Raw genomic sequence first — 56,406 nt, 5'->3', positions numbered from 1 at the left:
ACCGCCAGCAGCGGGATGATCGACGCGCGCCACGTCTGCAGGAACAGGATCACCACCAGCACCACCAGCAAGATCGCCTCGAACAGCGTATGGACCACCGCCTCGATGCTGTGGCGCACGAATTGCGTGGGGTCATAGACGATGCTGTAGGCCACGCCTTCCGGCATGTTCTGCTTTAGCTCGGCCATGGTCTTGCGCACTTCGTTGGAGATATCGATCGCGTTCGCTCCCGGCGACTGGAAGATCAGCAGTGACAGGGCGGACTTGTTGTCGAGCTGCGAACGCAGCGCGTATTCCGACGCGCCCAGTTCGATGCGCGCGATGTCCTTCAGGTACGTGACCACACCGTCGGGCGAACTCTTGACGATGATGTCACCGAACTCTTCCACGGTCTGCAGCCGGCCCTGCGCGTTCACCGACAGCTGCAGGTCGGTGCCCGGCAGCGCCGGCGACTGGCCGAGCACGCCTGCCGCCACCTGCACGTTCTGCTCGCGGATGGCGCGCACTACGTCCGATGCGGCGAGGCCGCGCTCGGCGATCTTCTCCGGATTCAGCCACACGCGCATCGAATAGTCGCCCGCGCCGAACAGCCGCACCTGGCCCACGCCCTGGATCCGCGCGATGCGGTCCTTCACGTTGATCAGCGCGTAGTTGCGCAGGTAGGTCGTGTCGTAGCGGTCGTTGGGCGAGACCAGGTGGACCACCATGGTCAGGTCCGGCGAGCTCTTGACCGTGGTGATGCCCAGCCGGCGCACATCCTCCGGCAGGCGCGGCTCGGCCTGCGAGACGCGGTTCTGCACGAGCTGCTGGGCCTTGTCCGGGTCGGTGCCCAGCTTGAAGGTCACCGTAAGCGTCAGCGTGCCGTCGGTATTGGCCTGCGAGTTCATGTAGAGCATGTCCTCGACGCCATTGATCTGCTCTTCCAGTGGCGTGGCCACGGTCTCGGCGATCACCTTCGGGTTGGCGCCCGGGAACTGCGCGCGCACCACCACTGACGGCGGCACCACTTCCGGGTACTCCGAGACCGGCAATTTGAACATCGAGATGGCGCCAATCAGGAAGATCAGGACCGACAGCACGCCCGCGAAGATCGGGCGGTCGACAAAAAATTTCGAGAAATTCATCTTGGTCTCGGCGAAAGCAGTCCCCGCTGGCGGTCCGCCGGAGCAGACGCCATGTGCAACCTCGGCGGGAAATTCGGATTCGGTCTGTGACGGAGGTCGGGACTCAGCTCACGCTGCCCTTGCCGGCCTTCCCCTCAGCCGCGGCCTGCTTGCGGTCGGTCGTGCTGCCACGCGACTCAAGTTCGCTGCGGTAGGCCATCGCCACCGGCCTCGGGGTCACGGTGTCGCCGGGGCGCACGCGCGACAGGCCGTTCACGACGATGTTCTCGCCCGGTTGCAGGCCCTTGCGGATCACGCGCAGCCCTTCGTACGTCGGCCCCAGTTCGACTTCGCGGTACGCGAGCTTGCCGCCCTTGTCCACCAGCAGCACGAACTTCTTGCCCTGGTCGGTACCGATGGCGCGGTCGTTGACCAGCGCGGCGGGATACGGCGAGCCGCCCCCGAGCCTGACCTTCGCATACAGCCCTGGCAGCAGGCGGCGGTCCTCGTTGTCGAAGACCGCGCGCACGCGGATCGTGCCGCTGCGCGTGTCGAGCCGGTTGTCGATCGAATGGATCCGGCCCTGGTGCGGATTGCCATCCTCGTTGGCCAGCCCCAGTAACACCGGCAGGTCGCCCTTGCCACCACCGGCGCTCGGCGCCGTGTAGCGCAGGTAGCTCTGCTCGTCGACATCGAAGCTCGCGTACACCGGCGAGACCGATACCACCGTGGTCAGCGGCGGCGATGCCGCGCCGGCCGCCACGAGGTTGCCCACCGTGATCTCGGCGCGCGACGCCCGGCCTGTGACCGGCGCAACGATGCGCGTGTAGCCCAGGTTCAGCTTCGCCACCTCCAGCGCCGCCTGCGCGCCGCGGACGTCGGCCGACATCTCGCTGGCCGCGTTGATGCGCTCGTCGAACTCGCGCCGCGAGATCGCGCTATCGTCGAGCAGGCGTTGCGCGCGCGCCTTTTCGGTCTGCGCATGCGACGCCCGTACCTGCGCCGCAGCCAGCGCCGCCTCGGCGCGCGCCACTTCGGCCGCATAGGGGCGCGGATCGATCGTGAACAGCGGGTCGCCCTTCGTCACCATCGAGCCATCGCGGAAATGCACCGTTTCGATCGTGCCGGACACACGGGGACGGATCTCCACACGGTCCACGGCCTCGATGCGGCCCGAGAATTCATCCCATTCGGTGATGGTCTGGCCCACCACTGCCGCCACTTCCACAGCCGGTGCCGGCGGCGGCGTGGTGGCCTGCGCTTCCCCGCCGTGCCAGGGACGCAGCACGGAGGCTGCCACACCGGCCCCCAGCATTGCCACGAGGGCAGCGGCGAGCAGCGTTTGTCGAGACTTGCGATTCATCGTTCTTCACTCCATGCATCTTTGAGACTCTTGAGTCGATGCGCCCTTACCTCAATCCAGCCTCAAAACTGGAGGTCGCTGGTGCGCTGGTGGCCATAAAAGCTCCGATCGCCATTTCAGCGTACGGAACATGCAGTTCCCGACTCTTGACCCAGGCAGCGCACCCTTGGCATATCGGCGGCACCCGAACGGACCATAACTACGATTCTATTAGTCGTAGTTATGAAGCGCAAGCAGTTTTTGATGGTGCAACGCTGCCCACCTGCATGTGCAGCAGTGGGATCTTGTCGCTGGGCTGGCCCCTCAGGCAGGCGTAGCCTGACGTGCGGTGCGTGCTTCTGTCAGGAAGCGATGAATCTGTGCGACCACGGCCGCGCCCTCGCCGACCGCCGACGCGACGCGCTTGGTGGAACCCGAACGTACGTCGCCGGTCGCGAACACGCCTTGCACGCTTGTCTGCAGCGGCAGGGCTTGCGGCGGCGCATCGGCGACGTCGGGGCCAGTCAGCACGAAGCCCTTGTCATCGAGCGATACCCCGCAGGTCCGCAGCCACCCCGTGTTCGGCTCGGCCCCGATGAACACGAACAGGTGATGGGTCGTCATGCTGCCCTCGGCGCCTCCTGCGCCACGATAATGCACCCGTTCAAGTTGCGTCTTGCCTTCCAGCGCGCGGAGCTCGATGCGCGTATGCAAAGTCAGGTTCGGCAGCGACTTGATGCGTTCCACGAGATAGCGCGACATGCTGTCGTCCAGCGTCGTGCCCCGGATGAACATGTGCACATGTTCGGCGTGCAATGAAAGGAAGACGGCCGCCTGTCCCGCCGAATTGCCGCCCCCGATCAGCAGAACGGGCTCGTTCCGGCACAACCTGGCCTCGAGCGGCGTTGCCCAGTAATAGACGCCGCCACCCTCGAAGCGCGCCAGGCCGTCCACCGCCGGACGTCGATACTCGGCGCCCGAGGCGATCACCACGGTGCGCGAGCAGATGCGTTGACCGTCGGCAAGCTCGACGACAAGCGGCTGCTTGTCGCAATACAGAGCCTTGACTTCGCACGGGATACCGATATGGGCGCCGAATTTCTGCGCCTGGACGAAAGCGCGGCTCGCCAGCTCGTGCCCCGTGATGCCGGTCGGGAATCCGAGGTAGTTCTCGATACGCGCGCTCGAGCCCGCCTGCCCACCCGGCGCACGACAGTCGAACACAACCACGGACAAGCCTTCGGATGCTGCATAGACAGCGGTCGCCAGTCCGGCGGGCCCGGCGCCGATGATTGCCACATCGTAGACGTGGCTCGGCTTGAATTCCGGCACCAGTCCCAGGCACGATGCAAGCTGCCCCACATCCGGATTCCGCAAGGTAGTGCCGTTGGGACAGACTACCAGCGGAAAGTCGTCAGGCTGGGGCGTCAGGTGCTCGAGCAGTGCAATGGCATCCACATCGGCTTCGGCGTCGAGGGCCATGTATGGAAAGCCATTGCGCCGCAGGAAATCCTGTAGCGCCAGCAGGCGCGGATTGCCGGCAGCGCCGACGATCACGAGCCCGCGCCCACGCTCGACCGCCAGCGCACGCCGCAGGATCAGCGCGCGCATGATTTTCTCGCCGATATCGGCTTCCCGAATGATCAGTGCGCTGAGGTCATCCGGTCGCAGCAGCAACGCGTCAACATCTTCATCGACGTGCGCATCCACCACGGCCGGCTTGCTCGATAGTTGCGTGATATCCGAAGTAAATTCGCCGTGCTGCGTATAGATGTGGATGATCCGCTTTTCACGCAGGCCTTCGGGAGCAACGATGCGGACCTTCCCCGAGAGGATGACGAATACACCGGGACACGTATTGCCAACCCGGTACAGATATTCCCCGCGAGCGTAGTGGCAGACGCTGGCGAAGCGCCGCACCCGTTCGATTTCCGCTTCCGTCAGGACCGGGAACATCTGCTGATAACGAGGGTGTTCCCGCACGCTGGAGTCCTCGGCATCGCCGCTGGCGTACTGCTCCCCGCCCGGCACTTCCCGGGCATGCATGTCGCCTTCCGCATTCGATTCGATGCTCATCGCTAATCCCCCTGCTTGGCACTGCCACGATCACTATAGGTGAGGTGGCTGCAAGCATGGGACGGTTCCGGCGGCTGCCGCCGGGACCTCGGGGGCCGCGCATCGATGAAGAGCAGAGCACTGTCGTTCACAGCTTGCCATGTACCGTTGGCGACACTGCACAGCCTGTGAGTTCCTGGCGGCCCTGACCGCGGGGCTGGCACAGGAAGCACCTCATGAGGCGGATCGAAAGAAATCTTCAGCGCTTGGTACCGCTACCGGCCCGCAGCACCATAGCGCAACGCGAACTGCCAGCCCAGCTCGGCCAGCGGCACGGCCTTCCGGCCCGTCTCCATGGCATCGGCCGCGGCCGCGTTGCCCTGGCGGGCGCGCTGGCCGATGCCGTGCATGATCGCCGCGAGCCGGAAGAAGTTGTAGGCCAGGTAGAAGTCCCAGTGTTCGAGCGCGTGCGTGCCGTTGCTCTCGCCATACCAGCGCAGGTAGGCCTGCTCGTTGGGAATGCCGAGCGCCTGCAGGTCCAGTCCGCCGATGCCGCGCCACAGGTCGGCCGGGATATGCCAGCTCATGCAGTGGTAGGCCAGGTCCGCCAGCGGGTCGCCCAGCGTGGACAGCTCCCAGTCCAGCACGCCCAGCACGCGCGGCTCGGTCGGGTGGAACACCAGGTTGTCCATGCGGTAGTCGCCGTGCACGAGGCAGGTCCGGTCGGCATCGGGAACGTGGTGCGGCAGCCATTCGGCCAGCGCCGCCAGTGCCGGGTTGCCGTCCATGCCGGCATCGCGGCACTGGGCGGACCAGCGTGCGAGCTGGCGCGCCACGTAGCCGCCGGTGCGCCCGTAATCCTGCAGGCCGGCGGCGCGGTAGTCCACCCGGTGCAGCGCGCCGATCACGCGGTTCATCTCGCGGTAGTGGGCGGCGCGCCGCCCGCGTGCCACACCGGGCAGCGACTGGTCGTAGATGACGCGGCCCTGCAGGAAGTCCATCACGTAGAACGCGCTGCCCACGACGGCGAGGTCTTCGCTGTACAGGTGGACCCGCGGCACCGGCACGTCGCTGTCGCGCAGCGCCTGCATGACGCGGAACTCACGGTCGATGGCATGCGCCGATGACAGCAGCTGTCCCGGCGGCCTGGTGCGCAGCACGTACTGCTGCGCACCGCACGCGATCCGGTAGGTCGGGTTGGACTGGCCGCCCGCCAGGCGCTCCAGCGTCAGCCGGGGCTGCGCGATCAGGCCTTCGCGGTGCAGCAGCGCCGCCAGCGCGGCGTTGTCGAATCCCGTGCCGCCTGCGTCGGGCGGCGCCGCTTGGGCTGCTTGCATCGATTCGTTCTCCGTGTGGCCTTCGTTGTCGGCTTGCCGCGCGGCTCAGGCAGCCTTGACCATGTCCTCGACCACCTTCTTGGCGTCGCCGAACACCATCATGGTCTTGTCCATGTAGAACAGCTCGTTGTCCAGGCCGGCGTAGCCCGCCGCCATCGAGCGCTTGTTGACGATGATGGTCTTGGCCTTGTACGCCTCCAGGATCGGCATCCCGGCGATCGGCGACTTGGGATCGGTCTTGGCCGCCGGGTTGACCACGTCGTTGGCGCCCAGCACCAGCACCACGTCGGCCTGGCCGAACTCGCTGTTGATGTCTTCCATCTCGAAGACCTGGTCGTACGGCACCTCGGCCTCGGCCAGCAGCACGTTCATGTGGCCGGGCATGCGGCCCGCCACCGGGTGGATCGCGTACTTCACGGTCACGCCCTTCTCGGTGAGCAGTTCGGTCAGTTCCTTCAGGGCATGCTGCGCGCGCGCCACGGCCAGGCCGTAGCCGGGGACGATGATCACGGTCTCGGCGTTGCCCATCAGGAAGGCGGCATCGTCGGCCGAGCCGGACTTCACGTTGCGCTGCGCCTGCGCGCCGGCGGACGCGCCAGCCGACGCATCGCCGCCGAAGCCGCCCAGGATCACGTTGAAGAACGAGCGGTTCATCGCGCGGCACATGATGTACGAGAGGATGGCACCGCTTGAGCCCACCAGCGAGCCGGCGATGATCAGCATCGGGTTGTTCAGCGAGAAGCCGATGCCCGCCGCCGCCCAGCCCGAGTACGAGTTCAGCATCGACACCACCACCGGCATGTCGGCGCCACCGATCGGGATGATGATCAGCACGCCCAGCACGAACGCGATCGCCAGCATGATCAGGAACGGCAGCCAGTCCTGCGACATGAAGAAGATCACGCCGAAGCCGACCATCGCCACCGCCAGCAGCAGGTTCAGCCAGTGCTGGCCGGGGAACACCACCGGCGCGCCCTGGAACACGCGGAACTTGTAGCGCCCGGCCAGCTTGCCGAAGGCGATCACCGAACCGGAGAAGGTGATGGCGCCGACAAAGCAGCCGATGAACAGCTCGATCCGGTTGCCCAGCGGAATATCGTTCGAACCGACCGGCGCGATGCCGAATGCCGCAGGCTCCGCTACCGCGGCCACCGCGATGAACACCGCCGCGAGACCGATCAGCGAGTGCATCGCCGCGACCAGCTCGGGCATCCTGGTCATCTGCACCTTGCGCGCCACGTAGGCGCCGATGCCGCCGCCGACCACCAGCGCCGCCAGGATCAATGCCAGCCCGCTGCCGGTGTTGCCGGCCTCGCCCGCGCCCGCCAGCACCTCGTTCTTCAGCTTCAGGATCAGCGCCACCGTGGTCAGCGCGGCCACCAGCATGCCCGCCATGCCGAAGGCATTGCCGCGCCGTGCCGTGGTCGGGTGCGACAGCCCCTTCAGCGCCTGGATAAAGCAGACCGATGCCCCCAGGTAGGACAGCGTCACCAGATTCATCGACAGGCCGTTCATCGCGCCACCTCCGCCAGCTTCCCGCCCGTCTGCGCGCTGTCCTGCGGCTGTAGCTTTGGTGCCTTCTTGCGGAACATCTCCAGCATGCGCTGCGTGGCCAGGAAGCCGCCGAACACATTGACCGCCGCCAGCGCCACCGCCAGCGTGCCCATGGCCCGGCCGACATTGCCTTCGGTCAGTCCTGCGGCCAGCATCGCGCCGACGATGATGATGGCCGAGATCGCATTGGTCACCGCCATCAGCGGCGTATGCAGCGCGGGCGTGACGGTCCAGACCACGTGGTAGCCCACGTAGATCGCCAGGACAAAGATGATCAGGTTGATCACCGTGTGGCTAACCATTTCCATTGAGGTCTCCTTTGAATCAGCCGGCCAGCGCCGCTTCCTTGCGTCCCGCCACCAGGCAGGCGGCGACGATGTCGTCTTCGAGGTTGAGCGTGAACTGGCCATCCTTGTCGACGACAAGCTTGAGGAAATCCAGCACGTTGCGCGCATAGAGCGCCGAGGCGTCGGCCGCCACCATGCTGGCCAGGTTGGTATGGCCGATGAGGGTGACGCCATGGCGCTCGACCACTTCGTCGGCCACCGTCAGCGGGCAGTTGCCGCCCTGCGCGGCGGCCAGGTCGACCACCACCGAGCCCGGCTTCATCTGCTGCACGGTCGCTTCCTGCAGCAGCACCGGCGCCTTGCGGCCCGGGATCAGCGCGGTGGTGATGACGATGTCGGCCTGGATCGCGCGCTGGTGCACCAGCTCGGCCTGGCGCTTCATCCAGTCCGGCGGCATCGGCCGCGCATAGCCGCCCACGCCCTGCGCGATCTCGCGCTCTTCGTCGGTCAGGAACGGCACGTCGAGGAACTTGCCGCCGAGCGATTCGATCTGCTCCTTGACCGCGGGGCGCACGTCGGACGCTTCGATCACCGCGCCCAGGCGCTTGGCGGTCGCGATCGCCTGCAGGCCGGCGACGCCGGCGCCCAGGATCAGCACCCGCGCGGCCTTGACGGTGCCGGCGGCGGTCATCAGCATCGGCATGAAGCGCTGGTAATGGTGCGCGGCCACCAGCACGGCCTTGTAGCCGGCGATGTTGGCCTGCGACGACAGCACGTCCATGCTCTGCGCGCGCGTGGTGCGCGGCGCGGCCTCGAGTGCGAACGCGATCACGCTGGCTGCCGCCATGCGCGCGTTGTTCTCGGCATCGAAGGGATTGAGCATGCCCACCAGTACGGCCCCCGGCTTCATCTGTGCCAGTTCCGCGTCGTCGGGCGCGCGCACCTTGAGCACCAGCTGTGCCCCCAGCGCTTCGGCAGCGGTGCCGATGGTGGCACCGGCCGCTTCATACGCGCCGTCGGGCTGGCTGGCGCGAACGCCGGCGCCGGCCTGCACGATGACCTTGTGGCCCTGCGCCACGTACTTCTTTACGGTCTCCGGCGTCGCGGCAACACGCGCCTCCCCCGCCCGCGACTCAGTCGGGATCCCTATCAGCATCTTCATTCTCCGGATTGGCGCCGCATGGCGGCGCCGGTCTGTGGCGTTGCGGCTCAGCGCGGCACTTCGCCTTCCAGCGTGACGCGGTTCAAGACACGTTCGGCATTGCCGTAGTCGTGCACCGCGTAGTGCATGGTGCAGCGGTTGTCCCACATCAGCACATCGCCCTGCTGCCACATATGGCGGTAGACGTTGTCGGGCGAGACCGAATGCTCGTAGAGGAAGTCGAGCAGTGGCCGGCTCTCCGCCTCGGTCATGCCCTCGATGCACTGCGCGGTATCGGGATGGCCGACGTACAGCGCCTTGCGGCCGGTTTCCGGGTGAGTGCGCACGATCGGATGCACGGCGGCGGGAACCTTGTCGGAGCCGGTCATTTTGGCCAGCCGCGCGCCGGAGAAGCGGCAGCGCAGCCCTTCGATCATGCGCTGCATCGCCGGCGACAGCCGCTCGTAGGACACGTACTGGTTGCACCACATGGTGTCGCCGCCAACCGGGATGGTGACCGCCGACAGGATCGAGATCTTGGGCGGCACCTCGGTGTAGATCGAGTCCGAATGCCAGGCCTCGGTCGACGCGGTCTCCTTGGGAATCTTGGTCACCTGGGCCAGCTCCGGGAACTCTGTCAGGCCCTTGAGCAGCGGGTTGCCCTGCACCGGCTTGCCCCAGCGCCGCGCGAAGGCGACCTGCGCCGCGGGCTGCAGGTGCTGGCCGCGGAATACCAGCACACCGTATTCCAGGAATGCGCGGTGCAGGATGTCGAAGCTGGCATCGTCGAGCGGCTGGTTCAGGTCGACGCCGGTCACGGCGGCACCAACGGAACCGGTCAGCGGCTGGATCTGGATGGTCATCATGTCTCCTCGTCTTTTCTGTGGAATCAGTCTGCAAGCAGCACAATCTTGCCCACGTGCTGCTCTTGCTTCATGTAGGCATGCGCGGCGGCTATATCGGTCATGGCAAAGGTGCGATCGATTGGCAGCCGCACACGCCCCGCGCGCAGGAACGGCAGCATGTCGCGCGCGCAGGCCTGGATGCATTCCAGCCGCTCCTGTTCGGTGCGGGTGCGGAAGGTCACGCCGATCAGCTGCAGGCGCTTGAGCCAGAGCTGCGTCAGGTCGATCTGCGCGGTCGCGGAACCCAGCCGCGCGATGTTCACCAGCCGGCCCTTGACCGCCAGGCTTTGCATATTGGCTTCGAACAGCGGGCCGCCGACCGTGTCGATGATGATGTCGACACCCTTGTCGCCGGTGGCCGCCATGACCGCCGCGACCTGGTCGTCGCGCGAGGCATCGATGCCCACGTCCACGCCGAACTGGCTGATCTTGTCGAGCTTGGCCGCCGAGCGCGACGACGCGATCACGGGGCGCGCGCCCATCAGCGAGGCGATCTGGATCGCCGCCATCGCCACGCCACCCGAGGCGCCGTTGACCAGCACCGATTCGCCCGCCACCAGCCGGCCGTTGGTGACCAGCGCATCATGCGCGGTGATAAAGACATTGGGAAACGCCGCGGCATCGATCCACGACAGCCCGTCCGGCACCGGCATCAGCGCCAGCGGCTCGGCCACCACGTACTCGGCCTGGCAGCCGCGGCCATGACCCATCACGCGGTCGCCCTTGCGCCAGCCGCTGACGCCCGCGCCAACGTCGGCCACCTCGCCGGCAAACTCGACGCCGGCGGTGATGGTATTGCCCGAGCGCAATTCCTTCGCCTGGTTGATCTCGCCCCGGTTCAGGCCGGCGGCGCGCACCCTGACCAGCACCTGCCCCGCCGCCGCCACCGGCACCGGGATATCCTGCACTTCGACCTTGCCGCCCTCCGGGCCCGGCACTACGCGGACTGCCTTCACTGTTGTCTCCTTTCCCGATTGATCCCTGTGCTGCCCTATGCACTGCCTTATGCGCTACCAAGCGCCGTCGCCCTGATCAGCGACAGCAGTTCCAGTGCGCGCTCGGCGGCTGCTTCACCGCCGGGGTGGTTGCCGCGCACGAACGGCACGCGGCTGTCCTCGATCGCGGCCAGCGCATGCAGCGGCCGTTCCGCCGCCACCGCCAGCCGGCGGAATTCATTGACGGTCAGCAGGTAGCTGTGGAACACGTCCGCCTGCGGCGGCGTGGTGCCGAGCTTGTGCAGCAGCGCGTTGAGCCAGTGCGTGCCGGCCAGCATCGCGCCTTCGATCAGCATCTCGTAGTCGGCGCTGGTGCACTTCTGCAGCGATGCCTCGATGCCGCGCGCCATCGCCATGTGGCGTTCAATATCCATCCCTTGCTCCTTCCAGTCGCGCCGCCAGCAGCGCCAGGCAGCGGCGCAGCGCCGCATCGCAGACTTCGGCAATGGCCGGGGTGGGTTCAAGGCCCTCGCGCAGGCAGGGATCGCGGTAATGCTCGATCTCCTCCATCGCCGCCATCATCGCCGCGATGTCGGCAGGCACCGGTGCCTCGACCTTCGGCCGGCCCACATGGAGCACGTCGCCCAGCGGACCGAACGCCGGCCTGAGGCTGCCATCGGGCTGCGGCACCAGGTAGACGCCTGGCTGCGTGGGAAACCTGTCGTCGTCCTGCGTGACGCCCGCGTGGTGCAGCGCCGCGTTCACGGCATGGGTGCCCGCGGTCATGCCTGCCCAGAACCAGAGGCCGAAATCCTGCTGCGGATCGAGCCGCGCACGCAGCGCCTGCAGCCGCCCGATCTTCTCCTGGTGTGACCGAACCTTCATGCCTGTCTTCTCCAGTGGGTTCGCGGTGTCGATAAACCGGCGCCGACACCGCCGCCGTTGTCATGACGATAGACAGCAGAGATGCCGGTGTCAACAAACTTCTATATAGGACTTCCATGGATAGAGTAGTGGTTTCCTCGTAGAACCCGCAATTTTTCTTGACCATACGCCGGCCGGTTCCCTACAGTTGGCCTCAACATCTATACAGGAGTTGATCAAATGCCGCGAGCCATCGTACTGAACCCGGCCGACAACGTGGCCACCCTGCTGGGCACCGGCAATGCCGGCGAGGCCTGCGTGCTGGAAGGCGAGCGCGCCGGCACGCTGGTGCTGCTGCAGGACGTGCCGTTCGGCCACAAGATCTGCATTGCCGACACGGCGGCGGGCGCCACCATCGTGAAATACGGCCAGGTCATCGGCCGCGCCAGCCGCGCGGTGCGCGCCGGCGAACACATGCATGTCCACAACATCGAGTCGGCGCGTGCCCGCGGCGACCTGCACAAGGGGTAAAGCAGATGACAACAACCTTCCTCGGATACCCGCGCGAGAACGGCGCGGTCGGCGTGCGCAACTGGGTCGCGGTGGTTTCCGTGATGGACAACTGCAACCCGGTGACCCGGACCATCGCGCGCACCGTGGGCGGCTGCATCCCGGTGACGACGCTGTTCGTGCGCGGGCAGTTCGGCGCCGACCTGGACTTCGCCTTCGAGTCGCTCGCCGGGCTGGGCCGCAATCCGAATATCGCGGCAGTGCTGCTGGTCGGCCTGGAAGAGTCGTCGACCGAGGAAGTGGCACGCCGCATCCGCAGCACCGGCAAGCCGGTCGAACGCGTGCACCTGCAGCCCGACGGCACGGTCGCATGCATTGCCGACGGCACGCGCAAGGCCGCGCGGCTGTCGCTGGCGGCGTCGAGGGCGCGGCGCGTGCCGTGCCCGGTGTCGTCCCTGGTGATCGGCGTGGAGTGCGGCGGCTCGGACACCACCTCCGGGCTCAGCTGCAATCCCGTGATCGGCCGCATGGCGGACATGGTCGTGGCGGAGGGCGGCACCGTGATCATCTCCGAGACCTCCGAGTTCATCGGCGCCGAGCACCTGTTTGCCGAGCGCGCCACCGATGGCCGCGTGCGCGAGGCCTTCGTCACCGCGGTGCGCAACATGGAAAACCTGGCGATCTCGCGCGGCGTGGACATGCGCGAGGACCAGCCCTCGCCCGACAACAAGCGCGGCGGCCTGACCACGGTCGAGGAAAAGGCGCTGGGCGCGATGGCCAAGGCCGGCACCAGCCCGCTGGTGGGCGTGCTGCGCTACGGCGAGGCACCGCAGAAGAAGGGCTTGCATTTCATGGACGCACCGGCCGCGGCAGTGGAAAATCTCACTGCGCTGGCTGCCGGCGGATGCCAGCTGACCTTCTTCGGCACGGGGGTGGGCAATCCGATCGGCAGCATGGTGGCACCGACGGTCAAGGTGTGCGGCAACGTCAATACCCTGCACACCATGGCCGACAACATTGACTTCGACGTCAGCGGCGTCCTGCAGCACGGGGACAAGATCCCTGACCTCGGCGAGCAGCTGTACGGCTATGCGATCGATGTCGCATCCGGCACGCGGCTGACCAGCGAGGTGCTCGATATCCGGGAGACCGCGATCAGTCGATTCGCCCTGAGCCTTTGAACGACCATGACCAAACTTAGCAGCGTCTCCGACGCCATCATCCGCTCCATCGAGTCCGGCGCCCTGCGCGAAGGCGACCGGCTGCCCTCCGAGGGCGAGCTGGCCACCTTCCACGGGGTCAGCGTGGGCACGGTGCAGAAGGCGCTGGCGCGGCTGACGCACTCGGGGCTGATCACGCGCGAGCAGGGCCGCGGCACCTTTGTCTCGGGCACCCGGGTGGCGCCGGCCGACGTGCGCTACCTGCGCTTTCGCGACGAGCAGGGCAACGAGCTGCCGTCCTATGTGCACGCCCGCTCGGTCAAGCGCGTCAAGCGCCAGGGTCCCTGGTCGGAATTCCTCGGCGGCGATGGCTGCGTGCGCATCGAGCGCGTCATCAGCGTGGGCGGGCGCCTGGACCTGTACAGCGAGTTCTGGATGCGCGACGAAGACTTCGCCCAGCTCGGCGGCCTGGACCGCGAGGCGCTGGAGAAGAACCTGCGCGAGCTGATCGGCCAGCGCCTGTCGCTGCCGACGCTGCGCGTGGACCAGTGGATCCGCTTCGGGCCGGCCCCCGCCACGGCGGCGCGCGAGATCGGGCTGGAACCCGACGCGCCGGCCTTCATCATGGAGCTGCGCGGCTACACGCTGCGCGACCAGCCGCTCTACTACCAGTCGGTCTATGCCGCCCCGTTCTCGGAGCGCCTGATGATTGTCAGGGAGAAGTCAACATGACGAGCCGTACCATCCGTCGCACTGCAGACCAGCTCACGCACTGGACCGCGGCCATCTTCGAAGCGTGCGGCGTGGCGTCCGGCCATGCGCACGAGGCCGCCGCCGGGCTGGTGCGCAGCGAGCTGCGCGGCTACAGGACCCATGGCCTGACCCGGGTGCCGTCCTACGTCGAGCGCCTGCGCGCGGGCGACTTCAACCCGCGTCCGCGGATGTCGCATCGCGCCTTCCCGGGCGGGATCGTGCTCGATGCCGATGGCGCCATGGGCCAGGTTGCGGCGCCGCACGCGGTGCGGCTGGGCCTGCAGGCGCTCGAGCACAGCGCCAGCGTGCTGGTCGCGGTGCAGTCGTGCGGCCACCTGGGCGCGCTGGGCCTGCCGGCCCTGCAGGCCGCCGAGACCGGCGCCTTCTGCATGGTCGGCCAGCGCACTCCGCCGATGCTGGGCATGGAAGGCTTTGCCCGCCCGGCGCTGGGCCACAACCCCATCGCTTTCGGCTGCCCGCTGCCGGGCGCGGCGCCGATCGTGTTCGACGTGGCCTGCAGCGTCGCCGCGCGCGGCCATATCCTGCTGGCCGCGCGCGCAGGCAAACCCATCCCGGAAGGCTGGGCGCTCGATGCCGACGGCCAGCCCACCACCGATGCCAGGCGCGCGCTGGAGGGCTCGCTGCTGCCCATGGGCGGGCACAAGGGCATCGGCATCGCCATGATGGTGGAATGCCTGGCCGGCGCCATGGCCGCCACCGCCGACTCGCTGTCGCCGGAGCGCAATACCGTCTCCGGTGCCGGCGCGGTCGGCCGCCAGGGCGGCTTTGTCTGGCTGGTCAAACCCGAGGCCTTCGCCGGCCAGCAGCTCTTTGCCGACTACATGGCGCAATGGACCGGCAACTACCTTGCCGCCGGCGGTGCCGACGCGCGCCTACCCGGCCATCGCGGCGACCTGCTCGAGCGCGAAGGGCGCCAGCACGGCATTGCCTTGCCCGATGCCTTAGCGCGGGAGCTGGACACGCTCGGCCAGGCGCTGGGCATCCCCCTGCCCGGGTAACCGGTTTTCTTTTCCGTCTTGCCGAAGATCCGGGTGCCATGCGCACACCGGCTGGCCCCCCTTCAACCCTGCTTGCCTGAAAAACCGCCACTATGAATGCCCCCATGCCCCCCGATGCGGCCCGCCAGGCCCTGGCCGCTGTGTCGATCGATGACAAGTACGCGCTGGAGTCCGGCCGTGCCTATATGAGCGGCGTACAGGCGCTGGTGCGCCTGCCGCTGCTGCAGCGCCGGCGCGATGCCGCGGCCGGCCACAACACCGCCGGCTTTATCTCCGGCTATCGCGGCTCGCCGCTGGGCACCTATGACCAGGCGCTGTGGCAGGCGCGCGCGCACCTGGCCGCCAGCAACGTGGTGTTCAAGCCCGGCGTCAATGAAGAACTCGGCGTCACGGCGGTGTGGGGCTCGCAGCAACTGGAGTTCGATGCCGCCAGCAGGAAGTTCGATGGCGTGTTCGGCATCTGGTACGGCAAGGGTCCCGGCGTGGACCGCAGCGGCGACGCGCTCAAGCACGCCAACCTGGCCGGCACCGCGCCGCTGGGCGGCGTGATCGCGCTGGCTGGCGACGACCACGTGTCCAAGAGCAGCACGCTGGCGCACCAGAGCGACCACACCTTCATGGCGTGCGGGCTGCCGGTGTTCTTCCCGGCGAACGTGCAGGACATCCTCGACCTGGGCGTGCATGCCTTTGCGATGAGCCGCTTCAGCGGGCTGTGGTCGGGCATGAAGACGGTGCAGGAAGTGGTGGAATCGGGCGCCTCGGTGGTCACCGACGCCGACCGCGTGCGCATCGTGCTGCCGGAGGATTTCACGCAGCCCGCCGGCGGCCTGCATATCCGCTGGCCCGACGACCCGCTCGCGGCCGAGGCGCGCATGATGGAGTTCAAGTGGCCGGCGGCGCTGGCCTACGTGCGCGCCAACCGCCTCAACCGCAATGTGATCGAGGGTCCCGATGACCGGCTGGGCATCATTGCCAGCGGCAAGGCCTACAGCGACACACGCCAGGCGCTGCTGGACCTGGGGCTGGACGATGCCGCCTGCCGCGCCCTCGGCATCCGCCTGCACAAGGTCAGCGTGGTGTGGCCACTGGAGCCGGACAGCGTGCGCGACTTCGCGCGCGGCCTGCGCGAGGTGCTGGTGGTCGAGGAAAAACGGCCTGTGATCGAGCAGCAGCTCAAGGACGAGCTCTACCACTACCCGCCCGCGGCGCGCCCCGCCGTGTTCGGCAAGTACCACCACAGCGACGGCAATGGCGGCGAGTGGAGCCACCGCAAGCCCGCCGAAGACTGGCTGCTGCGCGCCAAGGCCGACCTGTCGCCGGCGCTGGTGGCCAAGGCCATCGCGCTGCGGCTGAAGGCACTGGGCGTGCCGGCCGACATGGCCGCGCGCATGGACCAGCGCCTGCAGGAGATCGCCGCCGCCGAACGCGCCACCGCGCAGGGCGACAGCCGCGCCACCGACCGCCTGCCCTGGTTCTGCCCCGGCTGCCCGCACAACACCAGCACGCGCGTGCCGGAGGGCTCGGTGGCGACCGCCGGCATCGGCTGCCACGGCATGGTGGTGTGGATGGACCGGTCCACCACCTCGTGGTCGCAGATGGGCGGCGAAGGCGTGCACTGGATGGGCCAGGCGCCCTTCAGCAAGCGCGCGCACATGTTCGCCAACCTGGGCGATGGCACCTACAACCACTCTGGCCTGCTGGCGGTGCGCCAGTCGATCCACGCCGGTGTGAACCTGACCTACAAGATCCTGTTCAACAGCGCGGTGGCCATGACCGGCGGCCAGCCGGTCGACGGCCAGCTCGACGTGCCGGCAATGACGCGCGAACTGGCCGCCGAGGGCGCGCGCCAGATCGTGGTGGTGACGGACGAGCCGGGCAAGTACAAGGGTGTCGGCAACCTCGCGGCGGGCGTCACCGTGCGCCACCGCGACGAGCTGGACACCGTGCAGCGCGAGCTGCGCGAGGTCGCCGGCGTGACCGTGATCATCTACGACCAGGCCTGCGCCACCAAGAAGCGCCGCGAGCGCAAGCGCGGCACCATGGCCGATCCGGCCCGGCGCGTGGTCATCAACGAGCTGGTGTGCGAAGGCTGCGGCGACTGCTCGGTGCAGAGCAACTGCCTGGCCGTGCAGCCGGTGGAAACCGATTTCGGGCGCAAGCGCAAGGTCAACCAGGACACCTGCAACAAGGACTTCTCCTGCACCAAGGGCTTCTGCCCGAGCTTTGTCACGGTCGAAGGCGGCCAGCTGAAGAAGCCCGCGAAGCCGGCCGGCGGCAAGGCCACGCCGCCGGCGATCCCGATGCCCGCGCTGCCGGATGCCGGCAAGCCGCAGCGCATCGTGGTGGCCGGCATCGGCGGCACCGGCATCGTCACCATCGGCGGCGTGCTCGGCATGGCTGCGCACCTGGAAGGCAAGGGCGTGATCACGCAGGACGCGACCGGCATGGCGCAGATGGGCGGCGCCACCTGGAGCCATATCCAGATCGCCGCCAGCCCCGACGCGCTGCACGCCAGCCGTGTCGACCTGGGCATGGCCGACCTGGTGATCGCCTGCGACACCGTGGTCGCGGCCGGCAAGGCGTCGCTGGCGGCGATGTCGGCACGGACCTATGTGGTGCTGAACAGCCACCTGACCCCCACCGCGGCATTCGTGCGCAACCCCGACTGGGATCCGCAGGCCGGCGAGGCGGTGGCGCGTATCGCGCGCGCCGTCGGCGAAGGGCAGCTGGCCAGCTTCGACGCCGAGCAGGTCGCGAAGCAGCTGCTGGGCCAGTCGATCTTCGCCAACCTGCTGCTGCTCGGCTATGCCTGGCAGCAGGGCAAGGTGCCGCTGTCGCACGCGGCGCTGATGCGGGCCATCGAGCTCAACGGCGTGCAGGTGGAAAGCAACAAGGCGGCGTTCGAATGGGGGCGCCTGGGCGCGCACGATATGCCTGCTCTGCAGTCGTACCTGCCGTCGCAGCCGGACGGCTCGCAGGTGATCCAGTTCGTGCGCAAGGTGCCGCTGGCGGAACTGGCGGACAAGTACGCCGGGTTCCTGGCCGGCTACCAGAACCGGGCCTATGCGGCGCAATACGAGTCGTTCATCAGTCGCGTCAGCGCAGCGGAATCGGTCGTCGGCGGCACCCGCCTCAGCGAAGCCGTGGCCCGCTCGCTGTTCAAGCTGATGGCCTATAAAGACGAATATGAGGTGGCGCGCCTGCACACCGGCGCCGCCTTCCGCGAGCAGATCGCGTCGATGTTCGAAGGCAAGGTCCGCCTGGTGCACCACCTCGCGCCGCCGCTGCTGGCGCGCAGGAACCAGGACGGCGAGCCGGTCAAGGGGGCTTACGGCCCATGGATGCGCAACGCCTTCGGCGTGCTGGCCCGCCTCAAGGGCCTGCGCGGCACGCCGTTCGATCCCTTCGGCTACACGCAGGAACGCAGGCAGGAACGCGCGCTAATTGGCGAGTACCGCCGCAGCATCGAAGCCTTGCTGCCGGCACTTTCCGCGTACAACCTCGAACTGGCACTGGAGATCGCGCGGCTGCCGCAGGAGATCCGCGGCTACGGCCACGTCAAGGCGCGCAACCTGGCCGCCACCCGCATCCGCTGGGAGCGGTTGATGGCGCAGTGGCACGCGGGCGGCACGCAGGTTCCGGCGCGGACCAGCGCGGCGGCATAGGCAAGCTCAAACAGCATCCACCACAGACTGAAGACAACGAACGGGTCCCGGCCGCCGCTGCTGCCGCGGGTCCCGCCACAGAGACAGCGAGGAGACAGAGATGATGAAGACCGTACTGAACCGCTTTGGCCGCGCCCTGGGTGCGATCGCGCTTGCCACCTCATTTGGCGCCCCATTTGCCGCCTGCGCCACCGGTGCGCTGGCGCAGGGCGGATATCCCAACCGCCCGATCCGCATCATCGTGCCCTGGCCCGCGGGCGGCGGTGTCGACGCCGTCACGCGCACGGTGGCCGAGAAGATGAGCGCCAGCCTGGGCCAGCAGGTGATCGTCGACAACCGCCCCGGCGCCACCGGCAATATCGGCGCCGGCATGGGCGCGAAGGCGGCACCCGACGGCTACACGCTGCTGGTCGCCAGCGCGCCGATGGCGATCAATGCCAGCCTGCACAAGAACCTGCCGTTCGACCTGGGCAAGGACTTCGCGCCGCTGGGCCTGATGGCGAGCTCGCCCTACATGCTGGTGGTCAACCCGTCGGTGGCCGGTTCCGTCAAGGAACTGGTGGCGCGCGCCAGGGCCGAGCCCGGCAAGCTGAGCTATGCTTCGGTCGGGCCGGGCACGCAGCAGAACGTGGTCAGCGAAGTGTTCAAGGAAAACGCCCAGATCAACGTCGTGCACGCTCCCTACAAGGGTGGCCCGCAGGCGCTGACCGACATGGTGGGCGGGCATATCCACATGATGTTCCACGGCGTGCCGGCGGTGATGCCATTCGTCAAGGGCGGCCAGCTCAAGGCCATTGCCGTGGCAAGCAAGCAGCGCCTGCCGCTGTTCCCTGACGTGCCGACCATGGCGGAGTCCGGCTTCCCCGGCATCGAGGCCAGCGAATGGTATGGCCTGGTGGCCCCTGCCGGCACGCCCAAGGAAATCGTCGCGCTGCTCGGCAAGGAAATCGACAAGGCGCTCAACGCCCCCGGCGTGCGCCAGCAACTGGCCAGCAAGGGCTATGACCCGGCCGCGCCGGGCACGCCGGACCAGTTCGCGTCCTTCATGGCGGCCGAGCAGAAGAAGTGGGCGCTGGCGATCAAGCAGACCGGGTTCCGCCTGGAGTAAGCGGCCACCGTCGCCCGCTCGCATTCCCCATCCTGCCTGCCTCCGCAATCGGTACGACGCTTCCGGCGCCGTACCGATTGGGGCTTTCCCGAGGGTTTCGCTGTCGCTATTTCGCTGTGCGGAATTGTCAGCCGGTTTCCTTGACGATGCCGCGAAGCCTGTGCAAAAGTCGGTGAAAACGAACGATCGTGCGGGAATAATCCCGACACCTCGTCACCGGGCTTTCGCTGCCGCCGATGGCACAGCGGTGCCCGGCAAGCCGGGCGGCCACGTTGCCGCATCGCACAGGAGACAGCCCATGCAGTATCCGCACCCCGCGTCCGCGCATCCGCCCCGTGACCGTCACGGCGCGATCCCCGCCACGCCGGCCGGCACACGCCAGCCAGGCGCCGGCGCCCGCTGTCAGGCCCGCACTCCGCGCACCTGATCCCCATACGCCCCGAATTCTTGCGCGGCAGCGCCCGGCGCTGCCGCGAGGGATCACGCGCGGCGTCTTGCCAGCGCGTGCCTGGATTTCCGATTCGCGAACCGCATGAGGTAACCCCGTGGCATTGTTCCTTCAACAGATACTCAACGGCCTGACGCTGGGCGGCGTCTACAGCCTGGTGGCGCTTGGCCTGACGCTGGTCTACGGCATCCTGCACGTGCCCAATTTCGCGCACGGCGCGTTCTACATGGCCGGCGCCTATGTGTCGTACTACCTGATGACGGCGCTGGGCATGAACTACTGGCTGGCGATGGTCGGCGCCGCGCTGGTGGTGGCGGTGCTGTCGATGCTGGCCGACCGGCTGGTGTTCCATCCGCTGCGCAACTCGCCCGAGCTGCACGACATGATCGCGGCCATCGGCATCCTGCTGTTCCTGGAGGCCGGCGCGCAGGCGCTGTGGGGCGCGGACTTCCATCGCATGCCGACGCCGTACGGCCAGATCGTCGACGTCTTCGGCCTGACCGCGCCGCTGCAGCGCCTGCTGATCATCGGCGCCGCGTTTGCGCTGATGGTGCTGCTGCACCTGTTCCTCACGCGCACCATGACCGGCGCCACCATCATGGCGATGGCGCAGAACCGCGACGGCGCCGCGCTGGTCGGCATCGATGCGACGCGCGTCACGCTGCTGGTCTTCGCCATCTCCGGCGCACTGGCCGCGATCGCCGCCACGCTGTACGCGCCGATCAACCTGGTCTACCCGAGCATGGGCAACCTGGTGATCACCAAGGCCTTCGTCATCATCATCCTGGGCGGCATGGGCAGCATTCCCGGCGCCATCGTCGGCGGGCTGATCATCGGCATGGCCGAGAGCTTCGGCGGCTTCTACGTTTCCACCGACTACAAGGACATCATCGCCTTCGTGCTGCTGGTGGTGATCCTGTCGATCCGGCCGCAGGGCCTGTTTGCCGGCAAGGCAGCCTGAGGAGTACGACATGAAAGCACTGCAAGGAAAGACCGGCTGGATGCTGCTGCTGGCACTGGCCATCGCGTTCCCGCTGGTCACGCCCAACAGCTACTACCTGACCGTGATGACGCTGGCCTTCATCTACGCCATCGCCACGCTCGGACTCAACCTCATCACCGGCTACACCGGCCAGCTCAACCTGGCGCACGGCGGCTTCATGGCCATCGGCGCCTACACGCTGGGCATCCTGACCGTCGATCACCAGGTGCCGTTCTGGCTCGCCTTCGTGCTGGCCGGCGTGGTCTGCATGGTGCTGGGCTACGTCGTCGGCGTGGTGTCGCTGCGGCTGAAGGGCCATTACTTCTCGATCTTCACCATGTGCATCGGCTACATCATCTACCTGGTGATCGAGAAATGGGAAAGCCTGACGCACGGCACCGTGGGGCTGATCGGCATCCCGGTGCCGGCTGCGATCGGACCGCTCGCGTTCGACAGCGTGCAGGCGCAGTACTACCTGGTGCTGTTCTTCCTGGCTGTGGGCACGTTCCTGATGCACCGCATCGTCACCTCGCTGCTGGGCCGCAGCTTCATGGCCGTGCGCAACAGCGATGCGCTGGCGGAAGCGCTGGGCATCAACCTGATGCGCACCAAGGTGCTGTCGTTCGTACTGTCGGTGGGTTACGCCGGTTTTGCCGGCGCGCTGTACGCCGGCCAGGTGCGCTTCCTGGGTCCGGACATCGCCCGCACCGACCTGACCTTCGACATGGTGATGTCGATGCTGGTGGGCGGCATCGGCACCCTCTTCGGGCCGTTGCTGGGCGCGGTGCTGGTGCCGTGGATCACGCAGTCGCTGCAGTTCATGCAGGACTACCGCATGCTGGTGTTCGGGCCGGTGCTGATCCTGCTGATCATCTTCGTGCCGGACGGCATCGTGGGTTCCTGGCTGAAGAAGCAGGCGCGCAAGGCCGCCGCCGCACGCCGCGGCAAGCAGGCACAGCCCGCTGCCGCCGGCAACATCGCATCTGTCCCGACCACCCGCGCCGGAGCCGACCATGCTTGAGATCCGCAACCTGACCAAGAAATTCGGCGGCCTGACCGCGGTGCACGATGTCTCGGTGACCTTCGAGCAGGGCCACATCAATGCCATCATCGGTCCCAACGGCGCCGGCAAGACCACCTTCTTCAACCTGGTCGCGGGCACGCACGCACCCTCCTCCGGGCAGATCCTGTTCAAGGGGCAGGACGTGGCCGGCCTGCGCGCCGACCAGATCGCGCGCCTCGGCGTGGCGCGCACCTTCCAGGCGACCGCGCTGTTCGACCGCGCCACGGTGCTGGACAACCTGATCGTCGGCCACCGGCTGCGCACGCGCGCCGGGCTGGGCGACGTGCTGCTCAACACGCGCCGGCTGCGCGAGGAAGAGCGCCTGTGCCGCGACAAGGCCGAAGCCGCGCTCGACTTTGTCGGCCTGTCGCACCTCGCGCATGAAGTCGCCGCCGATATCACGCAGGAAGCGCGCAAGCGCGTGGCGTTTGCGCTGGCGCTGGCGACCGACCCGGAGCTGCTGCTGCTCGACGAGCCGGCGGGCGGCGTCAATCCGGAAGAAACCGTCGGCCTGGCCGAGCTGATCCGCAAGATGGTGCGCCATGGCAAGACCGTCTGCCTGATCGAACACAAGATGGACATGATCATGCGGCTGGCCGACAAGATCATGGTGCTGAACTACGGCGAGAAGATCGCCGAAGGCACGCCTGCACAGATCCAGCAGGATCCGCATGTCATCGAGGCCTACCTGGGAGCCGACCATGTTGCAGCTTGAACGCGTCTCGCTGTCGTACGGCAGCTTCCGTGCGCTGGACAACATCACGCTGCACGCCGGCGCCGGCGAGCTGGTGGTGCTGCTGGGCGCCAACGGTGCCGGCAAGAGCTCGATCTTCCTGGCGATGAGCGCAATCCACCGCATCAGCGGCGGCAGCATGCGCTTCGACGGGCGCGAACTGTCGGGCATGAAGCCGTCGCAGATCGTGCAGGCGGGGCTGGTGCATTGCCCGGAAGGACGCAAGCTCTTTCCGGCGATGAGCGTGGAAAAGAACCTGGTGCTGGGCGCCTATGTGCACCGGCGCGACGGGGCGGGGATCCGCAGGACGCTGGAGGAAGTCTATGAACTCTTCCCGATCCTGCGGCAGAAGAAGGACGACCCCGCGGGATCGCTGTCGGGCGGGCAGCAGCAGATGGTGGCGCTGGGCCGCGCGCTGATGAGCCGGCCGCGCGCACTGCTGCTGGACGAGCCGTCGCTCGGGCTGGCGCCGCTGGTGGTCAAGCAGATGTTCGAGATCATCCAGCGCATCAACCGCGCCGGCACCACGGTGCTGCTGGCCGAGCAGAACGCGTACGCGGCGCTGGGGATCGCGCATCGCGCGTACGTGATCGAGAGCGGGAAGATCGTGATGGAGGGGGACAGGGATACGTTGCTGAAGGACGAGGGGATTCGGAAGGCGTATATCGGGGGTTAAGGAACCAAAGGCCTCCACTACCGATTGTGTGCTCCCTCTCCCGCTTGCGAGAGAGGGAAGCAAACCGTGCGGTCGTTAAGGGACAGCAGACATAACAAGCGCAGTACATCCAGGAGACATCACCATGCAAAGCAACATCATCCGCCGTATCTTCCCGCTGGCCGCCACCGCCGTGGCCGCCATGACCGCCATAATGGCTTCGGGCGCCGCGCTGGCGCAGGAAGTCGTCAAGATCGGCTATACCGGCCCGCTGTCCGGCGGCGCCGCGCTCTATGGCAAGAACGTGCTGTCGGGCGTGCAGATGGCGGTGGATGAAATCAACACCGCCGGGCTGGAGGTCAAGGGCAAGAAGGTCAAGCTGGAAGTGGTGGCGCTGGACGACAAGTACTCGCCCGCCGAGGCCGCCATCAACGGCCGCCGGCTGGTGCAGCAGCACAAGACCGCGGCGATCTTCGTGCCGCACTCGGGCGGCATCTTTGCGCTGCAGGCCTTCAACGAGCAGGAGAAATTCCTGGTGATGGCCTATTCCAGCGTGCCGCGCATCACCGATGCCGGCAACAAGCTGACCATCCGCATCCCCCCGGCCTATACCGGCTATATCGAGCCGTTCATCAAGGCGCAGATGAAGCGCTATGGCAAGAACGTGGCGCTGACGCCGGCGGATCACGACTATGCCAAGGCCTGGGTGCAGGCCTTCGTGCCGGCCTGGGAATCGGCCGGCGGCAAGGTGGTGGCCAACAACCCGATGTCGTACACCAAGGCCACCGACTTCTACAGCGGCGTGTCGCGCGCCATCAGCGAGAAGCCGGACGTGATGTTCGTCGGCGGACCGTCCGAGCCGACCGCGCTTGTGGTCAAGCAGGCGCGCGAACTGGGTTTCAAGGGCGGCTTTATCGTGATGGACCAGGCCAAGATGGACGAGATGGCCAAGGTCACCAACGGGCTGTCGATGCTGGAAGGCTCGATCGGCGTGCTGCCGCTGGTCAACGACAACCGCCCGGCGGCGCAGGCGTTCAATGCCAAGTACAAGAAGCTGCATGACGGCCGCGATGCGACCACCGAGATGTCGCTGAACTACACCATGGTCTATGCGCTGGCCGGCGCCATGAAGCTGGCGGGCACCACCAGCGATGCCGCGGCGATCCGCGCAAAGATGCCGGACGCGGTGAAGGGACTGGCCAGGGAGGTCAATCCCAACGAAGTCGACGGCATCGACGCCAAGGGCGGCTCGATGGCCGATACCGTGGTGGGCTGGGTACAGAACGGCAAGATCTCGCAGGTGCGGCTGTCGGAGCTGGCCAAGTAAGGTGGCCAGATGAGCTGGCCAAATGCGCTGGCCAAATGAGTTGGCCATCCACGCCGAAAAGCCCTGCAGGCCACGCGCCTGTGGGGCTTTTTTCTGTTGGCGGCAACCGACAGGATCCGACGCGTCTCAGCCGGAGGTCGGCGCGCCGCTACGAGCGAACGCCGAACAGGCCGTGCCAGAACGAATCGAAGGCGCCGGGATGGCGCCTGTGGCGCTCCGGGGCATCGTGCCCTGACGCCGCCGCTGCCTCGGGTTCCGGCGCCTGCGCGGCAGCCGCGCTTGCCTGCCGCGATGCCTGCAAGGCCGAAACGCTGTCGGCGATGCGGGCCGCCAGCTCCGCCTCGCAATCGCGGCCGAGCAGCACGCCAAACAGGACATCGCGGTTGTGGCCGTCATCGGCAAAGCGCATGGCGATGGTGACCATCTTCTCGTACTGTTCCTGCGCCGCGCGCTGGGCCTCGCGCTGCGCGGCGCGTTCCTGCTCTTCGTGTGCTTCCTGCTCCGCCTGCCAGCGGCGCATCTCGCGCTCGAACACTTCGTCGTAGATCTGGCGCTGTTCGGCGTCGGACAGGATCGCGTAGGCGTCGCGGATTTCCTGGAAGGCCGCGTGCGCCTCGGCCTCGCGGCCGAGGTTGCGGTCCGGGTGCCATTTCATTGCGGCGCGCCGGTACGCCAGCTTGATCTCGTCAAGGGTGGCGTCGGCTTGCACGCCTAGTGTCGCGTAGAGGGTCGTCATGGGGCGATGGGGGCGCTGCTGGGCTGGCGTTCATGCTAGCACGGCGCGCCGGCCCATCGGGGGCATCGCCGCTACTGGGGCCGGTCACCGTCGCGGTTACGTGCCTCCATCTGCCCACGGTCGTGCTGGGCGCGCTGCTGCTGTTGCTGTTGCTGGCGCTGCTGCTCCATCTGCTGGCGCTGGCGGTCCTGCATTTGCCGCTGCTGTTCCTGCTGGTGGCGCTGCTGCTCCTGCATTGCCCGCTGCTGCTCCTGCGCCTGCCGCTGCTGCGCCTGCGCGGCGCGCTGCTGCTGCTCAGCCTGCTGGCGCTGCATGGCCTGCTGGCGTTGCTGCTCCTGCATCTGCCGTTGTTGTTCCTGCGCCTGCCGCTGCTGTTCCTGCATCTGGCGCTGCTGTTCCATCTGCTGACGCTGGGCGGCCTGTGCCTGCCGCTGCTGGACTTCCTGCGCCTGGCGCTGCTGGGCCTCCTGCATCTGACGTTGCTGCTCGAAGCGCTGGCGCTGCATCTCCTGCCCCTGCCGCTGCTGGTCGGCCATCTGGCGCTGGCGCTCCACCTGCTGGCGCTGCTGCTCGGCGGCCTGGCGCTGCTGTTCCATCTGCTGGCGCTGGGCGTCATGCGCCTGGCGTTGCTGCTCCATCTGCTGGCGCTGCGCGTCCTGGGCCTGACGTTGCTGCTCCATCTGCTGGCGCTGGCGGCCTTCCTGCATCTGGCGCTGCTGGGCGTCCTGGGCCTGGCGCTGCTGCGCCTCCTGCATCTGGCGTTGCTGCTCGAAGCGCTGGCGCTGCATTTCCTGCGACTGCCGCGCCGGATCGGGGCGATCCTGCCCGTCCGCCCACTGCCGTTGCTGCCCGCGCTGCTGCTCCTGCTGGCGCCGCTCCATCGCATCCTGCTGCTGCCGCTGCAGTTCGCGCGCCTGCTGCTGTTCGCGGTCAGGCTGGCCTTGCCACTGGCGCTGCTGCTCCTGCTGGCGGCGCTCCATCGCTTCCTGCTGCTGCCGCTGCAGTTCGCGCGCCTGTTGCTGTTCGCGGCCAGGCTGGCCTTGCCACTGGCGCTGCTGGTCCTGCTGGCGGCGCTCCATCGCTTCCTGCTGCTGCCGCTGCAGGTCGCGCGCCTGCTGCTGTTCGCGCTGCATGGCCTGCGCCTGGCGTTGCGCATCAGGCTGGCCGGCAAAGCCGCGTCCATCGTCGGGACGCGCGCTCTGCCCACGGCCATTGCCGCGCCAGCCGTCCGGCGCCTGGGCCGGGTCCGGGCGGCCGGCGCGCGGCTGCTGCTCGCGCGCGGCCAGGGCGGCCTGGCTCATGCGCACGTCCGGCATGGGCTGCGCCTCGCGTCCCGGGCGCCCGGGGCGTCCCGGCCGTGGCTCGGGGCTGCCGCGCCATGCCGGGCCCGCCCCGGGGACGACACCGCCCTCGCGGGCGAAGCGTCGGGCCAGGTCATCGGTGGCCGGCCGTCCCGGCGGGTGCGCCGCGATCGCCTGGCGCTCGAAGACCGGGCGCGCCTGCGGCGGCAGCTGCCGCACCGGCGCGGCGCCGACCAGGCTGTTCTTGACCGGCGCCACCGGCGGGCCGCCGCGTGCCTCGCCGGCCGGCAGGTTGCGCCATTCGGCGCGGTGCATGCCGCGCACCGGGCGACCCTCGACGAAATTGCGCGCCGGCATGCCGGTGATGGCGCCAGGCACGTTGCGGTTGGCATACGGCACGGGCCGCCCGCGGTCGCCCATCACGATGTTGTTGACGGTGACGCGGTTGATGCGCGCGACATAGCTGGGACTGGCGCGGTACGCCGGCCGGTAGGCATCGCGCGGACCGAGCGGGTACCACGCCACGCCGGGGCCCCCGCCCACTTGCACGCTGCTCCAGCCGTGCCCGCCGCCGCCACCGCCGACAAAGGCCACCACGGCCGGCGAGTAGCACGGCCGCACCCGCGGGCCCGGCACCCAGCCCCAGCGCGTGCCCACGAAGGCCCAGCGCCCGTAGTGCGACGGGGCGAAGCCCCATGGGGCATCGTCGATCCAGGTCCAGCCCCACGGCGCGATCCATGCCCAGTGGCCGACGCTGTAGGGTGCCCAGCCGGCGCTGACGACGCGCGGGAACCAGACCGCGCCGTAGGCGGGTTCTTCCTGCCAGTCGCCGTAGTCGTCCAGCGCCGCGTAGCCCGGCATTTCGCGCGGCAGGTAGCGCGCCGACGGCGACGCGTCTTCGCGGGCGTCGCGGGCCGCGGTCCAGCGGTCGAAGCTGTCCTCGGCAATCGGACCGCCGCCGGCATCGGCCAGGTCGGTGCCGGCAAAGCGCATGCGATCGCCGCGCTGCAGCTCGATCGAGCGGCTATCGCCGTAGACCACGGCGCTGCCATGCCGCATCGTCACCGTGGTGGTGCTGCCGTCCGGCGCCACGTCGAGCCGGTAGTCGCCCGGCTCGCGCGGCACGAAGGCCAGGTTGGGGGTATCGATCTCGACGGTCTGGTCCTGCGGCAGCGCACGCACGCGCACCTGCATCGTGCCCTGCGTCAGCTTGACCTGGGTGGTGTCGTCGTCCAGGTTCAGGATGCTGGCCGCGGTCGCGCCGCCCATGCGCATGGCAACGTTGCCGGCGTGCAGCTCGGCGCGGCCGCCGGCGTCCATCCACAGCCGGTCGCCGGTAGTGACCGGGCGGTTCAGGCCGGTGGCGGCCCACTGGTCCGAGCCGGCCGGCGCGAAGCTCAGGTTGCCGTCGACCGCGGTAAGCGTGGCGATGCGGGCGGACGGGTCGGCCTGCGCAACCGGGGCGTCGACGATGGGCGCGTCCAGGTAGGGCTGGCCGGGTGGCGGCACCTGGGCCAGTGCAGCAGCCGCCACCGCAAGGGCCGAGGCGGCGGCGAGCGCAGTCAGGGCAAGCCGGGTGCGCGGGCCGGCGAGCGGGCGGGAACCACCAGATTGGACGGATTCGGACATGATTTCAGGTCGGGACAAGACGCTCCGGGATGCGGCGCGGGCAGCCGGTCGGAACCGATCGGCGAAGCCAATGGCAACGCGCCATCCTATTGGCACGATACATTGCCGGGAAGCCTGGCAACATGGCCCATGCGGCGGACTTTGTAAGCGCGTATTTCACCATGTGGCATGGTGGCCCGCCGGGAAACGAGGCGCGAGGCAGGCGGCGGGCGGGAAGGCGGGCGGCGGGCGATGCGCGGCGGCACACCGGGCGTCAAAGGTAGAAACAACTATTGCCGGTTTTGCCGGTATTGCCGGAGCCGGCGCGCGCCGGCCGGCCGGCGGCGGTTTCAGCGGCCTTGCTGCTCGCGCAGCAGTTCGGTCAGCCGGTCGGCCGGCATCGGCCGCCCATACAGGTAGCCTTGCGCCTCGTAGCAGTCGTGGGCCAGCAGGAAGTCGCGCTGCTCCGGGGTCTCGACGCCCTCTGCGACCACGCCGATGCGCAGGCTCTTGCCCACGTTGATCACCGAACGCACGATCGCGGCGTCGACCGGATCCTGGGTGACATTGCGGATAAAGGACTGGTCGATCTTGAGCCGGTCGACCGGGAACGACTTGAGGAAGCTCAGCGACGCATAGCCGGTGCCGAAATCATCGCAGGTCAGCGTCACGCCGTCGCGGCGCAGCGCCTGCAGCTGGTCCGAGACCTCGTCGCCCTGCTGCAGCGCGATGGTCTCGGTGATCTCGATCTCCAGGCAATCCGGCGCCAGCTCCAGCGCGCGCAACACGTGGCGCACCTCGGTCAGAAGGCGGCTTTCGGACAGCTGCGCCGCAAACAGGTTGATGGCGACGCGCGGCGGCTGCGAAAACGCCAGCGACCACGCGCGCGCCTGCGCGCACGTGGTCTGCAGCAGCCACATGCCGACGTCGCTGGCAATGCTGCTGGCAGCCAGCGCGTCGATGAACAGTGCCGGCACGATCAGCCCGCGGGTCGGATGCCGCCAGCGCATCAGCGCCTCGGCGCCGCGGATTCGGCCGTCGCGCAGGTCGACCTGGGGCTGGTACAGCAGCTCGAACTGGCGCTGCGCGTAGGCTTCGTGCAGGGCCTGGACCAGCGACAGGCGCGCGGTCACGTCCGAGCGCATCTGCGGCTTGAAGAAGCGGATGGTGCGGCCGCCGTCGTGCTTGGCACGGGCCAGCGCCAGGCTGGCGGCGGCGAGTACGTCTGAACCCAGTTCGCCGGCAGCGGGAATCACGCACGCGCCGATGCTGGCCAGCACATGGTGGCGGCGCCCGGCGTGCTCATGCGGGGAAGACAGCATTGACAGGATCGCCGCGCCGACATGCCGGACCAGCGTGGGATCGGAAATGGAAGGCAGCAGCACGCCGAACTCGTCGCTGCCGACGCGGCCGATGGCGGCATCGCGCGGCGAAGCATCGCGCAGGCGCCGGGCCACCCGCTGCAGGATGACGTCGCCCTCGGCATGCCCGTGCATATCATTGAAGGCACGGAAATCATCGATGCCGATCAGCAGCAATGCGCAGCGGGGCACCGCCTCAGCCTGCAGGCGCACCTCCAGCCGCTTCAGAAACCCCTGGCGATTGTCAACGCCGGTCAGCGGATCGAGATCCGAGCCTGGCGAGGCGCCAGCCGCCTTCGCCCCGGACTTGGCCACCATCCCTGCCCCATCTGTAATTGTCGACATTGTTACCCGCAAGCAATTTAGCAAGTGTGACGAAAACTTGGAAAAAATCAAGAAGTTCCCGCCGGCTGCCGTAACCCCAATGCGGCGGCGCAACGCTGGCGAGCCCGTCGCGCGGTTGCGCGTTGAATCGGCTTGCGGCATACAGTACCCTACCGCGCACCAGGGCCGTGCCGGCAGCCGCGCAGCCGGAAAGCGGCCCTGGACGCGGCGATGCGGGCAACGGCCGCCCCCGGTAACATTGCGCTCCGTCGCCCTGCTCCTCCCTGAACAAGAACATTACCGGGACCTTCACCGTGAACGCTTGGACCATCCGTACCCGCATCCTGGCCAGCTTTTCCATGATCCTGCTGGTCATGGCCCTGATGGGCGTGGTCGCCTATATGCGGATGAATGCGATCGAGCGCGAGACCGCGCTGATGCTGCATGACGCCCTGCCGGGGCTGAACTACAGCACCGGTATCCGCGGCGTCTGGGGCGAGCGCTACGTGCTTGCCTGGCAGACCATCAATGCCTCGAACGACGACGAGCGCCGCGGTTTCCAGGAACAGGGCAAGGACGCGGCCGCGCGCCTGGACAAGCTGGAGCAGCAGTACGAGGGCACGATCACGCGCAGCGAGGACCGCGTCGCGTTCCAGGCCTACCGCGACCTGCGCGCCCAGTATGAACAGGCCGCGCAGGTGCTGGCCCAGGCCGGCGACTGGAACGGCGCGGCCGCGGTCGCGGCGCTGCGCGGCCCCGTGCATGATCGCTGGATCGCCGCGCGCAAGGCGGCCCAGCACCTGGTCGACGACAACAGCGCGGTCAATGCACGCGCCGCGCGCGGCATCGACGATGCCGTCAACACCGCCAAGATCAGCATCGAGGCCGCGTTGATCGTCGCGCTGGTGGTGGCCGTGGTGTGCGGCTACCTGCTGCTGCGCGCGATCACCGTGCCGATGCAGTCGATCGTCGGCCTGCTCGCCGGCATCCGCGGCGGCGACCTGCGCCAGCGCATGGCGCTGCGCCGCAAGGATGAGTTCCACGAGGTCGAGGAAGGCTTCAACCAGATGACCGGCGAGCTGACCTCGCTGGTGGGCCAGGCGCAGCGCACCGCGATCCAGGTCACCACCTCGGTCAACGAGATCGCCGCCACCGCGCGCCAGCAGCAGGCCACCGCCACCGAGACCGCCGCCACCACCACGCAGATCGGCGCCACCTCGCGCGAGATCTCGGCCACCGCGCGCGACCTGGTGCGCACCATCCATGAGGTGTCCAGCGCCGCCGAGCAGGCGGCCGGGCTGGCCGGCACCGGGCAGGTGGGCCTGTCGCGCATGGAAGGCACCATGCAGCACGTGATGGAAGCCGCCGGCTCGGTCAACGGCAAGCTCGCCACGTTGAACGAGAAGGCCGGCAATATCAACCAGGTGGTGACCACCATTGCCAAGGTGGCCGACCAGACCAACCTGCTGTCGCTCAATGCCGCGATCGAAGCCGAGAAGGCCGGCGAGTACGGCCGCGGCTTCTCGGTGGTGGCCACCGAGATCCGCCGCCTGGCCGACCAGACTGCGGTGGCCACCTACGACATCGAGCAGATGGTGCGCGAGATCCAGTCGGCCGTTGCCGCGGGCGTGATGGGCATGGACAAGTTCTCGGAAGAAGTGCGCCGCGGCATGTCGGAGGTGACGCAGGTGGGCGACCAGCTGTCTCAGATCATCGCCCAGGTGCAATCGCTGGCGCCGCGCGTGGTCATGGTCAGCGAGGGCATGCAGGCGCAGGCCGGCGGCGCCGAGCAGATCAACCAGGCGCTGATGCAACTGTCGGAAGCCGCCCAGCAGACGGTCGAATCGCTGCGCCAGTCGGGCCAGGCCATCGACGAACTGACGCTGGTCGCCAACGACCTGCGCAGCGGCGTCTCGCGCTTCAAGGTCTAGGCGGCCCCTTACTGGACCTTATCGGCCCGTATTGGCCCGTATTGGCCCGCCCAGCCTTCCGCCTCGCAACCATGAAGCTCTTCCTGCTGTTCCGTCTTGGCGCCGACCACTACGCCCTGGATGCGGCCGAGGTCGCCGAGGTGCTGCCGCTGACGCGCCTGAAGCAGGTGCCCGGCGCACCCGCCTGGGTGGCCGGCATGATGGAGCGCCGCGGCCAGCCGGTGCCGGTGATCGACCTGCCGGCGCTGGCGACCGGCGTGCCGGCGGCGCTGCGCACCAGCACGCGCACGGTGCTGGTCCACTACCGCCATCGCGGCACCGCCGCGCCTCGGCTGCTCGGCCTGCGGCTTGAGTCCGCCACGCAGATGCTGCGCTGCCCGGCCGAATCCTTTGTCGATAGCGGCATAGCGGGCGCCAGCCCGCGCTACCTGGGGCCGGTGCGCCATGACGCGCGCGGCCTGGTGCAGTGGGTGCGCATCGACGCCCTGCTGCCAGACGAAATCCATGCGATGCTGTTCGCCGACACGTCCGGAGACCCCGCATGAGCACTGCCACACACATCGAGGCCCTGCTCAAGGCCCGCATCGGCCTGGACGCCGATGCCATCGGCAGCGGCGCGGTGGAACGCGCGGTGCGCGAGCGCAGCCACGCAGTGCAGGCAGCGGATACGCAGGCGTACTGGAACCTGCTGCACGGCACCGCCGGCGAGTTCCAGGCGCTGATCGAGGCGGTGGTGGTGCCCGAGACCTGGTTCTTCCGGCATCGCGAGGCACTACTGGCGCTGGGCCGCTTTGCCGCCGAGCGCGCCTTTGCCGACGGCACGCGCACGCTGCGCGTGCTGAGCCTGCCCTGCTCCACCGGCGAAGAGCCCTATTCGATCGCCATGGCCCTGCTCGATGCCGGCGTGCCGGCGGCGCGCTTTTGCATCGACGCCGTCGACATCAGCGCCCGGGCGCTGGCGCGCGCGCGCCAGGGCGAGTACGGCGCCAACGCCTTCCGCAGTGGCCCGCTCGACTTCCGCGACCGCTATTTCACCGCCGGCCCCGCCGGCTACGCGCTGGACCCGCGTGTGCGTGCGCAGGTGCGGCTGCTGCAGGGCAACCTGGTCGATCCCGACCTGCTCGCCGGCGAGCCGCCCTATGACTTCGTCTTCTGCCGCAACCTGCTGATCTATTTCGCTGCGCCCGACCAGCGGCGCGCGGTGCAGACGCTGGCGCGGCTGACGATGGCCGACGGCCTGCTTTTCGTCGGCCCGGCCGAGGCCAGCCTGCTGAGCGCGCAGGGGATGGTGCCGGTCGGCCTGCCGCTGACCTTTGCCTTCCGCAAACCCTCGCCGCGCGCCACACCGGTCGCCATCGCGCACCCGCCGCAGGGGGCAAGGATGGCTGCGCCGCCGCGCCTGCCGCGCTCGCCGGTGCCGGCCAGGCCCGTCGTGCGGCCAGCGCCCGCGCCCGGCACGCCTGCTGCTACCGTCATGCCCGGCCATGCGCACGCCAGCGAACTGGCCCGTATCGCCGGCATGGCCGACCGTGGCGAACTCGAGGCCGCTGGCGCCGCCTGCCAGGCACTGCTCGACCGCATCGGCACCGATGCGGGCGCCGCCGGCGCCTGGTGCATGCAGGGCGTGCTGCACGACGCCGCCGGCCGCACCGCGCAGGCGCACGCCGCCTACCGCAAGGCGCTGTACCTGGACCCGGCGCACCAGGAGAGCCTGTACCACCTGGCCGCGCTGCTCGACACCGAAGGCGACCACGACGGCGCCATGCGCCTGCGCCAGCGCGCGCAACGCCACACCCGCAAGCACCATGGCTGAACCGCAAGGCATTTTCCGCGGAACCTGCGCGGCCACCGTCGCAGTGGACGATTGCTGGCGCCGCATCGGCGTGCGCGGCGACGGCTCCTGCCCGGCGCTGGCCGAGCACGCGCACTGCCGCAACTGCCCGACCTACGCGCAAGCCGCGGCCATGCTGCTGGATGCGCAGCAGCTCGACCTGCCAGACCTGCTCGACCAGAACGCCGATGCGCTGCCCGATGCGGCAGCCATGGGCGGAGAAGCGGACGACCCGTACGCCGGGCACGGCAACGCGCTGTCGTGCCTGGTATTCCGCATCGGCGAAGAATGGCTGGCGCTGCCGACCGCGGCACTGGGCGAAGTCACCGCGCCGTGTCCGGTGCATTCGCTGCCGCACCGACGCGATGCCGCGGTGCTGGGCCTGGCGGCCGTGCGCGGCAACCTGCTGGTGTGCCTGTCGCTGGCACGGCTGTTCGGCACTGGCGAGGCCGGCGATGCCGGCGAGGCAGCGGGCAGCCGCTTCCTGATCCTCGGCCAGGGCCGCGCCGCGCTCGCGCTGCCGGTGGCCGAGGTTTCCGGCGTGGTGCGCGTATCCGGACCCGCGCTGCAGCCGCTGCCGGCCACGCTGGGCCGCGCGTCGGCGCGCTACACGCAGGCGCTATTCCTGGACCATGGCCGCAGCGTCGGCCTGCTCGACGCGGCCCTGCTGCGCCAGGCACTGGCACGGAGCCTGGCATGAACCCCGAACAGTTGCGCGACGCCTCGCTGCTCGAGCTGTTCGCGCTCGAGGCCGAATCGCAGGCCGAAATCCTCAACGCCGGGCTGCTGGCGCTGGAGCGCAACCCGGCCGCCGCCGAGCACCTGGAGGCGTGCATGCGCGCGGCGCATTCGCTCAAGGGCGCGGCGCGCATCGTCGGGCTCGACGCCGGCGTGCGCATGGCGCACGCCATGGAAGACTGCCTAGTCGCCGCGCAGGGCGGCATGCCGCTGACGGCCGCGCATATCGACGCGCTGCTGCAGGGCACCGACCTGCTGCTGCGCATCGGCCATCCGCCCGGCGGCGATCCGGGCTGGGCCGACGGCGCCGGCCGCGCCGGGATCGATGCGGTGGTGCAGCGGCTGGGCACACTGGATGGCGGCCTGGCCCTGCCGCCCGTTGCAGCCCCGCAAGCCGCGCCGTGGACAGTGCCGGCAGACGATGGGCCCGCCATACCACCAGCGCCAGCCGCACCCATCCCGCAGCCGCAGGCAACGGGGCCACAGCCAGTCGCCCCCGGCGAGCCGCAGGAGCGCATGCTGCGCGTCAACGCCGATGCCCTCGACCAGCTGCTGGCACTCTCCGGCGAGGCCATGGTCGAGTCGCACTGGCTGCGGCCATTCGGCCAGGCGCTGCAGAAGGCCAGGCGCCAGCAGGCGCGCGCGCTGCGCGCAGCCGATGCGCTGCAGGACGCGCTGCAGGACACCCTCGCGGACAACGCCGGCGCGCGCGTGGCGCTGGCCGGATTGCGCCAGCTGCTCGAAGACGGGCATGGCGAGCTGTCGCGGCGGGCCGATGAATTCGACCAGTACGACCACCGCGCCACGCGCCTTGCGCGCCGGCTCTACGACAGCGCGCTGGGCTCGCGCATGCGCCCCCTCGCGGATGGGCTGACCGGCTACGCGCGCATGGTCCGGGACCTGGGCCGTGCGCTCGGCAAGTCCGTGCACCTGGAGCTGGTCGGCGCGGGCACGCAGGTCGACCGCGACATCCTGGAAGCGCTCGACGCCCCGCTCGCCCACTTGCTGCGCAACGCGGTGGACCACGGCATCGAGCCGCCCGCGGTGCGCCAGGCCCAGGGCAAGCCCGCCGAAGGCCGGGTCACGCTGCAGGCCCGCCACAACGCCGGCCGGCTGGTGATCGAGATCTTCGACGACGGCGCCGGCGTCCACCTGGACGCATTGCGGCGCGCGATCGTGCGGCGCAACCTTGCTTCGGAAGAGACCGCGGCGCGGCTGTCGCAGGCGGAGCTGCTCGATTTCCTGCTGCTGCCCGGCTTCAGCATGCGCGACACGGTGTCGGAAGTGTCCGGCCGCGGCGTGGGCCTGGATGCGGTGCAGGAGATGGTGCGGCGCGTGCGCGGCAGCCTGCGCCTGACGCAGCAGCCCGGGCAGGGCCTGCACTTCCACCTCGAGCTGCCGCTGACGCTGTCGGTGGTGCGCACGCTGCTGGTGGAGGTCGCGGGCGAGGCCTATGCCTTCCCGCTCGGGCATGTGCTGCGCGCCGCCGCGGTCGGACGCGCGCAGATCGAGCAGACCGAAGGCCACCAGCATTTCCGCCACGAGGGCCGTGCCATCGGCCTGGTCAGCGCGGCGCAGGTAATGCAGCGGCCGGAGAGCATTGCGCACGAGCGCGACGACGTGCAGGTGATCATCGTCGGCGAGGGCGAGCGCACCTACGGCATCGCGGTCGACCGCATGCTGGGCGAACGGCTGCTGGTGGTGCAGCCCCTGCCCGCCGCGCTGGGCAAGGTGAAGGACATCGCCGCCGGCAGCCTGACCGACGACGGCACGCCGGTACTGATCTTCGACGTGGAAGACCTGCTGCGCTCGGTCGAGAAGCTGGTCTCCGAAGGCCGCATCGAAGGCGTGCGCCACGCTGCCGAAGCCAGCGTGCAAGCGCGCGCGCGGCGCGTGCTGGTGGTCGACGACTCGCTCACCGTGCGCGAGCTGCAGCGCAAGCTGCTGGCCGGGCGCGGCTACGATGTCGCGGTGGCGGTCGACGGCATGGACGGCTGGAACGTGCTGCGCGCCGAGCCTTTCGACCTGGTCATCACCGATATCGACATGCCGCGCATGGACGGCATCGAGCTGGTGAGCAGGATCCGCCATGACGCCGCGCTGCGCCAGCTGCCGGTGATGGTGGTGTCGTACAAGGACCGCGAGCAGGACCGCCAGCGCGGCCTGGAAGCGGGCGCGGACTATTATCTGGCAAAGGGCAGTTTCCACGACGCCGCGCTGCTCGACGCGGTGCAGGACCTGATCGGCGAGGCACGCTCATGAAAATCGGCATCGTCAACGACTCCCCGCTCGCCGTCGCCGCGCTGCGCCGGGCCATCGCGCTGGACCCCGCCTTCGAGCTCGCCTGGGTCGCCGTCGACGGCGAACAAGCCGTGCAGATGGCCGCGGCCCGCACCCCGGACCTGATCCTGATGGACCTGCTGATGCCGGTGATGGACGGCGTCGAAGCCACGCGCCGGATCATGGCGGCCACGCCCTGCGCGATCGTGGTGGTCACCATGGATCTCGGCCGCAATGCCGAGCAGGTGTTCGAGGCGATGGGACACGGCGCCATCGACGCGGTCGATACGCCCACGCTGACGGAAGCCGATGCACAGCTCGCCGCCGGCCCGCTGCTGCGCAAGATGCGCAATATCGGCCGGCTGCTGGCTGGCCGCGTGGCCCCGCAGCACAAGCTGCAAGCCGCGCCGCGCGCCGTCGCCGCGCCCCGCCTGGTGGCGATCGGCGCCTCCGCCGGCGGCCCGGCCGCGCTGGCGGCGCTGCTGGGCGCGCTGCCGGCCGACTTCGGCGCGGCGGTGGTGGCCGTGCAGCACGTCGACGAGGCCTTCGCCGCCGGCATGGCCGAATGGCTCGACGGACAATGCGCGCTGCCGGTGCGCATCGCCCGCGCCGGCGACACGCCGCAGGCCGGCACGGTGCTGCTGGCCGGCACCAACGACCACCTGCGCCTGGCAAGCCCGACGCGCATGGTCTATACCGAACAACCGTGCGACTACCTGTACCGGCCCTCCATCGATGTATTCTTTGAAAGCGTGGTCGAGCACTGGCGCGGCGACATGGTCGGCGTGCTGCTGACCGGCATGGGCCGCGACGGCGCGCTCGGCCTGAAGGCGATGCATGATCGCGGCTTCCTGACGATCGCACAGGACCGCGCCACCAGCGCCGTGTACGGCATGCCCAAGGCGGCGGCGGCGCTTGGCGCGGCGGCCGAAATCCTGCCGCTGGGCCGCATCGCGCCACGGCTGGTGCAGGCGTGCGGCCGCACCGGCCTGGCCGCGCCACTGCCGTGAGCGCCGCCATACTGCCAGAACACGTCCCGGGCCCGGCCCGGGAGCGCAACACCCCAGGATTACAGCATGAACTCCCAACACCCTGCCCTCGCCTCTAACGCATCGGACTACCAGGTCATGGTGCTGCTGGTGGACGACCAGGCCATGGTCGGCGAAGCGGTGCGCCGTGCGCTGTCCACCGAGCCCGACATCGATTTCCACTATTGCTCGCAGCCCGGCGAAGCCGTTGCCGTGGCGCAGCGCACCCGGCCCACGGTGATCCTGCAGGACCTGGTCATGCCGGGCGTCGACGGCCTGACGCTGGTTCGCCATTACCGCGAGAACGCCGCCACGCACGATATCCCCATCATCGTGCTGTCGACCAAGGAAGAGGCCTCGATGAAGAGCGCGGCTTTCGCCGCCGGCGCCAATGACTACCTGGTCAAGCTGCCCGACAGCATCGAGCTGGTCGCGCGCATCCGCTACCACTCGCGCTCGTACCTGAACCTGCTGCAGCGCGACGAAGCCTACCGTGCGCTGCGGCAAAGCCAGCAGCAACTGCTCGAGACCAACCTGGAACTGCAGCGGCTGACCAACTCGGACGGCCTCACCGGGCTGTCCAACCGCCGCTACTTCGACGAATACCTCGGCGCGGAATGGCGCCGCGCGCAGCGCGAGCAGACGCAGCTGGCGCTGCTGATGATCGATGTCGACGCCTTCAAGGCCTACAACGATACCTATGGCCACGTCGCCGGCGACGACGTGCTGCGGCGCGTGGCCGCGGTGATCAGGGACAACTGCACGCGGGCATCGGACCTGCCCGCGCGTTTCGGCGGCGAAGAGTTCGCGATGGTGCTGCCGGGCACCTCGCCCGGCAGCGTGCGGCTGCTGGCCGAGAAAGTACGGCGCGCGGTGCAGGACCTTGCCATCGCCCACAGCGGCTCGCCCACCAGCGATTGCGTGACCGTCAGCATCGGCGGCGCGCTGCTGGTGCCGCAGGCCGGTGAGCCGTCGAGCCGGCTGGTGGAGGTCGCCGATGCGGGGCTGTACCAGGCCAAGCGCAACGGGCGCAACCAGGTCATGATGTCACTGCCTTAGCGATGAGCCCGATCGCGCCAAAACCCTTGCCTTAATGACGGGGTCAATGGCGTCGACACGCCGGTTGCAACAACCGGTTACACAGTAGTTGCCGCAGGCCCGCACAAGTCGGCGCTTCGGGCCGGCCGCCGCCAACCTATAGCCGGTCACGCTTTGCCGTATTTCGGACGCATTGTGGCCACCGCGTCTTGTGGGATTCCTCCGACAGGGAATTCGGAAGCGCGCGCCTGTCTCGCACCACACTTCATACCTATCGTTGCATCACGGCAGTTGCATCCCGGCACGCGCGTACGCCGCGCCTGCAGTCCATGCAGAAAGCCAACTGGCCAGCTACCGGCGCACCCGCCGCGCGGCATGGGCCAGCTCGTCTCTGAGTCCAACGGTAAGAGGTGACCCATGTTCCGATCCAAGTCCAGTCTTATATTCGGCCTTGCGCTGGCCGCAACGGCAATCCTGTCCGCCTGCGGCGGCGGCGATGACGGTATCGACGATCGCATCGGCCTGAGCAAGCCGAGCGTCCGCGCAATCCATGCGGTCACCGGCGGCCCCAACGTCGACATCCTGCAGAACGGCGCGCTGACCAGCTTCACCAACAAGCCGTACAAGTTTGTCTCGACCTACTTCAACGTCGAAACCGGCAACCAGCTGATCTCGTTCAACACTGCCGGCACGCAGACCGAACTCGGCCGCACCACCATCGTGGCAGCCACCGGCCACAAGTACACCGTGGTCGCACTGCCAGGCGCGACCGGCGCCGAAGTGCTGCAGATCGACGATCCGTTCGAAAAGGGCCTGTTCTCGCACAAGGCGCGCGTGCGCACGCTGAACGCTTCGTTCAATGCGCAGAACGTCGATTTCTACCTGACCATGCCGGCGGTCGACCTCAATTCGGTCGGCCCGAACTTCAGCAACGTGGGCTACAAGCAGGCATCGCCGGCCTCCGGGTCCGATTCGGTCGACATGGACGGCGGCACCTATCGGCTGCGTATTACCACGGCGGGCACCAAGACCGTGATCTTTGATTCGGGCACGCTGACGCTGGCCAACAACGCCGACTGGCTGATCACCACCATTCCGACTGACGGCGTCGGCGCGTCCGTGCCGAACAAGATCAAGGTGCTGGTGGCACGCGGCGATGACGAGTCGCAGGCCGGCCTGGAGCTGGTATCGCAATAACGCAGCAAGCATGATCCTGCCCGAGCCAGGCGCGCGGGCAGGCGCCGCAGGCCGGTCCACTGGACCGGCCTGTGCTTATTGCGGGCGACATTCAGCCGCCAAAACCTGTACGCTATCGGCGTGGGACGCGCGTGGCGCGCATGTCCGCCGTGGCATGCGCCGCGCCATGATGACGCGCTGCTCCCTCCACACAGCTTTGGGAGATTGCGGACATGGCTATCCAGCTCAATCACACCATCGTGTTTTCCCATGACAAGAAGGTATCGGCCGACTTCCTCTGCGAGATACTGGGTCGTCCGGCGGCAGTGCCGTTCGGGCCATTTCTTGCCGTCCGGCTCGACAACAGCGTCACGCTGGACTTTATGGACGCCGGAGGCGATGTTGCCCTGCAGCACTACGCCTTCCTGCTGAGCGACGCCGAGTTCGACCAGAGCTTTGCCCGCATCCGCGCGCGCCACCTGATGTACTGGGCCGACCCGTACCGCCGCCGGCCGGAACAGGTCAGTACCGACGATGGCGGCCGCCGGATCTATTTCGAGGACCCGAGCAAGCATTTCCTGGAGATCTTCACCAGGGAATGACGCTCAGGGCTGCTCGCCCTCGTCCGGCGCCAGCTCCGCCTTCAGCACCGCAAGGTGCGAGATGTACTGCTCCAGTTCGGCACGCCCGCGCTCCGTGATGCAGTACACGCGGCCGCTGCCTTCGACCAGCTCGGCGGTAATGGCACGCGCCATCATCAGGCTGCGCAGCACCGGCCGCAGCGAGCGGATGTTCTTGTCGATGCCGCGTTCGCGCAGGCGTTCGACCAGGCTCAGCACCGTCGAAGGACTCGACTGCACGAGCTTGAGGACGTAGATACGTGAGAAAAACCGGTCAAGGGTTGGCGGTTTCATGGGCGCTGTCGGCGCACCCGACGGTGCGGGAATCCTGATCATCATGCGCAGCCCATGACTGCTGCCGCAGTCGGGCACTCTCTTGTCGTGATGGCGGGCCGTGCGGCCCAGCCAAAGAAAAACGGGGTGCACAGAGGCACCCCGGAACGCTTGCGTTGTGATGCGCCGCCTGGGGTGAACCGTTCCAACGGCGCATTCCCGGGGCAGCACGCGCGGCGCTATTCTTCCTGGAACGCTTCTTCGCGCTTGGCCTTGATCGACGGCAGGGCTACCACCGCCACCAGCGCGGCAGCCGCGATCAGCAGGCCGACCGACAGCGGGCGCGTCACGAACACCGTGAAGTCACCACGCGACAGCAGCAGCGAGCGGCGGAAGTTCTCTTCCATCATCGGCCCCAGCACGAAGCCCAGCAGCAGCGGCGCCGGCTCGCACTTGAGCTTCAGGAACAGGTAGCCGATGATGCCGAAGCCCGCAGCCATGAACACGTCGAAGGTCTGGTTGTTGACCGAGTAGACGCCGATGCAGCAGAACGTCAGGATCGCCGGGTACAGGAAGCGGTACGGCACGGTCAGCAGCTTGACCCAGATACCGATCATCGGCAGGTTCAGGATGATCAGCATCAGGTTGCCGATCCACATCGAGGCGATCAGGCCCCAGAACAGCGCCGGGTTGCTGGTCATCACCTGCGGGCCGGGCTGGATATTGTGGATGGTCATCGCGCCCACCATCAGCGCCATCACCGCGTTGGGCGGAATGCCCAGCGTCAGCAGCGGGATGAACGAAGTCTGCGCCGCTGCATTGTTGGCCGATTCCGGACCCGCCACGCCTTCGATCGCGCCCTTGCCGAACTCGTGCGCAAACCTGGAGGTCTTCTTCTCGAGCGAGTAGGCCGCGAACGATGCCAGCGCCGCGCCGCCGCCAGGCAGGATGCCCAGCGCCGAACCCAGCGCCGTGCCGCGCAGCACCGCGGGAATCATGCGCTTGAAGTCGTCCCTGGTCGGGAACAGGTTGGTGACCTTGTTGGTGAAGGTCTCGCGGGCTTCCTTCTGCTCCAGGTTGGCGATGATTTCCGCGAAGCCGAACATGCCCATGGCCAGTGCCACGAAGTCGATGCCGTCGGTCAGCTCCGGCACGTCGAACGAGAAGCGCGCGGCGCCCGAGTTCACGTCGGTTCCGATCAGGCCCAGCAGCAGGCCCAGCACGATCATCGAGATTGCCTTGGGCAGCGAGCCGGAAGCCAGCACCACGGCGCCGATGAGGCCCAGCACCATTAGCGAGAAGTATTCGGCGGGACCGAACTTGAACGCGATTTCCGACAGCGGCGTGGCAAACGCGGCCAGGATCAGCGTGGCGACGCAACCGGCGAAGAACGAACCCAGGCCGGCGGTGGCCAGCGCCACGCCCGCCCGTCCTCGTCTTGCCATCTGGTAGCCGTCGATGGTTGTCACCACCGACGACGATTCGCCCGGCAGGTTCACCAGGATGGCGGTGGTCGAGCCGCCGTACTGCGCGCCGTAGTAGATGCCGGCCAGCATGATCAGCGCGGCCACCGGCGGCAGCGTGTAGGTGATCGGCAGCAGCATGGCGATGGTAGCCAGCGGCCCCAGGCCCGGCAGCACGCCGATCAGCGTGCCCAGCACGCAGCCGAGGAAGGCGTAGGCCAGGTTCTGCAGCGACAGGGCCGTGGAGAAGCCCAGCGCAAGATGGTCAAACAATTCCATGGTTTGCGACTCCTTAGCTGCCCAGGAAAGCCGGCCACACCGGCATCTGCAGGTTGATGCCGTACACGAACGCACCCAGGCTGATCAGCACCAGCACTACGCCGTTGAGCAACGCGCCCTTCCAGCTGAATTCATGGCTCGCCATCGACGACACCAGCACCAGCACGAACACGGACAGCACCATGCCGAGCGGCTTGAGCAGCAGGCCGAACAGCACTACCGAACCCAGGATCCACAGCAGGGTCTTCAGGTCCCAGCGGGCAAGGTGGTCTTCCTCGCCCTTGGACGAGAGCGAGCCGAGCAGCACTACCGCGCCCAACACGGCGAGCACCAGGCCCAGCAGGAAGGGGAAATATCCGGGTCCCATCTTTGCGGCCGTTCCCATGGAATAGCCGCGTGCGACCCAGGAAAAGCCCAGACCGACCAGGATAAACATCAGGCCGGAGGCAAAGTCCTTTTGGCTGCGTATGCGCAAAACGATTCTCCTCAAAGTTCATGAAATGCAAGGCCGGGACGTGCGCTGGCTCTGCGCAACGCGGCATGCCGTGGGCATGGTTTCCGACGGATGGATCGAACCTTAAAGAGGTGATCTTTCAGGTGCCTTTCATTTGTCTTTGTTTACGGGTATTTACCGATATACCCTTTAAATAAGGGGTTTTTTGACAGAATGGGCTGCTTCAATACATCATGATGTGATGCATCTGCTCGCAATGCCGTTCGTATTGGAAGTGGTGGTCGGCGCAGGCTGGATGAGGGTTGCTATTGGCCTGGCGAATAAGACGGCGCGCGCTTGCGTCAGGGCAAGGCGCGGCCGTTAAGACGCGCTGGTGTGTGCCGGCGCGTGTGCCGGGAGGGAGTGCCAGCGGTTGCAGGATGACAGGCTGATCTTTCGAATGGCTTTCAGCAAGCATCGGCGGGTGGCGCGGTATGGCAAAGTCGCCGGCGTAATCACGCTCCGCCGCGCCAGCGATCAGCTTCCCGCCGAAGCCGGCAATCACGCCCCCTCACAATCACACCTCCTCAACTAGGCAATCTGCATTGCCCCTGCCGCCATCGCTTGCTTCAGGCTTCGCCTGGCGGGATGGTCTCGCCACAAGCGTCGACGGCAGCGCTGGCCCGAAACGCCCCCCCGGGCGCCTGTACGCCGGGAAGTAGCCGTCCAGTTCGTCCAGCGTGGATTTGTCGCCGCCGGACAGCGCCACATAGCGCTCAGGATCCACAACCACGCGCTGCGTCCGGTACACATGCGTGTCAGGCGAAAAACCTAGCTTGAATTCCTGCAGAGAATCGTTCGCCGAACCCAATCCGCCGCCCAGGTGCAGGCAGCTCATGCGGTTAAGCCGGCCCCATTCGCGCGCGGCATGGATCACCGTCTTTGACGGCTGGCGATGACGGTATTCCCAATCCCAGCCTGCGAGGTGGTATTGCATGATGCCCGACTCGCGTGACACGGTGAACAATGCCCCGCCGATGACGCAGTCGTCCTCTTCGGCCACGAACAGCAACAGGTCGCTGCCGAGGGATCGCACCAGGGTCCGGTAGTATTGCGCGTCGAAGAAGTAATACGCTGACGCATTTAACCGCGTCATGGTTTCGTTGTAGAGCCGGATAAACCGCGGCAGCGTGGCGAAGTCACTATCTAGCCGTGCGGTGACGCCAGCGCGGCGGGCGCGGTTAATGCCGCGCTTGTGGCGCGCCTGGGTTTCCTGCCACAGCCGCTCCGGGCTCTTCGTGAGGTCGATCGAGACGGTGGCCCCTTGCTCGACCACCAACCCGAAGCGGCTCCGCCAGTCCGCATTCAGCAATGGGTGCATGCGGATAAACCACGACACGCAGCCTTCACGGCGCAGCAACGCCAGCGCGGCGCCAAGCGCCTCGTCGGCGAACCCGGCCGGTGCGCCGTGGCTCACTACCGGTCCTCCGTAACCGTAGGCCGAGGTGGCGTCCCAACTGACATTGGTAAGCGGCCGGCACACGAGCGGAACCAGCAAGTCGCGGGATCCGTCGGTGACATGGACGGCAGCCGCACTGCCGCGCTCACTGCGCTCTGCTGCTACGTACCAGCCTGGCGTGTGATGGCAGTCATGGTGGCAGCGTGCCAGCGTTTCCCGCCACGCTGGCATGCCTGGTTGAAGCAGGATCGATTGCATTGATGATTCCATATCAGAGAACCCGTGCCAGCGCGCTCAGCGCCGGGGCATTGGTCTCGCTGGCATCAGCTTACGGACTGAGGCGCCGCGATGCGCTTTCGATGGGTGAATGACTGGAATGACCGGAAAGTCGTGCCGTTCGCGTGGGCGAGGCCACCAGCCCGGCGGCACCCGCATCGAGGGCACAATTCACGCTGGCGCGAGAACTAGGCCACGATCATTGTTGCCAGGACGCCGAACGCGATCGCGCACACCGCTCACGGTGAGGGATCAGCCGCGTGGAGGACGCGGCAGGCGTGGCAGGTCGGGACCGGGCCGTGGCCCGTCGGTGTAATGCGGCCGGCTGGCACTACCCGCACAGGCCGCGGGATATAGCGGGGAGGGCGATAACAGCTGCTCGAAAGGATCGGGGCCGGGCTGCTCCGACGGCTCGGCGGCTTCCGAAGATGGTATGGGGTGGCCGGCGTCGCCGCGCTCTGCGAACTCGGCCTCGGCGGCCCTGGCCGTGGCGTCCGCCGACACGGTGTGCGCGACCGCATCCTCCCAGCCTTGGAGAGGCAGGAAGGCCAGCATCATGACCAGCAGAAGAAGCCGGATGGCGCGCACGTGAAGACGGTTTAGGGGGTTTAGGTATAGGTCCGACACATTCTACAGGGCGCGGCACCGGGGGGGGCACGTCTATGTGGTCAACCACACATAGACCGGCGATATCGCGATGACATGGCGTACACGCCCCTGAGGCGTGTGCGGACGACAACGACGCGCAGCCCTGGCTTTGACTGGGACCTGGGCGTGATCGCACTGTCGGCGGTGATCGCCGTCGTGGTGTCGGTAGTGGCGCTGTGGCTGGCCACCACGGTGAAGACGGGCGGCAAGCAGCTGGCCGCGGCGGTGGTGATGGGCGTGGCGGTCTGCGGCATGCACTACACCGGCATGTCCGCCGGCACCATGGTCTGCACCAGCCCGACCTATGCGCCCAGCCTGTTCGCCATCGAGGGCGACAGCATCGGCTATGCCGTGTTCGGCCTGACGCTGATCACGCTGCTGGTGATCCTGGTGGTGGAAGCCACCCGCACCGGCGCCACCCCGGCCGCCCGGCCGCGCGACCTGGCCTGAGCGCCCACGGGCGCAGTCCGCTCCGGCCCATAGCTCCCTCGCGCCGGCGGGGGACGGGTGCCGCACTTTCCTCCCTGCCTGCGCCCGCCCCCCCGGCGCAGCGTCCACTGCATGATCGCCGCAGTCGCGGTAAGCTTGCGTTTTCACTGACGGCCGCGGCCGCGGGGTTGCCCGCCGCCGCGGCCTTGCCCTTCGCCCATCGAACGCCACCAAGGAGAACACGCATGTACCAGGATCTCGCCCTCTATATCGACGGTGAATTCATCAAGGGAGGCGACAGGCGCGAGCAGGACGTCATCAATCCGGCCACCGAGGAAGTGCTGGGCAAGCTGCCGCACGCGACCCGCGCCGACCTGGACCGCGCGCTCGCCGCCGCGCAGCGCGCGTTCGAGAGCTGGAAGAAGTCCTCGCCGCTGGAGCGCGGCAAGATCCTGCGCCGCGTGGGCGAGCTGGCCCGCGAGCGCGCCAGGGAGATCGGCCGCAATATCACGCTGGACCAGGGCAAGCCGCTGGCCGAAGCCATCGGCGAAATCATGGTCTGCGCCGAGCATGCCGACTGGCACGCCGAGGAATGCCGCCGCATCTACGGCCGCGTGATTCCGCCGCGCCAGCCCAATGTGCGGCAGATCGTGGTGCGCGAGCCGATCGGAGTCTGCGCCGCATTCACGCCGTGGAACTTCCCGTTCAACCAGGCGATCCGCAAGATCGTGGCCGCGGTCGGTGCGGGCTGCACGCTGATCCTGAAGGGCCCGGAGGACTCGCCGAGCGCGGTGGTGGCGCTGGCGCAGCTGTTCCATGACGCCGGCCTGCCGCCGGGGGTGCTGAACATCGTCTGGGGCGTGCCCAGCGAAGTGTCGACCTACCTGATCGAATCGCCGATCGTGCGCAAGATCTCGTTCACCGGCTCGGTGCCGGTGGGCAAGCAGCTGGCCGCGCTGGCCGGCGCGCACATGAAGCGCGTGACCATGGAGCTGGGCGGGCATTCGCCGGTGCTGGTGTTCGACGACGCCGACATCGAGCCCGCCGCCGAGATGCTGGCGCGCTTCAAGCTGCGCAATGCCGGCCAGGTGTGCGTGTCGCCGACGCGCTTCTATGTCCAGGAGAAGGCCTACGACAAGTTCCTGGCGCGCTTTACCGAGGTGATCGGCTCGATCAAGGTGGGCAACGGCCTGGACGACGGCACCCAGATGGGCCCGCTGGCGCATGAGCGCCGCGTGCTGTCGATGGAGCAGTTCCTGGACGATGCCAGCCAGCGCGGCGGCAAGGTGGTGGCCGGTGGCTCGCGCATCAGCGCCCTCGGCAACGACAAGGGCTATTTCTTCGCGCCGACCGTGGTGACCGACCTGCCCGACGATTCGCGCCTGATGACCGACGAGCCGTTCGGCCCGGTGGCGCCGGTCACGCGCTTCAAGGACACCGCCGAGGTGCTGCGCCGCGCCAACAGCCTGCCCTTTGGCCTGGCCTCGTATGTGTTTACCAACTCGCTGAAGACCGCAACGGAAGTTTCCAACGGGCTGGAAGCGGGCATGGTCAACATCAACCACTTCGGTATGGCGCTGGCCGAGACGCCGTTCGGCGGCATCAAGGACTCGGGCATCGGCAGCGAGGGCGGCCTGGAGACGTTCGACGGCTACCTTGTGACCAAGTTCATCACCCAGGTCTGAAGCCGAACGACGGCGACAGCCATTGAGGCGGCCTGCCGCCGGCTCCCTCCCGGAGCCGGCGGCGCCCTCCCCGTCAGCGGAAGAAGATGCCGCGCGTCAGGAACGTATAGTTCGCTTCTTCCGCCATCAGCCAGACCAGCACCAGCAGGCACAGCGGCGGGACCAGGATGGCGCAGATCAGCGCCATGCGTTCCCATGCCATGTGCATGAACACCGCCACGATCAGCCCCGCCTTCAGCGCCATGAACACCAGGATCAGCGTCCAGCGCAGGTAGCCGGTGACGTGGAAATAGTCGACCAGGTAGGACAGCGTCGACAGCACGAACAGCAACAACCAGATCTTCAGGTACAGCCCGATGGGATGCTGCTGGCCGCTATGCGCGCCGGCATGCCCGGATTCGTGCGCGGCCGGCTGCGCGGGCGTCGTGGAGCCTGCGGGGGATGCGGGAGTCGATGCCATGGCCGCCCTCACCAGAGATAGAACAACGCAAAGATGAATACCCAGACCAGGTCAACGAAGTGCCAGTACAACCCGGCGATCTCGACGATCTGGTAGTTGCCGGTGGCTTCGTAGCGCCCGCGCAGCACGCGCGTGGCCACCACCAGCAGGTAGATCACGCCGCACGACACGTGCAGGCCGTGGAAGCCGGTGATCATGAAAAACGTCGAGCCGAACTGCGCCGCGCCCATCGGGTTGCTCCACGGCCGCACGCCCTCGTCGACGATCAGCTTGGTCCATTCAAACGCCTGCATGCCGACGAAGAGCATGCCGAACAGCGCCGTCACCAGCATCAGCAGCGCGCATTCCCGGCGCGCGCGCCGGTAGGCAAAGTTGACGGCCATCGCCATGGTGCCGCTGCTGGTGATCAGCACGAAAGTCATGATAGCGATCAGCAGCAGCGGGATATCGGCGCCGCCCACGTGCAGCGCGAATACCTCGCTGGGATTCGGCCATGGCACCGTGGTCGCCATCCGCACCGACATATAGCCGGTCAGGAAGCAGCTGAAGACAAAGGTGTCGGACAGCAGGAAGATCCACATCATGGTCTTGCCCCACGACACCTTGAAGGCCTGCTGGTCCGACGACCAGTCGGCCAGCAGGCCGCGCACCCCGCCAAGTGGCGGAGCCGCGGGCGGCGTGGCCGACGGTGAAGACAGTTGCGTTGACATGCCGCTCTCCTCCTCTTGCGCGTGCGTGCCCGTCCTAGGCCGTGCCGCAGAGATAGCGCACCAGCTCGGGCGTGAGCCAGCCCAGCGCCGCCAGCAGCACCACCCATACCGCCAGCAGGAAATGCCAGTAGCGCGAGCACAGCCGCATGCGCAGCACGGCAACTTCGCCGCTGCCGCGCGCGGCAACCGCGAAGCCCCAGCCCACGAGCCCGCCCAGCACGTGCAGGCCGTGCATGGCGGTCAGCAGGTAGAAGAAGCTGCCCGCCGGATTGCCGGCCGGCATGACCTGCATCGCGCCCAGCGCCTGCCAGGCCCACAGCTGCGAAACCACGAAGGCGGCCGCGCCCAGGCCGCCGAGGCGCAGCGCCAGCCGCGCCACGCCCATGCTGCCGCGGCGCGCCGCGCGCGACGCCACCTCCATCGCCGCGCTGCCGGCGGCGAGCAGGGCGGTGGACAGCCACACCTGCCACGGCAGCGCGATGCGGTGCCAGTCCGGGCTGTCCATGCGCAGCGCATAAGCGGTCAGGAACAGCCCAAACAGCGACGTGACCACCCCCATGAACACCCACAGGCCGGTGCTTGCCGGCGAGCGGCGCCGCGGGTGGCGGTGCGCGGCATTCTCGCCGGAGGGGTTGCCGCCGAAGTCGTCGCGGCTGACCTTGTAGACGGCGTCGGCGTTCATGCTACGGCTCCGCGGCTGGCGTGGGGTTCAGGCTCCGATCCACCCGCTTCGGGCGGCGCATTCTGCGCGATGAAGTCCTCGGGCGCGCCCGGAACGCTGTAGGCATAGGCCCAGCGGTACACCACCGGCAGGTGCGGGCCCCAGTTGCCGTGCACCGGCGGCGTCTGCGGCGTCTGCCACTCCAGCGAGGCCGCGCGCCAGGGATTGCCATCAGTCTTGTCCCCATGGCGCAGGCTCCACACCAGGTTGTAGACAAAGAGCAGCTGCGCCGTCGCGACCACGAAGGCCGCCACCGAGATGTACATGTTCATCACGTGCGCGGATTCGGGGATGAAGGCGTAGTTCTCCCAAGCGTAGTAGCGCCGCGGCATGCCCAGCACGCCGAGATAGTGCATCGGGAAGAAGATGGCGTAGGTGCCGATGAAGGTGATCCAGAAATGCACGCGGCCCATGGTGTCGTTGAGCATGCGCCCCGTCACCTTGGGATACCAGTGGTAGATGCCGCCGAACACCACCAGGATCGGCGACACGCCCATCACCATGTGGAAGTGCGCCACCACGAAATACGTGTTCGACAGCGGGATATCCACGCTGACATTGCCCAGGAACAGCCCGGTCAGCCCGCCGATGACAAAGGTGCTGATGAACGCGATCGCAAACAGCATCGGCACCGAGAAATGGATGTCGCCGCGCCATAGCGTGATGACCCAGTTGTACACCTTGATTGCCGTTGGCACCGCGATGATCAGCGTGGTGGTGGCGAAGAAGAAGCCGAAGTACGGGTTCATGCCGCTGACGAACATATGGTGCGCCCACACCACCACCGACAGCACGCCGATCGCCAGGATCGCCCACACCATGGTGCGATAGCCGAAGATGCTCTTGCGCGCATGGACGCTGACCAGGTCGGAGACGATGCCGAACGCCGGCAGCGCGACGATATACACCTCGGGGTGGCCGAAGAACCAGAACAGGTGCTGGAACAGCAGCGGGCTGCCGCCCTTGTAGGTGAGCTGCTGGCCCATCGACACCATCGCGGGCATGAAGAAGCTGGTGCCCAGGGTCTTGTCCAGCAGCATCATCACCGCGGACACGAACAGCGCCGGAAACGCCAGCAGCGCCAGGATGGTGGCCATGAAGATGCCCCACACCGACAGCGGCATGCGCAGCAGCGTCATGCCCTCGGTGCGTGCCTGCAGCACGGTGGTGACGTAGTTCAGGCCGCCCATCGTCGCCGCGACGATAAAGATCGCCAGCGACACCAGCATCAGGATGATGCCCCAGTCATGCCCCGGCGTGCCGGGCAGGATGGCCTGTGGCGGATACAGCGTCCAGCCGGCGCCGGTGGGCCCGCCCGGCACGAAGAAGCTGGCCAGCAGCACGATCACCGACAGCAGGTAAACCCAGAAGCTGAGCATGTTGAGGAAGGGGAACACCATGTCGCGCGCCCCCACCATCAGCGGGATCAGGTAGTTGCCGAAGCCACCCAGGAACAGCGCGGTCAGCAGGTAGATCACCATGATCATGCCGTGCATGGTGACGAACTGGTAATAGCGGTTGACGTCGATAAACTCGAAACGCCCCGGAAAACCCAGCTGCATCCGCATCAGGTTGGACAACGCCACGCCCACCAGCCCCACCACGATCGCCACGATGGTGTACTGCACGGCGATCACCTTGTGGTCCTGGCTCCAGACGTAGCGGGTCCAGAAGCTCTGCGGCGCGTGATGGGCTGCATCGTCGGCGTAAGCCATGCGGGTCTCCTCACTTGCGTGGCGGCGCGGGCGCCGCGCCGGGCGGCACGGCCACCGCGGTCGAGGTCGTATAGGTGCCCGAGGCAGCGCCAGGGGCTGGCGCGGGCGCGGCCGTGCCGGCTGCCGCGGTCGTGGCGGCGCTGGTGGCGGCAGCGGGCGCGCCCGGCGCCGCGACCTCCGGTGCGGGGGCACCGGTTCCCGCCGACTTGATATACGCAATCAGCGCAGCGGTCTCGTCCTCGCTCATCGGCAGCTGGGGCATCACCGGACCGAAGCCCTTCACCAGGCGCGCGTGCGGGTCGGTGATCTCCTTGTGCAGGAAGGCGTCGTCGACCGCGGCGCTGCTGCCGTCGGCAAAGGTCTCGGTCTTGCCGTAGAGGCCCTTCCACGTCGGGCCCACGCCGGGATTGCCGTCGATGCTGTGGCATGCGACGCAGCCCTTGCTTTGCGCCAGCGCGCGGCCCTTTTCCACCACGCCGGCGTCGCTGGCGGCGCCCGGCGCTGCGGCGGCCATGGCGGCCGGCGGTGCCGCCGCCTTCGCCAGCGCCATGGCAAAGGTCTGCTGCTTCGCCAGCCAGGCGTCGTACGCGGCGGGTTCGTCCACCACCACGATGCCGCGCATGTTGTAGTGCCCCACGCCGCACAGCTGCGCGCACAGGATTTCAAAGCGTCCCGTTTGCGTCGGCGTGAACCAGAACGACGTCACCATGCCCGGCACCATGTTCATGCGCGCGCGGAACTGCGGCACATAGAAATCATGCAGCACGTCCTTGGAGCGCAGCAGCACTTTCACCGGCTTGTTCAGCGGCAGGTGTACCTCGGGCCCCACGATGACGATGTTGTCCTGCCCGCGCGGGTCGTCCGGGTCAAGGCCCAGCGGATTGGAACCGGTAATGAAGCGCGGGTCGGAAGCACCCAGCTCGCCGCTCTTGCCCGGAAAGCGGAACCCCCACGACCATTGCTGGCCCACCACCTCCAGCACCATCGCCTCGCGCGGCGGGCGCACGTAGTCGGCGTAGACGAACAGGCCCGGCGCCAGCAACGCCACCACGCCCAGGGTGGTGCCGCCGATCAGCCACCACTCGAGCTTGCGGTTTTCCGGCTCGTAGGCGGCGCGGTGGCCAGTGCCGCCGTTGGGATGCGGCGCATTGTGCCGGTAGCGCCAGACGATGTAGCCGACGAACAGGTTGATGACGACGAAGAATATCCCGGTGATGACGAGGGTAATGGTCAGCGTGTCGTCCATCTGCTTCCAGTTGGACGCCAGCGGGGTCGCCCACCACGGGCTCAGAAAATGGAAGAGCACCGAAGCGACGACGATGACGACGAGTGCAATGGCCAACGCCATAACCACCCTCCTCCTCGCGCGCGGCGAGGGATGCGGAAGTCACGCAAGGTTAGATAAGACTAGTGCATGCCGTCAGGTCACTGCAAGGCGACATGGCGGGCAAATGCGTGCCTCCATGCACAAGCGGTCCGCCCAGAAAAAGCGGCGGCAGGAACCCTTCGGCTCCATGCCACCGCCATGGTCGCGCGCGGCCCCGTGTAATGGCCAAAGCGCGCAGGAAACGTGCATGCGTCTTGCCGTGCCGTTCGGGCACGATCCCCGGGTTGAAAAATGTCTCGGTTCGGCCGCTGAGCACCGCGGCTCATTGCGTCATCTCAGTGCGACACGTCCTTGCTTTCCAGCTTCCAGTAGCACGCCGCGGCCGTCACGCCGAAGATCAGGTGGCCGATGAACGTATGCCAGCCACGCACCTCGACAAACCACGGGAACGCGCGCGTCATCACATAGAAATTGAAGAAGTAGACGACCAGCCCGAACACGGCGCCGGCCAGCATCGCCATGCCGAGGCTCGAGTCCAGCGTGAACGGCGCGATGATCGCCGCCAGGATCATGCCAAGCACCGCGCCCAGCACGAAGTGGATCGCCAGTGCCGCGGCCGCCGTGCCGACGGTGAACAGCGACGTCTGCAGCTCGTCCGGGCCCATCACGATCGCCGCGATCATGCGCGTGGCCACCCACGGATTGACGCCCGACACCATCGACGACCAGAACAGTTCCAGCACCAGCAGCAGCGCGCCCGCGGCCAGCCCCGACACCGCTGCCGCGGTCCAGTCCGGCTGGCGCCGCACGTAATGGTGCGATCGCATGTGAAGTTCCATAGCCACCTCCGTCTCTCTCTCTTGAGTCGGCGGGACCTTCGACATGGATGGGATCGGGGCCCGCGTCTCTGATCAGCATAGGACACGCGCTTCCCATCAGGCTGCCGGCATGGCGAAAAACACTTCCGCTTCGTGCGTGGCGCAACGCCATCGGCGCAGGAGTGCCGATAACGATACCTGCGAACGCCCGGCTGCTGTGCACACTACGGGACAATCCCGATGCGCGCTGCCTTGCGCGCGGCACACACTGCCTATACTGGAATCACAAAAGAGAGACAGGAGACCGCCATGCACTTCACCGCGCATGATCTTGTATTCCTGATTCCGATGGCGCTGGTGGGCGTGATCGCCATGGGTTCGATCCCGGTGACCGCCAAGTACCTGCGTATCAGTTGCCGGACCATGGGAGCGCTGATCGGCGCGCTGGTCGCGGTGCTGGTGCTGGAAGCGCTGCCGATGCTGATCTGATACCGGCCCGGGAGGCCGGGCTGGCAGGTTTTGCACGATCCGCACGAATCGCGAAGAGGAGGGCCGCCATGTCGATCGCCCTGCTTGCCGCCATCATGGCGGCCCTGCTGCTTGTTACCGTGCTGGTGGCCCTGTGGCGCAGCGTTCACCCGTATCGGATGCGCTACCGGCGTTATGCCGCGCAACGTCACCACACCGGCCTGTGCCGGCCGCCTTTGCGGCGGCATGGCTAGTCGATGCATGACGGCGCTGCAAAGCGCCGTCATGCATTACAGCTCGATCATCGCGAACTCGCCCTTGCCGACGTCGCATTCGGGGCAACGCCAGTCGTCGGGGATGTCTTCCCAGCGCGTGCCGGGGGCGATGCCGTCTTCGGGCCAGCCCTGTTCTTCGTCGTAGACCCAGCCGCAGATCACGCACACCCAGGTCTTGTAGGCAACGGCCGCTTCAAGTTGATCCTGCAAAACATTCTCCAGATTCGGTCATGACACATTGTCCGGGCCGAATCATACCGTTTTTTGCCGGCGGCGCCGTGACGGCGCCGCCGGCCGCCACGGCTACTGCCGGATCGAGAAATCGACCCGGTTCGGCGCGCCCTTGTCCTTGATGCCCTCGGCCGTGAGCTTGGGCGCGGTCAGGAACAGCCGGCTCTCCGGCACCTTGCCTTCGCGCTCCAGCGACTGCTTGACCACCAGCGCCCGCTGCTCGGCAAGGCGCTTCAGGTCGGCCTCGGAGACAGTGGCATTGGCCATCAGCAGCTTCTCCATTTCCTCGGGCGGCAGCGACTTGGCAAAGCCGACGAAATTGCGCGGCTTCTTCATCGAGGCGCGCTTGTAGACCTCTTCCAGGTACTTCGGGTATTCCTGCTTCGACACCTTGATCTCGGCGCCCTGCACGCCCGACTCGTCGTCGCCGGCCTCGGTGCCTGCCTGCGCGCTGTTGCGCAGGTCGCGCCGCTTCTGCTCGGCCACGCGCGCATCCAGCCACGCGCGGCGCGCGCCGGCTTCGTCGGTGGCCGGGTCGATGCGGCCGCTGATTTCCAGCCGCAGCGAAGGCCGGTCATTGAGCGCCTGGCCGAGCTTGCCGATCTTCTCCTTCGCCGCCGGCGTCAGCGTCGACGTGCCGGGCGCGAACTCGACGTAGCCGAGCTCCTCGCTGCTGCCGCCGAAGGCAGAGGCTATCAAGGAGAACGGCGAAGTGATCGCCTTGGTCAGCAGGTTGACGATCACGCGCACGATCACGCCGCCGATGCTGAATTCCGGATCCGACAGCGAGCCGGAGACGGGCAGGTTCACGTCGATCACGCCATTGCGGTCCTTCAGCAGCGACACCGCCAGCAGCACCGGCAGCTTGGTCGCGTCCGGGCTGTCGACACGCTCGCCGAAGGTAAGCTGGTCGAGGAACAGGTGGTTGCTCGCATCCAGCTTGCCGTTCTCGATCTTGTAGGCGACATCGACGGTCAGCTTGCCCTTGGTGATCGGGTAGCCGGCGTACTTGGCCGCGTACGGCGTCAGCCGCGTCAGCTCGACCCCCGATGCCTTGGCGGCGATGTCCAGGAACAACTGCTCGCCCAGCGGGTTGATCTTGCCGCTGATGGTGACCGGCGCATCGTCGTCGATGCGGCCGTCGAGCACCAGGTCGGCAGGCGCGGGATCGCCCGACGACACCTTGGACACCGAGCCCTTCATGCCAGTCAGGTTGGCCGTGTAGTTCGGCTTGACAAAGAAATCCGAGAAATTGATGTTGCCCTGGTTCACCGACACGCCGCCGATGCGGATCTGCGGCTTGGGGCCGCCCGGCTTCTGCTCGACCTGCGCGGTGCGCGTGTCACCGGCCTGCACCGGCGGCGTCGCCGGCGCCGAGGCCGGGTTGGCCTGCGTCAGGCTGGTGGACGGCGCCGCCTCGCCCTTGGCCGCGCCGCCGGCCAGCACGTCCTGCAGATTCAGGCGGCCGTTGGCGTTCAGGATCACGCGCGCATAGAAATCGGACAGCGCGATATTGCCCAGGCTGACGCGCGTCGGGCCCTTGCTCTCATCCATCGCGAAGTCGATGCCCGACAGCGCGAGCGAGCGCCAGCGCAGGAAATCCTCGCCGCTGACACGGTCGACCGTGCGCACGTTGCCGGCCAGCACGTTGCCGGCAAACTGCGCGGCGATCGGCTTGCCGGTGGGCGCGTCGACATTGAGCTTGCCCTTGACGGTCAGCGTGCCGCTACGCAGCGCCGCGTTGAGGCGGTCGGCCAGGTACGGCTGCAGCGGCCCGATTTCGACCTGGCGCAGGTCCAGCTGCAGGCGGCTCGCCGG

The 56,406-nt window shown here is 67.9% G+C and carries 50 protein-coding genes and 1 pseudogene (2 of these 51 running past the window's edge); 24 read left to right on the top strand and 27 right to left on the bottom strand.

Going from position 1 to position 56,406, the window contains the following annotated elements:
• The 11 genes from AC5WJ1_RS24325 to AC5WJ1_RS24275 form a co-directional block, all read right to left on the bottom strand.
• Positions 1-1,124, bottom strand: partial view of an efflux RND transporter permease subunit gene (locus AC5WJ1_RS24325; protein WP_494476605.1) — the 5' portion only. The gene continues 2,062 nt to the left of window position 1, outside the view; only the first 1,124 of its 3,186 coding nucleotides appear in the window; the start codon lies at positions 1,122-1,124; its stop codon lies beyond the left edge, outside the window.
• A gap of 103 nt (positions 1,125-1,227) precedes the next feature.
• Positions 1,228-2,466, bottom strand: coding sequence for an efflux RND transporter periplasmic adaptor subunit (locus AC5WJ1_RS24320; protein ID WP_494476604.1), 1,239 nt, complete (start codon positions 2,464-2,466; stop codon positions 1,228-1,230).
• 303 nt (positions 2,467-2,769) lie between these two features.
• Positions 2,770-4,521 (bottom strand): FAD-dependent oxidoreductase, encoded by a 1,752-nt coding sequence (locus tag AC5WJ1_RS24315; protein WP_135703091.1) that lies wholly within the window; start codon positions 4,519-4,521, stop codon positions 2,770-2,772.
• 254 nt (positions 4,522-4,775) lie between these two features.
• The gene (locus AC5WJ1_RS24310; RefSeq protein ID WP_434034449.1) at positions 4,776-5,837 is read right to left on the bottom strand and encodes a phosphotransferase; all 1,062 of its coding nucleotides are present in this window, start codon (positions 5,835-5,837) and stop codon (positions 4,776-4,778) included.
• 45 nt (positions 5,838-5,882) lie between these two features.
• Entirely contained in the window at positions 5,883-7,352 is a 1,470-nt protein-coding gene (locus tag AC5WJ1_RS24305) for an NAD(P)(+) transhydrogenase (Re/Si-specific) subunit beta (protein WP_135703093.1), read from the bottom strand.
• Complete coding sequence (locus AC5WJ1_RS24300; protein WP_434033084.1) at positions 7,349-7,699, bottom strand: NAD(P) transhydrogenase subunit alpha part 2; 351 nt, start codon at positions 7,697-7,699, stop codon at positions 7,349-7,351. The genes AC5WJ1_RS24305 and AC5WJ1_RS24300 overlap by 4 nt, the downstream gene beginning before the upstream one ends.
• Before the next feature lie 16 nt (positions 7,700-7,715).
• Positions 7,716-8,834: a Re/Si-specific NAD(P)(+) transhydrogenase subunit alpha gene (locus AC5WJ1_RS24295; RefSeq protein ID WP_133095774.1), complete on the bottom strand. Its 1,119-nt coding sequence runs from the start codon at positions 8,832-8,834 to the stop codon at positions 7,716-7,718.
• A 53-nt stretch (positions 8,835-8,887) separates the two neighbouring features.
• Complete coding sequence (locus AC5WJ1_RS24290) at positions 8,888-9,682, bottom strand: TauD/TfdA dioxygenase family protein (RefSeq protein ID WP_135703965.1); 795 nt, start codon at positions 9,680-9,682, stop codon at positions 8,888-8,890.
• Positions 9,683-9,708: 26 nt separating this feature from the next.
• The gene (locus AC5WJ1_RS24285; RefSeq protein ID WP_135703095.1) at positions 9,709-10,680 is read right to left on the bottom strand and encodes a zinc-binding dehydrogenase; all 972 of its coding nucleotides are present in this window, start codon (positions 10,678-10,680) and stop codon (positions 9,709-9,711) included.
• A gap of 47 nt (positions 10,681-10,727) precedes the next feature.
• Positions 10,728-11,093 carry a hypothetical protein gene (locus tag AC5WJ1_RS24280; protein WP_135703096.1) on the bottom strand — a complete coding sequence of 122 codons (366 nt, stop codon included), beginning with the start codon at positions 11,091-11,093 and terminating at the stop codon, positions 10,728-10,730.
• On the bottom strand, positions 11,083-11,544 hold the full coding sequence (locus AC5WJ1_RS24275; protein WP_133095777.1) for a hypothetical protein: 462 nt from the start codon (positions 11,542-11,544) through the stop codon (positions 11,083-11,085). Before AC5WJ1_RS24275 ends, AC5WJ1_RS24280 begins: the two co-directional genes overlap by 11 nt.
• A gap of 219 nt (positions 11,545-11,763) precedes the next feature.
• Between AC5WJ1_RS24275 and AC5WJ1_RS24270 the strand changes: the two genes are divergently transcribed.
• The 11 genes from AC5WJ1_RS24270 (at position 11,764) to AC5WJ1_RS24220 (ending at position 24,946) form a co-directional block, all read left to right on the top strand.
• Complete coding sequence (locus AC5WJ1_RS24270; RefSeq protein WP_133095778.1) at positions 11,764-12,054, top strand: UxaA family hydrolase; 291 nt, start codon at positions 11,764-11,766, stop codon at positions 12,052-12,054.
• Positions 12,055-12,059: 5 nt separating this feature from the next.
• Positions 12,060-13,214 carry a UxaA family hydrolase gene (locus AC5WJ1_RS24265; protein ID WP_135703097.1) on the top strand — a complete coding sequence of 385 codons (1,155 nt, stop codon included), beginning with the start codon at positions 12,060-12,062 and terminating at the stop codon, positions 13,212-13,214.
• 6 nt (positions 13,215-13,220) lie between these two features.
• Positions 13,221-13,925, top strand: coding sequence for a GntR family transcriptional regulator (locus tag AC5WJ1_RS24260; RefSeq protein ID WP_133095780.1), 705 nt, complete (start codon positions 13,221-13,223; stop codon positions 13,923-13,925).
• Positions 13,922-14,965: an Ldh family oxidoreductase gene (locus AC5WJ1_RS24255; RefSeq protein ID WP_135703098.1), complete on the top strand. Its 1,044-nt coding sequence runs from the start codon at positions 13,922-13,924 to the stop codon at positions 14,963-14,965. Before AC5WJ1_RS24260 ends, AC5WJ1_RS24255 begins: the two co-directional genes overlap by 4 nt.
• 92 nt (positions 14,966-15,057) lie before the next feature.
• A complete protein-coding gene (locus AC5WJ1_RS24250; RefSeq protein ID WP_135703099.1) occupies positions 15,058-18,630 on the top strand; it encodes an indolepyruvate ferredoxin oxidoreductase family protein in 3,573 nt (1,190 codons plus the stop codon).
• A gap of 103 nt (positions 18,631-18,733) precedes the next feature.
• Positions 18,734-19,738 carry a tripartite tricarboxylate transporter substrate binding protein gene (locus AC5WJ1_RS24245; RefSeq protein ID WP_135703966.1) on the top strand — a complete coding sequence of 335 codons (1,005 nt, stop codon included), beginning with the start codon at positions 18,734-18,736 and terminating at the stop codon, positions 19,736-19,738.
• Positions 19,739-20,283: 545 nt separating this feature from the next.
• Positions 20,284-21,147, top strand: coding sequence for a branched-chain amino acid ABC transporter permease (locus AC5WJ1_RS24240; protein WP_133095783.1), 864 nt, complete (start codon positions 20,284-20,286; stop codon positions 21,145-21,147).
• Positions 21,148-21,157: 10 nt separating this feature from the next.
• Positions 21,158-22,189, top strand: coding sequence for a branched-chain amino acid ABC transporter permease (locus AC5WJ1_RS24235; RefSeq protein ID WP_135703100.1), 1,032 nt, complete (start codon positions 21,158-21,160; stop codon positions 22,187-22,189).
• Positions 22,182-22,946 (top strand): ABC transporter ATP-binding protein, encoded by a 765-nt coding sequence (locus AC5WJ1_RS24230; protein WP_135703101.1) that lies wholly within the window; start codon positions 22,182-22,184, stop codon positions 22,944-22,946. Before AC5WJ1_RS24235 ends, AC5WJ1_RS24230 begins: the two co-directional genes overlap by 8 nt.
• Positions 22,933-23,640, top strand: a complete 708-nt coding sequence (locus AC5WJ1_RS24225; RefSeq protein WP_135703102.1) for an ABC transporter ATP-binding protein — start codon at positions 22,933-22,935, stop codon at positions 23,638-23,640. The genes AC5WJ1_RS24230 and AC5WJ1_RS24225 overlap by 14 nt, the downstream gene beginning before the upstream one ends.
• A gap of 124 nt (positions 23,641-23,764) precedes the next feature.
• Positions 23,765-24,946: an ABC transporter substrate-binding protein gene (locus tag AC5WJ1_RS24220; RefSeq protein ID WP_133095787.1), complete on the top strand. Its 1,182-nt coding sequence runs from the start codon at positions 23,765-23,767 to the stop codon at positions 24,944-24,946.
• 148 nt (positions 24,947-25,094) lie between these two features.
• Here AC5WJ1_RS24220 and AC5WJ1_RS24215 read toward each other — a convergent pair whose 3' ends face one another.
• From AC5WJ1_RS24215 to AC5WJ1_RS24205, 3 genes are all read right to left on the bottom strand, one after another.
• Positions 25,095-25,682: a J domain-containing protein gene (locus AC5WJ1_RS24215; RefSeq protein ID WP_133095788.1), complete on the bottom strand. Its 588-nt coding sequence runs from the start codon at positions 25,680-25,682 to the stop codon at positions 25,095-25,097.
• 71 nt (positions 25,683-25,753) lie between these two features.
• The gene (locus AC5WJ1_RS24210; RefSeq protein WP_434034445.1) at positions 25,754-28,612 is read right to left on the bottom strand and encodes a DUF6600 domain-containing protein; all 2,859 of its coding nucleotides are present in this window, start codon (positions 28,610-28,612) and stop codon (positions 25,754-25,756) included.
• Between the two features lie 329 nt (positions 28,613-28,941).
• Complete coding sequence (locus AC5WJ1_RS24205) at positions 28,942-30,270, bottom strand: putative bifunctional diguanylate cyclase/phosphodiesterase (protein ID WP_135703104.1); 1,329 nt, start codon at positions 30,268-30,270, stop codon at positions 28,942-28,944.
• Positions 30,271-30,590: 320 nt separating this feature from the next.
• Between AC5WJ1_RS24205 and AC5WJ1_RS24200 the strand changes: the two genes are divergently transcribed.
• The 9 genes from AC5WJ1_RS24200 (at position 30,591) to AC5WJ1_RS24160 (ending at position 40,900) form a co-directional block, all read left to right on the top strand.
• Positions 30,591-32,207: a methyl-accepting chemotaxis protein gene (locus tag AC5WJ1_RS24200; protein ID WP_135703105.1), complete on the top strand. Its 1,617-nt coding sequence runs from the start codon at positions 30,591-30,593 to the stop codon at positions 32,205-32,207.
• Positions 32,208-32,278: 71 nt separating this feature from the next.
• Complete coding sequence (locus tag AC5WJ1_RS24195) at positions 32,279-32,752, top strand: chemotaxis protein CheW (protein WP_133095792.1); 474 nt, start codon at positions 32,279-32,281, stop codon at positions 32,750-32,752.
• Positions 32,749-34,020: a CheR family methyltransferase gene (locus AC5WJ1_RS24190; RefSeq protein WP_135703107.1), complete on the top strand. Its 1,272-nt coding sequence runs from the start codon at positions 32,749-32,751 to the stop codon at positions 34,018-34,020. The genes AC5WJ1_RS24195 and AC5WJ1_RS24190 overlap by 4 nt, the downstream gene beginning before the upstream one ends.
• A complete protein-coding gene (locus AC5WJ1_RS24185) occupies positions 34,013-34,738 on the top strand; it encodes a chemotaxis protein CheW (protein WP_135703108.1) in 726 nt (241 codons plus the stop codon). The genes AC5WJ1_RS24190 and AC5WJ1_RS24185 overlap by 8 nt, the downstream gene beginning before the upstream one ends.
• Positions 34,735-37,038 carry a hybrid sensor histidine kinase/response regulator gene (locus AC5WJ1_RS24180; protein ID WP_195429899.1) on the top strand — a complete coding sequence of 768 codons (2,304 nt, stop codon included), beginning with the start codon at positions 34,735-34,737 and terminating at the stop codon, positions 37,036-37,038. The genes AC5WJ1_RS24185 and AC5WJ1_RS24180 overlap by 4 nt, the downstream gene beginning before the upstream one ends.
• Positions 37,035-38,066, top strand: a complete 1,032-nt coding sequence (locus tag AC5WJ1_RS24175) for a chemotaxis response regulator protein-glutamate methylesterase (protein ID WP_133095796.1) — start codon at positions 37,035-37,037, stop codon at positions 38,064-38,066. Before AC5WJ1_RS24180 ends, AC5WJ1_RS24175 begins: the two co-directional genes overlap by 4 nt.
• A 66-nt stretch (positions 38,067-38,132) precedes the next feature.
• Entirely contained in the window at positions 38,133-39,143 is a 1,011-nt protein-coding gene (locus AC5WJ1_RS24170; RefSeq protein ID WP_494476603.1) for a diguanylate cyclase, read from the top strand.
• A 396-nt stretch (positions 39,144-39,539) separates the two neighbouring features.
• Complete coding sequence (locus AC5WJ1_RS24165) at positions 39,540-40,319, top strand: DUF4397 domain-containing protein (RefSeq protein WP_133095798.1); 780 nt, start codon at positions 39,540-39,542, stop codon at positions 40,317-40,319.
• 212 nt (positions 40,320-40,531) lie between these two features.
• Complete coding sequence (locus AC5WJ1_RS24160) at positions 40,532-40,900, top strand: VOC family protein (RefSeq protein WP_135703110.1); 369 nt, start codon at positions 40,532-40,534, stop codon at positions 40,898-40,900.
• 3 nt (positions 40,901-40,903) lie between these two features.
• Here AC5WJ1_RS24160 and AC5WJ1_RS24155 read toward each other — a convergent pair whose 3' ends face one another.
• The 5 genes from AC5WJ1_RS24155 to AC5WJ1_RS24135 form a co-directional block, all read right to left on the bottom strand.
• Positions 40,904-41,212, bottom strand: coding sequence for a helix-turn-helix transcriptional regulator (locus AC5WJ1_RS24155; RefSeq protein WP_135703111.1), 309 nt, complete (start codon positions 41,210-41,212; stop codon positions 40,904-40,906).
• A 218-nt stretch (positions 41,213-41,430) separates the two neighbouring features.
• Complete coding sequence (locus tag AC5WJ1_RS24150) at positions 41,431-42,933, bottom strand: tripartite tricarboxylate transporter permease (protein ID WP_133095801.1); 1,503 nt, start codon at positions 42,931-42,933, stop codon at positions 41,431-41,433.
• A gap of 13 nt (positions 42,934-42,946) precedes the next feature.
• Positions 42,947-43,408 (bottom strand): tripartite tricarboxylate transporter TctB family protein, encoded by a 462-nt coding sequence (locus tag AC5WJ1_RS24145; protein ID WP_135703112.1) that lies wholly within the window; start codon positions 43,406-43,408, stop codon positions 42,947-42,949.
• Positions 43,409-43,610: 202 nt separating this feature from the next.
• Positions 43,611-43,931 (bottom strand): hypothetical protein, encoded by a 321-nt coding sequence (locus tag AC5WJ1_RS24140; RefSeq protein ID WP_133095803.1) that lies wholly within the window; start codon positions 43,929-43,931, stop codon positions 43,611-43,613.
• A 12-nt stretch (positions 43,932-43,943) separates the two neighbouring features.
• On the bottom strand, positions 43,944-45,083 hold the full coding sequence (locus AC5WJ1_RS24135; protein WP_135703114.1) for a GNAT family N-acetyltransferase: 1,140 nt from the start codon (positions 45,081-45,083) through the stop codon (positions 43,944-43,946).
• Between the two features lie 774 nt (positions 45,084-45,857).
• On the opposite strand from AC5WJ1_RS24135, the pseudogene AC5WJ1_RS24130 reads away from it, so the two are divergent.
• Together AC5WJ1_RS24130 and AC5WJ1_RS24125 are read left to right on the top strand one after the other, a co-directional pair.
• A pseudogene (locus AC5WJ1_RS24130) lies at positions 45,858-46,199 on the top strand (MHYT domain-containing protein); the annotation flags it as partial.
• A gap of 224 nt (positions 46,200-46,423) precedes the next feature.
• Entirely contained in the window at positions 46,424-47,863 is a 1,440-nt protein-coding gene (locus AC5WJ1_RS24125) for an NAD-dependent succinate-semialdehyde dehydrogenase (RefSeq protein ID WP_133095805.1), read from the top strand.
• A gap of 73 nt (positions 47,864-47,936) precedes the next feature.
• On the opposite strand, the gene AC5WJ1_RS24120 is transcribed toward AC5WJ1_RS24125, so the two are convergent.
• The 6 genes from AC5WJ1_RS24120 to AC5WJ1_RS24095 form a co-directional block, all read right to left on the bottom strand.
• Complete coding sequence (locus tag AC5WJ1_RS24120; protein WP_133095806.1) at positions 47,937-48,323, bottom strand: cytochrome C oxidase subunit IV family protein; 387 nt, start codon at positions 48,321-48,323, stop codon at positions 47,937-47,939.
• A gap of 8 nt (positions 48,324-48,331) precedes the next feature.
• The gene (locus tag AC5WJ1_RS24115; RefSeq protein WP_133095807.1) at positions 48,332-49,033 is read right to left on the bottom strand and encodes a heme-copper oxidase subunit III family protein; all 702 of its coding nucleotides are present in this window, start codon (positions 49,031-49,033) and stop codon (positions 48,332-48,334) included.
• Between the two features lie 34 nt (positions 49,034-49,067).
• Complete coding sequence (locus tag AC5WJ1_RS24110) at positions 49,068-49,715, bottom strand: cytochrome c oxidase subunit 3 family protein (protein ID WP_133095808.1); 648 nt, start codon at positions 49,713-49,715, stop codon at positions 49,068-49,070.
• A complete protein-coding gene (gene ctaD, locus AC5WJ1_RS24105; protein ID WP_133095809.1) occupies positions 49,712-51,469 on the bottom strand; it encodes a cytochrome c oxidase subunit I in 1,758 nt (585 codons plus the stop codon). Before ctaD ends, AC5WJ1_RS24110 begins: the two co-directional genes overlap by 4 nt.
• Positions 51,470-51,479: 10 nt before the next feature.
• The gene (locus AC5WJ1_RS24100; RefSeq protein ID WP_133095810.1) at positions 51,480-52,817 is read right to left on the bottom strand and encodes a cytochrome c oxidase subunit II; all 1,338 of its coding nucleotides are present in this window, start codon (positions 52,815-52,817) and stop codon (positions 51,480-51,482) included.
• Between the two features lie 314 nt (positions 52,818-53,131).
• Positions 53,132-53,635: a hypothetical protein gene (locus AC5WJ1_RS24095; RefSeq protein WP_135703116.1), complete on the bottom strand. Its 504-nt coding sequence runs from the start codon at positions 53,633-53,635 to the stop codon at positions 53,132-53,134.
• A 288-nt stretch (positions 53,636-53,923) separates the two neighbouring features.
• Between AC5WJ1_RS24095 and AC5WJ1_RS24090 the strand changes: the two genes are divergently transcribed.
• The gene (locus AC5WJ1_RS24090; protein ID WP_029047537.1) at positions 53,924-54,103 is read left to right on the top strand and encodes a hypothetical protein; all 180 of its coding nucleotides are present in this window, start codon (positions 53,924-53,926) and stop codon (positions 54,101-54,103) included.
• A gap of 68 nt (positions 54,104-54,171) precedes the next feature.
• A complete protein-coding gene (locus AC5WJ1_RS24085; RefSeq protein ID WP_165971506.1) occupies positions 54,172-54,336 on the top strand; it encodes a hypothetical protein in 165 nt (54 codons plus the stop codon).
• Positions 54,337-54,372: 36 nt separating this feature from the next.
• Here the strand turns inward: AC5WJ1_RS24085 and AC5WJ1_RS24080 are convergent, their stop codons facing one another.
• Together AC5WJ1_RS24080 and AC5WJ1_RS24075 are read right to left on the bottom strand one after the other, a co-directional pair.
• On the bottom strand, positions 54,373-54,567 hold the full coding sequence (locus AC5WJ1_RS24080) for a rubredoxin (RefSeq protein WP_135703117.1): 195 nt from the start codon (positions 54,565-54,567) through the stop codon (positions 54,373-54,375).
• Between the two features lie 93 nt (positions 54,568-54,660).
• Positions 54,661-56,406, bottom strand: the 3' end of a protein-coding gene (locus AC5WJ1_RS24075) for a DUF748 domain-containing protein (RefSeq protein ID WP_494476602.1). It continues 2,334 nt past the right edge of the window; the window shows 1,746 of its 4,080 coding nt (coding positions 2,335-4,080); its start codon lies beyond the right edge, outside the window — the gene reads right to left on this strand; it ends in the stop codon at positions 54,661-54,663.

The sequence above is a fragment of the Cupriavidus sp. MEYA8 genome (assembly GCF_059278825.1).
This window is presented reverse-complemented; position numbering and strand designations above follow the sequence as displayed.

What these genes read in the sequence shown, in the direction of transcription:
- AC5WJ1_RS24120 (WP_133095806.1), bottom strand. Translation starts at nt 48,323, where the DNA reads ATGGCATCGACTCCCGCATCCCCCGCAGGCTCCACGACGCCCGCGCAG.
- AC5WJ1_RS24135 (WP_135703114.1), bottom strand. Translation starts at nt 45,083, where the DNA reads ATGCAATCGATCCTGCTTCAACCAGGCATGCCAGCGTGGCGGGAAACG.
- AC5WJ1_RS24245 (WP_135703966.1), top strand. Translation starts at nt 18,734, where the DNA reads ATGAAGACCGTACTGAACCGCTTTGGCCGCGCCCTGGGTGCGATCGCG.
- AC5WJ1_RS24090 (WP_029047537.1), top strand. Translation starts at nt 53,924, where the DNA reads ATGCACTTCACCGCGCATGATCTTGTATTCCTGATTCCGATGGCGCTG.
- AC5WJ1_RS24195 (WP_133095792.1), top strand. Translation starts at nt 32,279, where the DNA reads ATGAAGCTCTTCCTGCTGTTCCGTCTTGGCGCCGACCACTACGCCCTG.
- AC5WJ1_RS24215 (WP_133095788.1), bottom strand. Translation starts at nt 25,682, where the DNA reads ATGACGACCCTCTACGCGACACTAGGCGTGCAAGCCGACGCCACCCTT.
- AC5WJ1_RS24125 (WP_133095805.1), top strand. Translation starts at nt 46,424, where the DNA reads ATGTACCAGGATCTCGCCCTCTATATCGACGGTGAATTCATCAAGGGA.
- AC5WJ1_RS24165 (WP_133095798.1), top strand. Translation starts at nt 39,540, where the DNA reads ATGTTCCGATCCAAGTCCAGTCTTATATTCGGCCTTGCGCTGGCCGCA.
- AC5WJ1_RS24235 (WP_135703100.1), top strand. Translation starts at nt 21,158, where the DNA reads ATGAAAGCACTGCAAGGAAAGACCGGCTGGATGCTGCTGCTGGCACTG.
- AC5WJ1_RS24310 (WP_434034449.1), bottom strand. Translation starts at nt 5,837, where the DNA reads ATGCAAGCAGCCCAAGCGGCGCCGCCCGACGCAGGCGGCACGGGATTC.
- AC5WJ1_RS24205 (WP_135703104.1), bottom strand. Translation starts at nt 30,270, where the DNA reads ATGGTGGCCAAGTCCGGGGCGAAGGCGGCTGGCGCCTCGCCAGGCTCG.
- AC5WJ1_RS24190 (WP_135703107.1), top strand. Translation starts at nt 32,749, where the DNA reads ATGAGCACTGCCACACACATCGAGGCCCTGCTCAAGGCCCGCATCGGC.
- AC5WJ1_RS24295 (WP_133095774.1), bottom strand. Translation starts at nt 8,834, where the DNA reads ATGCTGATAGGGATCCCGACTGAGTCGCGGGCGGGGGAGGCGCGTGTT.
- AC5WJ1_RS24280 (WP_135703096.1), bottom strand. Translation starts at nt 11,093, where the DNA reads ATGGATATTGAACGCCACATGGCGATGGCGCGCGGCATCGAGGCATCG.
- AC5WJ1_RS24220 (WP_133095787.1), top strand. Translation starts at nt 23,765, where the DNA reads ATGCAAAGCAACATCATCCGCCGTATCTTCCCGCTGGCCGCCACCGCC.
- ctaD (WP_133095809.1), bottom strand. Translation starts at nt 51,469, where the DNA reads ATGGCTTACGCCGACGATGCAGCCCATCACGCGCCGCAGAGCTTCTGG.
- AC5WJ1_RS24315 (WP_135703091.1), bottom strand. Translation starts at nt 4,521, where the DNA reads ATGAGCATCGAATCGAATGCGGAAGGCGACATGCATGCCCGGGAAGTG.
- AC5WJ1_RS24185 (WP_135703108.1), top strand. Translation starts at nt 34,013, where the DNA reads ATGGCTGAACCGCAAGGCATTTTCCGCGGAACCTGCGCGGCCACCGTC.
- AC5WJ1_RS24320 (WP_494476604.1), bottom strand. Translation starts at nt 2,466, where the DNA reads ATGAATCGCAAGTCTCGACAAACGCTGCTCGCCGCTGCCCTCGTGGCA.
- AC5WJ1_RS24255 (WP_135703098.1), top strand. Translation starts at nt 13,922, where the DNA reads ATGACGAGCCGTACCATCCGTCGCACTGCAGACCAGCTCACGCACTGG.
- AC5WJ1_RS24170 (WP_494476603.1), top strand. Translation starts at nt 38,133, where the DNA reads ATGAACTCCCAACACCCTGCCCTCGCCTCTAACGCATCGGACTACCAG.
- AC5WJ1_RS24265 (WP_135703097.1), top strand. Translation starts at nt 12,060, where the DNA reads ATGACAACAACCTTCCTCGGATACCCGCGCGAGAACGGCGCGGTCGGC.
- AC5WJ1_RS24225 (WP_135703102.1), top strand. Translation starts at nt 22,933, where the DNA reads ATGTTGCAGCTTGAACGCGTCTCGCTGTCGTACGGCAGCTTCCGTGCG.
- AC5WJ1_RS24095 (WP_135703116.1), bottom strand. Translation starts at nt 53,635, where the DNA reads ATGGAACTTCACATGCGATCGCACCATTACGTGCGGCGCCAGCCGGAC.
- AC5WJ1_RS24290 (WP_135703965.1), bottom strand. Translation starts at nt 9,682, where the DNA reads ATGACCATCCAGATCCAGCCGCTGACCGGTTCCGTTGGTGCCGCCGTG.
- AC5WJ1_RS24305 (WP_135703093.1), bottom strand. Translation starts at nt 7,352, where the DNA reads ATGAACGGCCTGTCGATGAATCTGGTGACGCTGTCCTACCTGGGGGCA.
- AC5WJ1_RS24270 (WP_133095778.1), top strand. Translation starts at nt 11,764, where the DNA reads ATGCCGCGAGCCATCGTACTGAACCCGGCCGACAACGTGGCCACCCTG.
- AC5WJ1_RS24300 (WP_434033084.1), bottom strand. Translation starts at nt 7,699, where the DNA reads ATGGAAATGGTTAGCCACACGGTGATCAACCTGATCATCTTTGTCCTG.
- AC5WJ1_RS24085 (WP_165971506.1), top strand. Translation starts at nt 54,172, where the DNA reads ATGTCGATCGCCCTGCTTGCCGCCATCATGGCGGCCCTGCTGCTTGTT.
- AC5WJ1_RS24155 (WP_135703111.1), bottom strand. Translation starts at nt 41,212, where the DNA reads ATGAAACCGCCAACCCTTGACCGGTTTTTCTCACGTATCTACGTCCTC.
- AC5WJ1_RS24150 (WP_133095801.1), bottom strand. Translation starts at nt 42,933, where the DNA reads ATGGAATTGTTTGACCATCTTGCGCTGGGCTTCTCCACGGCCCTGTCG.
- AC5WJ1_RS24230 (WP_135703101.1), top strand. Translation starts at nt 22,182, where the DNA reads ATGCTTGAGATCCGCAACCTGACCAAGAAATTCGGCGGCCTGACCGCG.
- AC5WJ1_RS24160 (WP_135703110.1), top strand. Translation starts at nt 40,532, where the DNA reads ATGGCTATCCAGCTCAATCACACCATCGTGTTTTCCCATGACAAGAAG.
- AC5WJ1_RS24110 (WP_133095808.1), bottom strand. Translation starts at nt 49,715, where the DNA reads ATGAACGCCGACGCCGTCTACAAGGTCAGCCGCGACGACTTCGGCGGC.
- AC5WJ1_RS24250 (WP_135703099.1), top strand. Translation starts at nt 15,058, where the DNA reads ATGAATGCCCCCATGCCCCCCGATGCGGCCCGCCAGGCCCTGGCCGCT.
- AC5WJ1_RS24210 (WP_434034445.1), bottom strand. Translation starts at nt 28,612, where the DNA reads ATGTCCGAATCCGTCCAATCTGGTGGTTCCCGCCCGCTCGCCGGCCCG.
- AC5WJ1_RS24175 (WP_133095796.1), top strand. Translation starts at nt 37,035, where the DNA reads ATGAAAATCGGCATCGTCAACGACTCCCCGCTCGCCGTCGCCGCGCTG.
- AC5WJ1_RS24260 (WP_133095780.1), top strand. Translation starts at nt 13,221, where the DNA reads ATGACCAAACTTAGCAGCGTCTCCGACGCCATCATCCGCTCCATCGAG.
- AC5WJ1_RS24115 (WP_133095807.1), bottom strand. Translation starts at nt 49,033, where the DNA reads ATGTCAACGCAACTGTCTTCACCGTCGGCCACGCCGCCCGCGGCTCCG.
- AC5WJ1_RS24100 (WP_133095810.1), bottom strand. Translation starts at nt 52,817, where the DNA reads ATGGCGTTGGCCATTGCACTCGTCGTCATCGTCGTCGCTTCGGTGCTC.
- AC5WJ1_RS24275 (WP_133095777.1), bottom strand. Translation starts at nt 11,544, where the DNA reads ATGAAGGTTCGGTCACACCAGGAGAAGATCGGGCGGCTGCAGGCGCTG.
- AC5WJ1_RS24180 (WP_195429899.1), top strand. Translation starts at nt 34,735, where the DNA reads ATGAACCCCGAACAGTTGCGCGACGCCTCGCTGCTCGAGCTGTTCGCG.